At 44.5% G+C, this 57,671-nt stretch carries 51 protein-coding genes (2 of these 51 cut by a window edge); 38 read left to right on the top strand and 13 right to left on the bottom strand.

Features of this window, described 5'->3' with window-relative positions; translation table 11 throughout:
- Positions 1 to 468: the 3' portion of an RDD family protein gene (locus tag ACFI6L_RS13725; RefSeq protein ID WP_462574211.1), read on the top strand. Its footprint begins 435 nt before the window's first position; the window shows 468 of its 903 coding nt (coding positions 436–903); the start codon falls outside the window, past its left edge; the stop codon is at positions 466 to 468.
- Between the two features lie 143 nt (positions 469 to 611).
- Here ACFI6L_RS13725 and ACFI6L_RS13720 read toward each other — a convergent pair whose 3' ends face one another.
- Positions 612 to 3,008: a Lon protease family protein gene (locus tag ACFI6L_RS13720; protein ID WP_014976416.1), complete on the bottom strand. Its 2,397-nt coding sequence runs from the start codon at positions 3,006 to 3,008 to the stop codon at positions 612 to 614.
- A 512-nt stretch (positions 3,009 to 3,520) separates the two neighbouring features.
- Between ACFI6L_RS13720 and ACFI6L_RS13715 the strand changes: the two genes are divergently transcribed.
- The 16 genes from ACFI6L_RS13715 to ACFI6L_RS13640 all read left to right on the top strand — a co-directional run bounded on the left by ACFI6L_RS13715 (position 3,521) and on the right by ACFI6L_RS13640 (position 19,943).
- Complete coding sequence (locus ACFI6L_RS13715; RefSeq protein ID WP_371342667.1) at positions 3,521 to 4,138, top strand: SRPBCC family protein; 618 nt, start codon at positions 3,521 to 3,523, stop codon at positions 4,136 to 4,138.
- A gap of 311 nt (positions 4,139 to 4,449) precedes the next feature.
- Positions 4,450 to 7,053 carry a leucine--tRNA ligase gene (leuS, locus tag ACFI6L_RS13710; RefSeq protein ID WP_462574210.1) on the top strand — a complete coding sequence of 868 codons (2,604 nt, stop codon included), beginning with the start codon at positions 4,450 to 4,452 and terminating at the stop codon, positions 7,051 to 7,053.
- Between the two features lie 11 nt (positions 7,054 to 7,064).
- Complete coding sequence (locus tag ACFI6L_RS13705; RefSeq protein ID WP_462574209.1) at positions 7,065 to 7,601, top strand: LPS-assembly lipoprotein LptE; 537 nt, start codon at positions 7,065 to 7,067, stop codon at positions 7,599 to 7,601.
- 15 nt (positions 7,602 to 7,616) lie between these two features.
- Positions 7,617 to 8,645 (top strand): DNA polymerase III subunit delta, encoded by a 1,029-nt coding sequence (holA, locus tag ACFI6L_RS13700; RefSeq protein ID WP_462574208.1) that lies wholly within the window; start codon positions 7,617 to 7,619, stop codon positions 8,643 to 8,645.
- Positions 8,646 to 8,658: 13 nt separating this feature from the next.
- On the top strand, positions 8,659 to 9,360 hold the full coding sequence (nadD, locus tag ACFI6L_RS13695) for a nicotinate (nicotinamide) nucleotide adenylyltransferase (RefSeq protein ID WP_462574207.1): 702 nt from the start codon (positions 8,659 to 8,661) through the stop codon (positions 9,358 to 9,360).
- 17 nt (positions 9,361 to 9,377) lie between these two features.
- Positions 9,378 to 9,695 carry a ribosome silencing factor gene (rsfS, locus tag ACFI6L_RS13690; RefSeq protein ID WP_014949353.1) on the top strand — a complete coding sequence of 106 codons (318 nt, stop codon included), beginning with the start codon at positions 9,378 to 9,380 and terminating at the stop codon, positions 9,693 to 9,695.
- A 116-nt stretch (positions 9,696 to 9,811) separates the two neighbouring features.
- Positions 9,812 to 10,282 carry a 23S rRNA (pseudouridine(1915)-N(3))-methyltransferase RlmH gene (rlmH, locus tag ACFI6L_RS13685; RefSeq protein ID WP_014949352.1) on the top strand — a complete coding sequence of 157 codons (471 nt, stop codon included), beginning with the start codon at positions 9,812 to 9,814 and terminating at the stop codon, positions 10,280 to 10,282.
- A 30-nt stretch (positions 10,283 to 10,312) separates the two neighbouring features.
- Positions 10,313 to 12,226, top strand: coding sequence for a penicillin-binding protein 2 (mrdA, locus tag ACFI6L_RS13680; protein WP_462574205.1), 1,914 nt, complete (start codon positions 10,313 to 10,315; stop codon positions 12,224 to 12,226).
- Entirely contained in the window at positions 12,226 to 13,341 is a 1,116-nt protein-coding gene (gene rodA, locus ACFI6L_RS13675; protein WP_039229455.1) for a rod shape-determining protein RodA, read from the top strand. Before mrdA ends, rodA begins: the two co-directional genes overlap by 1 nt.
- A 5-nt stretch (positions 13,342 to 13,346) precedes the next feature.
- Positions 13,347 to 14,369 carry a septal ring lytic transglycosylase RlpA family protein gene (locus ACFI6L_RS13670; RefSeq protein WP_462574204.1) on the top strand — a complete coding sequence of 341 codons (1,023 nt, stop codon included), beginning with the start codon at positions 13,347 to 13,349 and terminating at the stop codon, positions 14,367 to 14,369.
- Between the two features lie 318 nt (positions 14,370 to 14,687).
- Positions 14,688 to 15,872 (top strand): D-alanyl-D-alanine carboxypeptidase family protein, encoded by a 1,185-nt coding sequence (locus ACFI6L_RS13665; protein ID WP_462574203.1) that lies wholly within the window; start codon positions 14,688 to 14,690, stop codon positions 15,870 to 15,872.
- 101 nt (positions 15,873 to 15,973) lie between these two features.
- The gene (gene ybeD, locus ACFI6L_RS13660) at positions 15,974 to 16,237 is read left to right on the top strand and encodes a DUF493 family protein YbeD (protein WP_014949347.1); all 264 of its coding nucleotides are present in this window, start codon (positions 15,974 to 15,976) and stop codon (positions 16,235 to 16,237) included.
- A complete protein-coding gene (gene lipB / locus ACFI6L_RS13655; RefSeq protein ID WP_278344094.1) occupies positions 16,238 to 16,909 on the top strand; it encodes a lipoyl(octanoyl) transferase LipB in 672 nt (223 codons plus the stop codon).
- A complete protein-coding gene (gene lipA / locus ACFI6L_RS13650; RefSeq protein ID WP_049588697.1) occupies positions 16,902 to 17,864 on the top strand; it encodes a lipoyl synthase in 963 nt (320 codons plus the stop codon). Before lipB ends, lipA begins: the two co-directional genes overlap by 8 nt.
- A gap of 190 nt (positions 17,865 to 18,054) precedes the next feature.
- A complete protein-coding gene (ansA, locus tag ACFI6L_RS13645; protein ID WP_039229460.1) occupies positions 18,055 to 19,062 on the top strand; it encodes an asparaginase in 1,008 nt (335 codons plus the stop codon).
- Positions 19,063 to 19,103: 41 nt separating this feature from the next.
- The gene (locus ACFI6L_RS13640) at positions 19,104 to 19,943 is read left to right on the top strand and encodes a DUF2797 domain-containing protein (protein WP_462574202.1); all 840 of its coding nucleotides are present in this window, start codon (positions 19,104 to 19,106) and stop codon (positions 19,941 to 19,943) included.
- Between the two features lie 100 nt (positions 19,944 to 20,043).
- Here ACFI6L_RS13640 and ACFI6L_RS13635 read toward each other — a convergent pair whose 3' ends face one another.
- Together ACFI6L_RS13635 and ACFI6L_RS13630 are read right to left on the bottom strand one after the other, a co-directional pair.
- Positions 20,044 to 20,595: an NAD(P)H nitroreductase gene (locus ACFI6L_RS13635; RefSeq protein WP_014949342.1), complete on the bottom strand. Its 552-nt coding sequence runs from the start codon at positions 20,593 to 20,595 to the stop codon at positions 20,044 to 20,046.
- Between the two features lie 169 nt (positions 20,596 to 20,764).
- Complete coding sequence (locus ACFI6L_RS13630) at positions 20,765 to 21,376, bottom strand: HvfX family Cu-binding RiPP maturation protein (protein WP_014949341.1); 612 nt, start codon at positions 21,374 to 21,376, stop codon at positions 20,765 to 20,767.
- Positions 21,377 to 21,420: 44 nt separating this feature from the next.
- Between ACFI6L_RS13630 and ACFI6L_RS13625 the strand changes: the two genes are divergently transcribed.
- The 3 genes from ACFI6L_RS13625 to ACFI6L_RS13615 all read left to right on the top strand — a co-directional run bounded on the left by ACFI6L_RS13625 (position 21,421) and on the right by ACFI6L_RS13615 (position 24,203).
- Entirely contained in the window at positions 21,421 to 21,612 is a 192-nt protein-coding gene (locus tag ACFI6L_RS13625) for a hypothetical protein (RefSeq protein ID WP_014949340.1), read from the top strand.
- 162 nt (positions 21,613 to 21,774) lie between these two features.
- Positions 21,775 to 23,640 carry a signal peptide peptidase SppA gene (gene sppA, locus ACFI6L_RS13620; protein ID WP_061485796.1) on the top strand — a complete coding sequence of 622 codons (1,866 nt, stop codon included), beginning with the start codon at positions 21,775 to 21,777 and terminating at the stop codon, positions 23,638 to 23,640.
- A gap of 47 nt (positions 23,641 to 23,687) precedes the next feature.
- Positions 23,688 to 24,203, top strand: coding sequence for a SprT family zinc-dependent metalloprotease (locus ACFI6L_RS13615; RefSeq protein WP_309146368.1), 516 nt, complete (start codon positions 23,688 to 23,690; stop codon positions 24,201 to 24,203).
- A gap of 44 nt (positions 24,204 to 24,247) precedes the next feature.
- On the opposite strand, the gene yfbV is transcribed toward ACFI6L_RS13615, so the two are convergent.
- Positions 24,248 to 24,697 (bottom strand): terminus macrodomain insulation protein YfbV, encoded by a 450-nt coding sequence (gene yfbV, locus ACFI6L_RS13610; protein ID WP_014979203.1) that lies wholly within the window; start codon positions 24,695 to 24,697, stop codon positions 24,248 to 24,250.
- Positions 24,698 to 25,235: 538 nt separating this feature from the next.
- On the opposite strand from yfbV, the gene trxB reads away from it, so the two are divergent.
- The 4 genes from trxB to infA all read left to right on the top strand — a co-directional run bounded on the left by trxB (position 25,236) and on the right by infA (position 28,011).
- Positions 25,236 to 26,201 carry a thioredoxin-disulfide reductase gene (gene trxB / locus ACFI6L_RS13605; RefSeq protein ID WP_014949336.1) on the top strand — a complete coding sequence of 322 codons (966 nt, stop codon included), beginning with the start codon at positions 25,236 to 25,238 and terminating at the stop codon, positions 26,199 to 26,201.
- 50 nt (positions 26,202 to 26,251) lie between these two features.
- Entirely contained in the window at positions 26,252 to 26,998 is a 747-nt protein-coding gene (gene aat / locus ACFI6L_RS13600; protein ID WP_061486964.1) for a leucyl/phenylalanyl-tRNA--protein transferase, read from the top strand.
- Complete coding sequence (locus ACFI6L_RS13595; RefSeq protein ID WP_014949334.1) at positions 26,995 to 27,717, top strand: arginyltransferase; 723 nt, start codon at positions 26,995 to 26,997, stop codon at positions 27,715 to 27,717. Before aat ends, ACFI6L_RS13595 begins: the two co-directional genes overlap by 4 nt.
- A 75-nt stretch (positions 27,718 to 27,792) precedes the next feature.
- The gene (gene infA, locus ACFI6L_RS13590) at positions 27,793 to 28,011 is read left to right on the top strand and encodes a translation initiation factor IF-1 (protein WP_014949333.1); all 219 of its coding nucleotides are present in this window, start codon (positions 27,793 to 27,795) and stop codon (positions 28,009 to 28,011) included.
- Between the two features lie 178 nt (positions 28,012 to 28,189).
- Here the strand turns inward: infA and clpA are convergent, their stop codons facing one another.
- Positions 28,190 to 30,466, bottom strand: coding sequence for an ATP-dependent Clp protease ATP-binding subunit ClpA (gene clpA / locus ACFI6L_RS13585; RefSeq protein WP_014949332.1), 2,277 nt, complete (start codon positions 30,464 to 30,466; stop codon positions 28,190 to 28,192).
- Between the two features lie 24 nt (positions 30,467 to 30,490).
- Entirely contained in the window at positions 30,491 to 30,811 is a 321-nt protein-coding gene (gene clpS, locus ACFI6L_RS13580) for an ATP-dependent Clp protease adapter ClpS (protein WP_014949331.1), read from the bottom strand.
- 243 nt (positions 30,812 to 31,054) lie between these two features.
- On the opposite strand from clpS, the gene cspD reads away from it, so the two are divergent.
- Entirely contained in the window at positions 31,055 to 31,273 is a 219-nt protein-coding gene (gene cspD, locus ACFI6L_RS13575; RefSeq protein WP_014949330.1) for a cold shock domain-containing protein CspD, read from the top strand.
- A gap of 478 nt (positions 31,274 to 31,751) precedes the next feature.
- Here the strand turns inward: cspD and ACFI6L_RS13570 are convergent, their stop codons facing one another.
- Complete coding sequence (locus ACFI6L_RS13570) at positions 31,752 to 33,971, bottom strand: NADP-dependent isocitrate dehydrogenase (RefSeq protein ID WP_075176505.1); 2,220 nt, start codon at positions 33,969 to 33,971, stop codon at positions 31,752 to 31,754.
- Between the two features lie 513 nt (positions 33,972 to 34,484).
- Between ACFI6L_RS13570 and ACFI6L_RS13565 the strand changes: the two genes are divergently transcribed.
- The 7 genes from ACFI6L_RS13565 (at position 34,485) to ACFI6L_RS13535 (ending at position 41,445) form a co-directional block, all read left to right on the top strand.
- On the top strand, positions 34,485 to 35,027 hold the full coding sequence (locus ACFI6L_RS13565) for an rRNA large subunit pseudouridine synthase E (protein WP_049586714.1): 543 nt from the start codon (positions 34,485 to 34,487) through the stop codon (positions 35,025 to 35,027).
- 353 nt (positions 35,028 to 35,380) lie between these two features.
- Complete coding sequence (gene mnmA / locus ACFI6L_RS13560; RefSeq protein ID WP_044556785.1) at positions 35,381 to 36,508, top strand: tRNA 2-thiouridine(34) synthase MnmA; 1,128 nt, start codon at positions 35,381 to 35,383, stop codon at positions 36,506 to 36,508.
- Entirely contained in the window at positions 36,508 to 37,134 is a 627-nt protein-coding gene (hflD, locus tag ACFI6L_RS13555) for a high frequency lysogenization protein HflD (protein WP_014949326.1), read from the top strand. The genes mnmA and hflD overlap by 1 nt, the downstream gene beginning before the upstream one ends.
- Positions 37,135 to 37,147: 13 nt before the next feature.
- Positions 37,148 to 38,515, top strand: a complete 1,368-nt coding sequence (gene purB, locus ACFI6L_RS13550; protein ID WP_462574201.1) for an adenylosuccinate lyase — start codon at positions 37,148 to 37,150, stop codon at positions 38,513 to 38,515.
- A gap of 106 nt (positions 38,516 to 38,621) precedes the next feature.
- A complete protein-coding gene (locus ACFI6L_RS13545; protein WP_462574200.1) occupies positions 38,622 to 39,455 on the top strand; it encodes an adenylate/guanylate cyclase domain-containing protein in 834 nt (277 codons plus the stop codon).
- A gap of 355 nt (positions 39,456 to 39,810) precedes the next feature.
- Positions 39,811 to 40,977, top strand: coding sequence for a JmjC domain-containing protein (locus tag ACFI6L_RS13540; protein WP_462574199.1), 1,167 nt, complete (start codon positions 39,811 to 39,813; stop codon positions 40,975 to 40,977).
- A gap of 9 nt (positions 40,978 to 40,986) precedes the next feature.
- Positions 40,987 to 41,445: a GNAT family N-acetyltransferase gene (locus tag ACFI6L_RS13535; protein WP_462574197.1), complete on the top strand. Its 459-nt coding sequence runs from the start codon at positions 40,987 to 40,989 to the stop codon at positions 41,443 to 41,445.
- Between the two features lie 47 nt (positions 41,446 to 41,492).
- Here ACFI6L_RS13535 and ACFI6L_RS13530 read toward each other — a convergent pair whose 3' ends face one another.
- Positions 41,493 to 41,909, bottom strand: a complete 417-nt coding sequence (locus ACFI6L_RS13530) for a DUF4826 family protein (RefSeq protein WP_014949321.1) — start codon at positions 41,907 to 41,909, stop codon at positions 41,493 to 41,495.
- Positions 41,910 to 42,236: 327 nt separating this feature from the next.
- Here ACFI6L_RS13530 and ACFI6L_RS13525 point away from each other — a divergent pair, with 327 nt between their 5' ends.
- The 3 genes from ACFI6L_RS13525 to ACFI6L_RS13515 all read left to right on the top strand — a co-directional run bounded on the left by ACFI6L_RS13525 (position 42,237) and on the right by ACFI6L_RS13515 (position 45,584).
- The gene (locus ACFI6L_RS13525) at positions 42,237 to 42,452 is read left to right on the top strand and encodes a PGPGW domain-containing protein (RefSeq protein ID WP_014976394.1); all 216 of its coding nucleotides are present in this window, start codon (positions 42,237 to 42,239) and stop codon (positions 42,450 to 42,452) included.
- A 367-nt stretch (positions 42,453 to 42,819) separates the two neighbouring features.
- Positions 42,820 to 43,326, top strand: a complete 507-nt coding sequence (locus tag ACFI6L_RS13520) for a (2Fe-2S)-binding protein (protein WP_014976393.1) — start codon at positions 42,820 to 42,822, stop codon at positions 43,324 to 43,326.
- Positions 43,323 to 45,584, top strand: a complete 2,262-nt coding sequence (locus tag ACFI6L_RS13515) for a molybdopterin cofactor-binding domain-containing protein (protein WP_101564447.1) — start codon at positions 43,323 to 43,325, stop codon at positions 45,582 to 45,584. Before ACFI6L_RS13520 ends, ACFI6L_RS13515 begins: the two co-directional genes overlap by 4 nt.
- A 721-nt stretch (positions 45,585 to 46,305) precedes the next feature.
- Here ACFI6L_RS13515 and ACFI6L_RS13510 read toward each other — a convergent pair.
- Both ACFI6L_RS13510 and ppsA read right to left on the bottom strand, forming a co-directional pair.
- A complete protein-coding gene (locus ACFI6L_RS13510) occupies positions 46,306 to 46,455 on the bottom strand; it encodes a hypothetical protein (RefSeq protein ID WP_155279892.1) in 150 nt (49 codons plus the stop codon).
- 327 nt (positions 46,456 to 46,782) lie between these two features.
- Positions 46,783 to 49,155: a phosphoenolpyruvate synthase gene (gene ppsA, locus ACFI6L_RS13505; RefSeq protein ID WP_462574196.1), complete on the bottom strand. Its 2,373-nt coding sequence runs from the start codon at positions 49,153 to 49,155 to the stop codon at positions 46,783 to 46,785.
- Between the two features lie 272 nt (positions 49,156 to 49,427).
- On the opposite strand from ppsA, the gene ppsR reads away from it, so the two are divergent.
- Positions 49,428 to 50,240 (top strand): posphoenolpyruvate synthetase regulatory kinase/phosphorylase PpsR, encoded by an 813-nt coding sequence (gene ppsR, locus ACFI6L_RS13500; protein WP_014949315.1) that lies wholly within the window; start codon positions 49,428 to 49,430, stop codon positions 50,238 to 50,240.
- A gap of 78 nt (positions 50,241 to 50,318) precedes the next feature.
- On the opposite strand, the gene ACFI6L_RS13495 is transcribed toward ppsR, so the two are convergent.
- On the bottom strand, positions 50,319 to 51,230 hold the full coding sequence (locus ACFI6L_RS13495) for a hypothetical protein (protein WP_039229490.1): 912 nt from the start codon (positions 51,228 to 51,230) through the stop codon (positions 50,319 to 50,321).
- A 237-nt stretch (positions 51,231 to 51,467) separates the two neighbouring features.
- On the opposite strand from ACFI6L_RS13495, the gene ACFI6L_RS13490 reads away from it, so the two are divergent.
- Both ACFI6L_RS13490 and ACFI6L_RS13485 read left to right on the top strand, forming a co-directional pair.
- The gene (locus ACFI6L_RS13490) at positions 51,468 to 53,501 is read left to right on the top strand and encodes a glycoside hydrolase family 97 protein (protein ID WP_462574195.1); all 2,034 of its coding nucleotides are present in this window, start codon (positions 51,468 to 51,470) and stop codon (positions 53,499 to 53,501) included.
- A gap of 286 nt (positions 53,502 to 53,787) precedes the next feature.
- Positions 53,788 to 54,252 (top strand): hypothetical protein, encoded by a 465-nt coding sequence (locus tag ACFI6L_RS13485; RefSeq protein ID WP_014949313.1) that lies wholly within the window; start codon positions 53,788 to 53,790, stop codon positions 54,250 to 54,252.
- A 204-nt stretch (positions 54,253 to 54,456) separates the two neighbouring features.
- Here the strand turns inward: ACFI6L_RS13485 and ACFI6L_RS13480 are convergent, their stop codons facing one another.
- Positions 54,457 to 56,418 carry a tetratricopeptide repeat-containing sulfotransferase family protein gene (locus ACFI6L_RS13480; RefSeq protein WP_342317576.1) on the bottom strand — a complete coding sequence of 654 codons (1,962 nt, stop codon included), beginning with the start codon at positions 56,416 to 56,418 and terminating at the stop codon, positions 54,457 to 54,459.
- 168 nt (positions 56,419 to 56,586) lie between these two features.
- On the bottom strand, positions 56,587 to 57,671 hold the 3' portion of the coding sequence (locus tag ACFI6L_RS13475; RefSeq protein WP_462574193.1) for a TonB-dependent receptor. Its footprint extends 1,627 nt past the window's final position; only the last 1,085 of its 2,712 coding nucleotides appear in the window; its start codon lies beyond the right edge, outside the window; it ends in the stop codon at positions 56,587 to 56,589.

Genomic DNA, 57,671 nt, shown 5'->3' with positions numbered 1-57,671 from the left:
CGCCCAGGTGAGAAAAATGGTGCGAATGATGATATTGGAGTAAATGAGCAAGCTCAAAATAAAGGTGTGCATGAAAATGGCCTACAGGAAGCTGAAGATATTGAAAGTGACCTAGCAGATTTCGATGACGCAACTTCAGAGCCCTCAGCAAACACATACAGCATTGTCGCGTGGATCAAAGGGTTAATTACTGAGCTTGGCTTAGGCTTTGGTTGGGCCGCGCTTTATTACAGCGTGTTTACCGCTTGGTTTAACGGAAAAACTCCAGGTAAACGACTGCTAAATATACAAGTACTCAAACTCGATGGTTCTGGACTGTCGCTATGGGAGAGCTTTGGTCGTTATGGCGGTTATGGTGCGGGTTTAGCAACTGGCTTGTTGGGATTTGTGCAAATTTACTGGGATCCTAACCGACAAGCTATCCAAGATAAAATTTCAGAGACTCTGGTCATCAGCACCCGCGATTAGCGCGCTCTGGTACTTGCGTTTAGCATTGAATGGCTGTGTGCACGTTCTACTGAAAAAGCGCATCTTTATTAGCGCATCAACCAAGATTAATGCAAAAATCAAGAAGCGCGTCTCGACACTGCAAGTACGCGCTTCGTTTTTATCTATTCGCCATCGCCCCCATTAACAATAAGCGCAATATTGTATAGACGGTTTACGGCATGGTAATTGATTGAATTTTTGGGGTAACGACCTTTACTGCTTATTTTACCCGCTTCCTGTTCCATCAAAATAGATAGCGCGTCATCAACGGTCTCTACAGTGTAAATATGGAACAGCCCTTTTTTCACAGCATCGATAACAGTGGCGTCTAATACCAAATTAATCGCATTTGATTTAGGAATAATCACGCCTTGCGTGCCGGTGAGGCCACGGTGTTGACACAAGTCGAAAAAGCCTTCTATCTTTTCGTTCACACCGCCAACCGCTTGCACTTCACCATACTGGTTTATGGAACCCGTGATAGCCAAGGTTTGTAAGCAAGGGATTTCAGTCAACGCAGAGATAAGCGCAACCAGTTCACCAAGGGATGCACTATCGCCATCAATATGTCCGTATGACTGCTCTAGCGCTATATTTGCCGATAGGGTTAACGGGAAATGTTGGGCATACTTGTTGCCCAAGTAGCCGTTTAACAACATGACGCCTTTTGAGTGAATAGGCTGTCCAAGCTCTACCTCACGCTCAATATCAACTACACCACTTGCGCCGGCAAATACAGTAGACGTAATGCGTGCAGGCGTACCAAATGCAGTGTCACCAATATCCAATACCGTTAACCCGTTTACTTTGCCTACCGCTTTTCCTTCAGTGGCAATTAGCACGTGCCCTTCTTTAATATCGTTTAATAGTGTTTGACTGACGCGGCCGGTGCGACGCTTCTTGGCACTTAATGCGGTTTTTAAATGATCGAGTTCTAGTGTGTCGGCATTAGATTTCTGACAGAAATAATAGGCTTCATTAACTAGCTCAATAACTTCAGCGAAGTGCGCAGATAGCTTTTCTTTATGTTCAGCCATTCTTAACGAGTACTCAACTAGCCTGCACATCGCGTTAGCGGTAATGCCTTTAAGTCCTAACTGAATAAGATGCGCACGTACTTTGCCCACGAAATCAAAAAGCGCCTGTCTGGTGACGGGAATTTCCAAATCAAAATCCACCAACACTCTAAACAGTTCATCAAACTCGTCATCGTAATCTTGCAGCGTGTAGTATAGATCACGCGAGCCTAACAGAACGATTTTCACATTTAAGTCGATGGGCTGTGGATTGAGCGTAATGTTGTTCACCATACCCACATCTTGCTGGGGTAAGTCCATGCGCAAGCGCTGCGACTTGATGGCAAGCTTAAGAGTATCCCACACGAAAGGTTGTTCAATAAGTTGGTCGACATCCAACAACAAATAACCGCCATTTGCACGATGGAGCGCACCGGGCTGAATCATGCGATAGTTTGTAAACACGCTGCCGTGAATGTTGGTGTACTCTATTTTGCCAAACAAATTTTGATAAGTAGGGTTCGGCTCATAAATAACAGGGGCTGCGTCATCGAGTTTATTCGACACCAAAACGTTAGGAAGAAATTGCTCTTCTAAAAATATCTTCTTGTCGAAGTCATCACTCTTCTCTTCTTTCTGCTCTTCACTGTGAATGACTAAGATAGCGTTGACCAATGCAGTTTTAAGCTGCTTGAGGTACTTCATTACCCCTAGCTCAGACGCGTATTTGTGCTCAAGCACTTTTAGCAGCGGCTTAATTCCCTGCTCTGCGGTCTTTTTGTCAAGCTCACGAAGACGCTCAGAGTTTTCGCGTTTCCACGTAGGCAGGCTTAACAGGCCTTCGCTTAACCTATTTTCTAGCTCGTCAATAAGAGTATAAAACCCTTCCCGTTGTGCGTCAGTTAATGACGCAAACTCTGTGTCACTTATTGGCTTGCCGTTAACGATAGGTGAAAACGTAATAGAGCCACCCTCTTCGTAAAGCGCAACATCATTCGCTTGTGCGTAACGCTCTACCGCATCGATAGCCGCATCGTACTTTTGCTCGAATTCTCTGGAAATTGACGCGCGACGGCGCTGATATCCCGGGTTATCAAAAGCAATGGGCAGTGAGTCTAAGACATCGTCTATAAGCGCAGCCATGTCCTTGTGGAATGCTTTTCCACCTCCGGGAGGAAATTTTAGCGCAACAGGTTCGCGCTCTTCGTCAAAATTGTTGATATAACAACAATCATCAGGCGCCGGTAGCTGGGCAACTTGGCGTTCAATGTAATCCTTCACTAGAGTGAAGCGCCCCGTAGCGGGCTCACCCATCACGTAAAGATTGTAGCCTTTGGTGTTAATACCTAACCCAAACGTAAGTGCTTCACGCGCACGCTCTTGCCCAATGAAGGTCGCATTTAGCGCTTCATCATCTTTTAAGGCACTGTTTATAGCTCGGCGATTTATGGTAGGTGAAAGCGCGTCTACATCTAACGCATATAATTTACTGTCTACAGACATGTCTGTTCTATCTTTGTTTCTTTACTTAAGTGAAACCCTAATTAACATTAGTGTCAAACGCTTATCCTGAATAAGGCAGCTTTGCATCGCTAATTGCACAACAAACAACCACCTTCATGATTTTAGAGAGGAATTGGCAAGCACTACGAGCTTTTTGTGGTCTTCATTAGAACTGATACCTTGCGACACAAGGTGTAGCATCTAATAAAAGCCGAAAAGGAGTTAAGTACGAAAGAACTTACTTCAATTTAACCGCTGCATTTATTTCTGCCGCATAATTTGGATCAGAGCATTAAAATCACAGCGTTAAGAAAAGCGCGCCAAGGTCTGAGCCGTAAGGACAATGTGGTCAAGACAAAGCTCTGAAGAATCCTGTAACAGTAAGGCTTTAAAGTAGGTAGCAACGCAAGCTGCTTTCAATTACCTTAGAAAACACAAGAACCGAAATTCGTTTTGGCGACGAGACCAGGTTTCGCGCGCAATAACCAATGAACAAAAACAGGGTAATAACAATGACAAAAAAATTGAAAACTCGCTCACCCCTTCTGCTCACCTCCGCTTTCCTTGCTACCTTTCTGGGTACGGCATTTTCTTCAATGAGTATCGCTAACGTAAACTATGCAGATAACTCAGGGTTTTCTATCACCAATGAGAGTGAAAGCTATGCGCCAGTTGAAGTCGTGTACTCTCATTTTATTCAACATGTGGATATGTGGTGGCCGAAAGACCACACATGGTGGAAAGGTGCTTTGCGCATAGATGAGCAGGCTGGGGGCTGTTTCTGTGAGACGACTGACACGGCGAGTGCAGCGCATATGCAGGTAAGCTATGTTGAACCGAACAAAAAAGTGGTGATGACAGGTGGCTTAGGGCCGCTTCAAGAGATGGGTATGTCAGGTGCACTGACATGGGAATTCAGCACAATAGCATCGAGCACATCACCGGATGCAAATACACAAGACGGTCGCATACCGAAAACTAAAGTCACCCTTACCTACCACGCCTCAGGTAATATTCACTTTAATGGCCAAAAAGCATCTAACGAAGACGCCGCCAATTTAGTTCGAGTAGTCGACAAAGTGCAGGCGCAACAACTAAATGCGCTAACCGCGTTTAGTGACAATAATTAGATGTGACACCGAGGCCTGTTTATCGACAAGATAAGATGGCGCCAAGACAAAGTAAGATGAGCAAATGGGGCGAGTTCTGGTGTTCAATCGGCGTAAACTGTGTCATTAATGCTCACTTTTCAAGCAAGCAACAATAAATATTGCCAAGTTCGGTGTTAAGCTATTGAGGCATGGCTTAGCGCTGGGTTATTCTATTGGGCTATATGTATGTTAAGTGGGTGAATCCCACGCGCGGTTAGTTGGCGTTGCTACAAACTCGCCTTATGCCGCCCCATAAACGTTTTAACTTTTAATGCGGAAGCCTAAGTTTCATGGCCGATAATCAGTACAATCCGAAAGACATTGAACAACGCGTTCAGCAATACTGGGAAGAAAACCAATCGTTTAAAGCAAATGACGACGTAGAAAAAGAAAAGTTCTACTGCCTGTCTATGTTCCCATACCCTAGTGGCCGACTTCACATGGGCCACGTGCGCAACTACACCATTGGTGACGTGATCAGCCGTTTCCAGCGCATGCAGGGTAAAAATGTATTGCAGCCTATGGGTTGGGATGCTTTTGGTCTTCCGGCTGAAAATGCAGCAATTAACAACAACACTGCACCTGCGAAATGGACATACTCAAATATTGATTACATGAAAAACCAACTTCGCTCGTTGGGTTTCGGTTACGACTGGGATCGCGAAGTAACCACATGTAAATCAGATTACTATCGCTGGGAACAGTGGTTCTTCACACGCCTTTACGAAAAAGGTCTTGTTTACAAGAAAAACTCTACTGTGAACTGGGACCCTGTAGACCAAACTGTTTTGGCTAATGAGCAGGTAATCGACGGTCGCGGATGGCGCTCTGGTGCGCTGGTTGAGCAAAAAGAGATCCCTCAGTGGTTTATTAAAATTACTGACTACGCCGAAGAACTTTTACAAGACTTAGAACAGCTTGAAGAATGGCCAGACCAAGTACGCGCAATGCAGGCAAACTGGATTGGCCGCTCTGAAGGTGTTGAAATTACCTTCGATTTAGCGTCAGCGGTTAACGACATTGTCGATTTGACGGTATATACCACGCGTCCAGATACCTTCTACGGCGTTACTTACGTTGCAGTGGCTGCGCAGCACCCTCTTGCCGAATTCGCAGCAAAATCGAACCCAGATTTAGCGGCCTTTATCGACGAATGTAAAAACACCAAAGTTGCTGAAGCTGAATTAGCAACCATGGAGAAGAAAGGTTTCGCCACGGGCTTTGAGGTTGTTCACCCACTAACCGGTGAAAAGCTTCCAATTTGGGTCGCTAACTTCGTGTTGATGGACTACGGTTCAGGCGCGGTAATGGCCGTTCCTGGCCACGACCAGCGCGATTGGGAATTTGCGACTACATACAACCTACCTATTCAACAAGTCATTGCGCCAAACGCAGGTGATGAAGACAAGTGCGACCTTACCGCCTCTGCATTTACTGAAAAAGGTAGCTTGATCAATTCAGCTAAGTTCGACGGTCTTGAGTTCGATGCCGCATTTAATGGTATTGCTGATGAACTTGAAAGCAAAGGCTGTGGAAAGCGCAAAGTAAATTACCGTCTTCGTGACTGGGGCGTAAGCCGTCAGCGCTACTGGGGCGCACCTATTCCAATGCTAAATTTGGAAAACGGTGAATCTGTTCCGGTTCCTGCTGACCAACTACCGGTTGTTTTGCCTGAAGACGTAGAAATGAATGGCGTTACCTCGCCAATTAAAGCTGACCCTGAGTGGGCAAAAACCACATACAATGGCGAAGCCGCGTTACGTGAAACGGATACTTTCGACACCTTTATGGAGTCATCGTGGTACTACGCGCGCTATGCCTGTGCTACTAACAACGACGCCATGCTTGACCCGACATCAGCAAACTACTGGTTGCCGGTAGATCAATACATTGGTGGTATCGAGCACGCTATCTTGCACTTACTTTACTCGCGTTTCTTCCACAAATTATTACGCGATGAAGGCTTGGTAAACTCTGATGAGCCGTTTAAGCGTTTGCTGTGTCAAGGTATGGTATTAGCCGACTCTTACTATCGTGAAGACGCGTCGGGTAAGAAAACCTGGTTCTCGCCTACCGAAGTAAGCACTGAAAAAGACGATAAAGGCCGTATTGTTAAAGCATGGCTAACCGCTGACGGTGAAGAAGTTATTCACGGCGGTATGACGAAAATGTCTAAGTCGAAGAATAACGGTATCGACCCGCAAGAAGTTATTGATCAGTACGGTGCCGATACAGTGCGTTTATTTACCATGTTTGCTGCGCCACCGGAGCAAACCCTTGAATGGGTAGATTCTGGTGTTGAAGGAGCAAACCGTTTCTTACGTCGTATCTGGAAATTAGTGACCGAACACGTTGAAAAAGGCACGCCAGAAGCGATTGATGTTAAGGCACTGTCGAAAGACCAACAGGCACTTCGCCGTGAGGTACATAAGACCATTGAAAAGGTGTCTGATGACTTAGGCCGTCGTCAAACCTTTAACACTGCGGTTGCAGCAGTGATGGAATTGTTAAACCACCTTCAAAAAGCACCACAAGAAAACGCGCAGGACATCGCAATTATGCGCGAAGCCTGTGAATCTATCTTGTTGCTTCTAAACCCTATTACGCCGCACATCGCTCACGAGCTATGGAAAGTGTTGGGTCACAGTGAAGATATCGATTTAGCACCATGGCCACAGGCTGATAAAGCCGCATTGGTTGAAGACGAAAAGCTAATCATCGTTCAGGTTAACGGTAAGGTTCGCGCTAAGATGACAATTGCTGCTGATGCTAGCAAAGAGAGCATTGAAGCATCTGCGAAAGAACAGCCTAACGTTCAGCAATTCATCGAAGGTAAAACCATTCGTAAAGTGATTGTTGTGCCTGGCAAGCTTGTAAACATTGTAGCTAACTAGGTCAGATACTGATGAAAAAGCACTTACAATTCGCAGTCGCTGTGTTAGGAACCGTATTGGTTACTGGCTGTGGCTTTCATTTGCGAAGTAGCCCTAGCCTACCTGACGACATAAACACCGTTGCTATTGAAAGTGCCCGAGCACACGCGCCCTTGGCGCGTGCGCTTGATAAACGCTTAAACGTTTACGGTTTATCCAGTGTTAGCGTAGATAAAACATCGCGCTCTAACCAAAACGTAAACATCTATTTGCTTCCAGAGAAACTAGAACGTCAGCTGTTGTCGGTTTACCCTTCGGGTCAAGTTGCTGAATATGAACTAATATATGTTGTGCGTTACCGCGTGCAGTTTCCTGGTAAGGAAGCGGTAGTGGTGCAATTTGAAGTAGTACGCGACTATCAAGACGACCCTGACCAAGTGTTGGCAAAGTCTCGTGAACTTGAATTGATGTTAAGTGAAATGCGCGATGAAGCCGCTGATATCATGATCAGACGCCTTTTCAGTCAGGCAGCCGCTGCACCAAATGCATCGACTTCAATTAGTCAGTAAACATCAGAATTTTTCATGCAGATTTATCCAAACCAATTTAGCCAAGATATCACCAAGGCACTTCGCCCGTGCTATCTGGTGTTTGGAGATGAACCCCAGCAGAAGTTTGATGTCATTGAGCAAATACGCGCTAAAGCAAAAGCCAATGGCTTTGAAGAGCGTACAGTACTTGTTGCTGAAACCGGCTTTAACTGGAATCAGTTGATTGAAGCCACGCAAAGCATGTCGCTTTTCTCAAGCCAACAGTTTATTGAATTAGAGCTACCTACGGGAAAACCGGGCACTGAAGGCAGTAAAATGCTGCAAGAAGTCGCGGCGTCATTAAACCCCGATATTTTGTTGCTGGTTCACGGCCCCAAAATTGGCAAAGACGTGCAGCGCGGCAAATGGTTTAAAGTGCTTGATGATTTGGGCGCGTCGGTATTGTGTTACCCGTTGGAAGGCAAGCAGCTCAATGCATGGCTCAACCAGCAGTTAATTGCCCACCAACTCTCCGTATCAGCGTCGGGTGCTAAAATGATTGCTGATTTCTGCGAAGGCAACATGCTTGCTGCTAAACAAGAAATTGACAAGCTCGCCCTACTCTATCCACACCAGTCTATTTCAGACGAACAAATTGAAAAGGCGATGGTCGATCAGTCGCGCTTCAACGTGTTTCAACTAGTTGACGTTATGCTTAGCGGCGACAGTACCCGCTGCATAAAAATGCTATACCGATTAGAGAGCGAGGGTCTGGAGCCTAACATCATTATTTGGGCGCTGATTCGAGAGTGGGAGCAGTTATGGAAACTAAAACTAGCGCAGCAAAGCGGTGCCCCCATTCAGTGGCAAAAATTCGGTATTTGGCGTAATAGACAAGGTTTTTATCAAAGTGCATTGAATCGTCTGAGCGTCGCGCAGCTAGAAGACATCCAAAAAGCGTTGACTCAGTCAGATCATGCATTCAAACAAAATGTCATTGCCCGCCCTTACGTCGAAATGTGTCACTTGTGCATGATGTTCATGGGTATGGACCTTCGCGAAATTCCTTTGTTACAGGCATAATGGGCAAGTCTAAGTGAGTCTTTCCGGCGCTTCTCGAGCATATCCAACGGTGAAAGCCATTCTTGGTGGTACGTTTAATCCGCCGCATAAAGGCCATATTGGTGCGGCACTAAAAGCGGCGGATGAAATTGGCGTAAACCACGTTCATCTCATGCCTTGTAAATTAGCTCCGCATAAGTCAGTAGGTGTGTCAGAAAGCCATCGGGTAAAAATGATTGAACTTTGCGCCCAAAACAATGACAGACTTATTCCAGAGTTAATTGAACTGACGCTTCCGTCACCCTCTTATACAGTTAAAACACTGCGTGCACTTAAAGAGAAAAGCGATGACACAATCTGTTTTTTCATTGGCGCTGATTCACTGTATAATCTAGACAAATGGTACGAGTGGGAACACCTGCTCGATTATTGTCACTTAGTGGTTATGCGCAGAGACGACGAAAAATTTTCGCCGCCTCCCGCAATACAAGCTTGGTTAGATTGTCATGTGGCTAACGATAAAAATGTTATTCACGCAAAGCCTGCAGGCCATGTAGTGTTAACCAACACACCGCTGTTTAGTGTTTCATCTACTGAAATTCGTGACGTACTAGCAGGTGCTGCTACGCCTGAAAAAGCGGGTACGCCAAACAGTTCAAATGCTGACCTATCTAACTTATGGTTAGAAGAAAGCGTTTTAGATTACATAAACGAACATCAGTTATATAAAAGTTAAGTAAGTGAGGAAAACTCTTGGAGAGTCAACAGCTCAAACAGTTTGTTAAAGACAAAATTGACGATATGAAAGGCCGTGATGTTATTGAACTAGACGTTCGCGGCAAATCAAGTATTACAGATACCATGATCATTTGTTCAGGTAACTCAAAGCGCCACGTTTCATCTATTGCAGAAAATGTCATGGTAGAAGCGAAGAAAGCGGGCCACGCACCTGGAAGCGTGGAAGGTAAGGAAACCGGCGAATGGGTTCTGGTTGATTTTGGTGATGTTATTTTGCACGTTATGCAAGATGAAACCCGTGATTTCTACCAGCTAGAGAAACTGTGGTCGTAGTGGCGTAAACGCCTGCTATAAACATGCAGTAACACGGTCAATAAAGGCCATACTTAAATGCGTATGGCCTTTATTGTATAAGTGAAATACTAATTCCTGCGGTAAGGGTAAAAGAAGTGCGTATACAAATCGTCGCGGTCGGAACAAAAATGCCAAGCTGGGTAAGTACAGGCGTGGATGAGTTTATTCGTCGTTTCCCTAGCGACATGCCAGTGTCCTTTACTGAAATACCCGCCGGAAAGCGAGGCAAAAACGCGGATATTAAGCGCATTTTGGAAAAAGAAGGCGAGCAAATGCTAGCCGCTATTCCCAAAGGAAATCGCATTGTTACGTTAGAAGTAACAGGTAAACCCTGGGACACTCCCACGCTTGCTAAACAACTCGACAATTGGAAAATGGACGGGCGCGACGTAAGCCTGCTTATTGGTGGTCCAGAAGGGTTAGCACCAGAATGTATTGCTGCGTCGGAACAAAAGTGGTCCTTATCAGCCTTAACTCTACCCCATCCACTTGTTAGGATCATTCTTACAGAAAGCTTATACCGCGCGTGGTCGGTGACGCAAAATCACCCTTATCACCGTGAGTAATTGGTCGCTTTATTAATGCAAAGGAAGTCAATGCAACGAAAACGTCAAGCAATACGGGACCACTCCGCTGAAGCGAACTTGTTCGCGCGCCGAGCGACCATTGCTTTTATTATTGTTGTGGCCATGTTGGGCATTGTACTTAACAACCTCTATTCTTTGCAGGTCACCCAATTTGAAGATTATCAAACCCGGTCTAACGGTAACCGAATTAAAGTGCTGCCCGTAGCGCCTAACCGCGGTCTCATTTATGACCGTAACGGCGTGCTTTTAGCCGAGAACCGTCCGGTTTTCAGTTTGGAAGTTATTCCAGAGCAAGTGGATGATATTGAACAAACCCTTGCAGATCTGACCGAATTAATGAGCATCACCAGCGATGAAATTGAACGCTTTCAATCTACGCTAAAAGGAACGCGGAGATTTAAACCCGTTGCGCTTCGCACTCAGCTAAGCGAAGAAGAAGTTGCTCTGTTCTCTGCCAGCAAACACAAGTTTCCGGGTGTTCAAATTGAAGCGCGTTTAGCTCGTCATTACCCTTATAAAGAAACGCTTACCCATGCACTGGGTTATGTTGCACGCATTAACAAGCGAGACTTACAAAAACTCGTTGAAGCAGGCCAAGAAGATAATTACGCCGCAACCCACGATATCGGTAAGCTAGGCATAGAGAAATATCACGAAGAGCTGCTTCATGGAAAAGTGGGTTATCAGCAGGTCGAAGTAAACAACCAAGGCCGAATTATTCGTGTACTCAGTGTTGAGCCACCAACACCGGGCAAAGATATCGTACTTAACCTGGATTTAGAGCTTCAGTTGGAAGCCCAGCGAATAATAGAAGGCATGCGCGGCGCTGTAGTGGTTACCGATGTTAAAACAGGTGGCGTACTGGCACTATATTCTAACCCTAGTTACGACCCCAATTTATTCGTGCACGGTATCAGCAGCAAGAATTACTCTGCGCTACTGAATTCGCCAGACCGCCCGCTAATTAACAGAGCGACACAAGGACAATACCCTCCCGCTTCTACCATTAAACCGCACCTTGGTTTTGTTGGACTAGAAGAAGGCATTATCACCAAAGACTACACCATTAACGATACAGGACGCTATCAATTGCCAAATGTGTCGCACGTGTGGCGCGATTGGCGTCGATGGGGACATGGCAAAGTTAACGTATCAAAAGCAATAGAAGTGTCGTGCGATACTTATTATTACGAGCTAGCGTATAAATTGGGTATCGATAAAATCAGTGAATCTATGTACGAATTCGGATTCGGAGATTTCACGGGTATCGATCTTTATGAAGAGTCAGATGCCAACATGCCTAGCCGAGGCTGGAAACGCGCTCGCTTTAATCAACCTTGGTATATTGGTGACACCATTCCCGTTGGTATAGGACAGAGCTACTGGACCACCACGCCGGTACAGTTAAATACATCGGTTAACACGCTGATCAATGCTGGGGAACGCTATATTCCACAAATCATTCGCGGTTATATGAACACCGATAGTTCTGTCGACCTTATCCCACTTAAGTCGCTGCGGCCTATAGAAATTAAGAACCGTAACAATTTAGATGTGGTGTTAAACGCCATGCGCGATGTTGTGAGTGGCGAAGAAGGCGGCGCGCGTCATGCATTTGCAGATACCCCTTACGACTCTGCGGGTAAGACAGGAACAGCACAGTTGTTTACCGTTGGCCAAAATGAAAAATATGACGCTACTAAAATTGATGAGCGTCTTCGAGACAATGCCATGTATGTTGGCTTCGCACCTTTCAATGATCCAGAGATATCGGTAACCGTGGTCCTTGAAAACGTAGGCGGTGGTAGTAAGAACGCAGCACCCGTCGCCCGTCAAATCATGGATTTCTATTTCAGAGACCGTGTTTTTGAAACTGCCGAAGCTGACTCGGCAAACAATGATAATGAATTAGGGACAAACTAGTGAAGAGAACCACCATAAACCCTAATAAAATGAGTTTTCTTCAGCGCATTCATATCGATGGATGGCTGTTAGTCGGGCTACTCGTGCTAAGTTGTGTTGGGCTATTTACTCTGTACTCGGCGTCAGGTCAGGATATGGAGCAAATGGAGCGCCAGTTTATCAGGCTGGGATTTAGCTTTATCGTTATGTTCGGATTAGCCCAAGCCCCTTTGGGCGTGTTTAGGTTTTTCTCAACCTATGCCTATGGTGCAGGCCTGCTCATGCTAATTGCCGTTTTATTATTTGGTGATATGGGCAAAGGCGCACAGCGCTGGCTAGACCTGGGCTTTATCCGTTTTCAGCCCTCTGAACTGATGAAGCTTGCCGTGCCTATGATGGTTGCATGGTATATCAGTAAATTCACTATGCCGCCACGCACCACCCACATTATCGTTGGGTTTGGTTTGGTGGTCGTGCCCACCATTCTCATTGCAAAGCAGCCTGATTTAGGGACCTCGTTACTCATCGCCAGTTCAGGTATCTTTGCCATATTCCTGGCAGGTATGAGCTGGCGTCTTATTTCAGTAGTGGGCGGCCTCATTGGCGCGTTTGCGCCTGTGATGTGGTTCTTTTTAATGAAGGATTACCAAAAGCAGCGGGTTCTTACTTTTTTGAACCCAGAAAGCGACCCGCTAGGTTCTGGCTACCACATAATCCAATCTAAAATTGCCATTGGTTCCGGTGGTGTAGACGGCAAAGGCTGGCTGCAAGGCACGCAATCACAACTCGAGTTTTTACCCGAACGTCACACCGACTTTATCTTTTCAGTATTCAGTGAAGAGTTTGGTCTTACCGGTGTAATGTGTTTAATGGCAATATACATTTTTATAATTATGCGCGGCCTTATAATTTCTAGCCGGGCACAAGACGCCTATGCAAAATTGCTTGGCGGCAGTATTACCCTTACCTTTTTTGTTTATGTATTTGTAAACATGGGCATGGTGTCCGGATTACTTCCCGTGGTGGGTGTTCCCCTTCCTCTAGTGAGCTTTGGAGGAACATCTATGGTGACTTTAATGGCAGGTTTTGGCATTCTTATGGCCATTGCCACTCAGAAACGTTTAATGTCTAGATAACTTGTATGTTGCAACGCCTTTTTTCGGTACTTGATTTTGTAAAAGCGGGTTTAGTTAATGCGGGTCTTGTTGCCCAAAATCTGGCAAACGGACAGTTCTTTCGCTATGGCTCAGCTGTTTTTATAGTTTTGGCATTAGTGGGATGCCAAAGTGCACCTACACAATCTGGTCGCTATACTCAAAAGCAAGACTCAGCGCCTAAGCACGTTGCCAAGAAACCAGAAACACTTGATGCTGTACCAAAATACGAAGCCTACCGCATGTTTAACAGCAGGCCTTACAAGGTACTGGGCAAGCACTACACGCCAATGGATAGTGGTAAAGGCTATGAAGAGGTTGGTTATGCCAGTTGGTATGGTCAGAAGTTTCACGGTCACTTAACCTCAAATGGCGAAACTTACAATATGTTTGCCATGAGCGCGGCTCACAAAACATTGCCACTGCCCTCTTACGTGCGTGTTACTAACTTGGAAAATAACAAACAAGCGATCGTCCGCGTTAACGACCGCGGCCCTTTTCACGATGATAGAATTATCGATTTGTCGTATGCAGCCGCAGTAAAACTAGGCTACCACAGCAAAGGCACAGCGCGAGTCAAACTTGAAGTTATCCACTTTGACGAACAAAACAATGTGACGGTGGGAAACAGTCCAACCGTTACATACGATGAATACTTGGGTATTGCGGTAGTACCCGCACCGGCCTTGGCAGCAACTTCACCCACCCCGCCATTAGCCCCCTCTTCGAACACCGCGGATACCAATACAAGCAGCAGTGGGAAAAGTAGCAACGCGGTAATTGATGCGATCTATATTCAAGTTGCTGCGCTTTCAAACGCCGAGAAGGCAAAATCTATCTCTAACGTGCTATCGGCGTTATATCAAATTCCCGCTCACCTGCCAGTAGCAGATAACATTTATAAACTACAGCTTGGCCCTATCCACGATGAAGCTGTCGTCGCGGAGGTTCTTGAACAATTAAAGCAAAATGGCTATCCCAACGCTTACGCGATTACACAGACCATGTAGTTGGTTGGGTTGTCGCACGCTCATAAAAACAACGACATTGTGGCAGCATTGTGTCATTCAGCAGGCAATATCACGGTTTCTTCGCCTAATACCTACAATCGCGTAAACTTTTTTGATAAAACCTAGTCTTATAAGCAGCCTTTCGTTAAGATCTCTCGTCACCTCAAATAATAAGTAGGTGAAACAACAGAATTCGGTTACGAACTGGACAAAAGCTAAAATTGGGTAGCCATGTTTTGCGGTCATCGTTTCGCGGTCATCGCAACAATAGGGTAAGCTTTAACTCACACGGATAAAACGGTCAAAGAAATTAGAACCATGCTCAGAATAATTCAACGCGCTAAACCGTCATTACTTTCATTTGCCTTTTTGGTGATAGGCACTTTACTACACACAGCAAATGCTGCCGTAGTCACTCCGCCTGCTCCTTCAGTTGCCGCAGAAGGTTTTCTTCTAACCGACTTTGAAACGCGTCATGTGATTGCATCTAAAAATGCGGACATGCAGCTTGCTCCTGCGAGCTTAACGAAAATAATGACTATTTATGTTATTGGCAAAGAATTACAGGCCGGTAACATCAGCTTAGACGACGAAGTGACTATCTCGGAAAACGCATGGGCGAAGAAATTCCCTGACTCGTCAAAAATGTTTATTGAAGTAGGTACACAAGTTTCAGTACGTGACTTACTGCGTGGCATTGTTGTGCAGTCAGGTAACGACGCCTGTGTTGCTATGGCAGAACACGTAGCAGGTTCAGAATCTGCTTTTGCCAGCATGATGAATGCACACACGGCATCACTTGGCATGAGTGGTTCTCACTGGGTTAATGCTCACGGTCTTCACGACCCTGACCACTACACTACCCCTCGTGACATGGCGATTCTGTCTCGCGCGCTTATCGCAGAAACGCCAGAAATGTACAAGATTTATAGCGAGAAGGAATTCACCTACAACGGCATTAAGCAATACAACCGCAATAGCCTGTTATGGGACAAAAGCTTAAACGTTGATGGCATTAAAACTGGCCACACGTCTGATGCGGGCTACAGCCTAATCACTTCTGCAGAGCAAGGCGGTATGCGTCTAATCTCTGTAGTTATGGGGACTGATAGCGAACGTGCACGTAAAGTTGAAAACAAAAAGCTACTTAAGTATGGCTTCCGTTTTTACGAGACACTTACGCCATACCAAGCTGGTCATAGTTTCGTTGCTCACCGCATCTATATGGGTGATAGAGAGACAGTAGACCTTGGAATTAATCAATCTACCCCCATTACTATTCCACGCGGTCAGGCGGCTAATTTAGAAGCTAACTTCGAACTTGATGACAAGCTTGAAGCACCACTTGCAAAAGGTCAGGTTGTTGGAAAACTTTATCTACAACTAGACGGTGAAGATGTGGCTAGCTATCCCCTAGTTACCCTTCAAGAAGTAAAAGAAGGCAGCTTCTTTAATCGCATGAAAGACTACATTATGCTTCAGCTAGGATTTGACGACGAGTAAACACCTTTACTGAATACGTTAAAAAGCTAGTTGTGAAGCGGCCAGATTTGTTACAATCTGGCCGTTTTTTTATATGATATTTTAAGTACCAAGGATATCGCATGGATACCCGTTTCGACGAATTACTAGATTTTCCAACAAACCAAACGTTTAAAGTCATGGGCGTTGCTCATGAAGACCTACCTCAACAGGTAGTGAGCTGCCTTCAGCAACATGCGCCAGGCGATTACTCGCCTAACGTAAAACCAAGTAGTAAAGGTACTTACCACTCGGTGTCTATCAGTGTGCGTGTAACCAGCAAAGAGCACATGGAAACCATTTACACTGAACTTGCCAAATTAGAGCTGGTTAGGGTTGTACTTTAAGTGAATGAGCAGTCGATAGCGTCTGACGCAAACGGCGTTATAGTACGTCAGTTAGGGCGTCAGCCGTATGAGCCTATCTTCGAGGCAATGAAACGCTTCACCGATGAGCGATACCAAAATACCCAAGATGAAATTTGGCTTGTTGAACACGATGCCGTCTTTACGCAAGGACAAGCAGGCAAAGCTGAACACATACTTATGCCTGGTGATATTCCTGTTGTTCAGGTTGACCGAGGTGGCCAAGTGACCTATCACGGTCCAGGCCAACAAGTGATTTATCTGATGCTAAACATTAAGCGCAGAAAGCTAGGTGTTCGCCATTTAGTCACTGCTATGGAAGAAGCGGTGGTCGGACTACTTGGAAAATACGGCGTAACCGCGTATCCAAAGCCCGATGCGCCTGGCGTATACGTCGATGAGAAGAAAGTTTGTTCATTAGGTTTAAGAATACGTAATGGCTGCTCGTTTCATGGCTTAGCTTTAAATGTTAATATGGACTTATCACCGTTTCAGCGTATTAATCCTTGCGGTTATGCCGGTATGGAAATGATCGATACCGCGCGCCTCAATGGTCCAACTACGCTTGAGACCGCTGGTAATGAATTAACGCATTTGTTGCTAGAAGCGCTTTCCATTGCACAGCCAACATACAAAGAAGGTTTTGATGAGTAATGCACGACCTCAAGCGGGGATAAAACTCCGTGATGATGAAAAAGTAAAACACATTCCCGTCACTATTATTCCTACTGAAAAGGAAGAAATGCTGCGCAAGCCGGAGTGGATTAAAATCAAGCTTCCTCGTACTACCGAGAAAATTGATCACATCAAACAGACACTTCGCAAAAACAATCTTCACTCTGTGTGTGAAGAAGCGAGTTGTCCTAACCTTGCCGAGTGTTTCAACCACGGTACAGCCACCTTTATGATTCTAGGTGATATTTGTACTCGTCGTTGTCCTTTCTGTGACGTAGCCCACGGTAAACCTCTGCCTCCTAGTGCAGAAGAGCCTGAGAAGCTGGCTAAAACCATTGCAGAAATGAATTTGCGCTATGTGGTTATTACTTCTGTTGACCGCGATGACCTTCGCGACGGTGGCGCTCAGCATTTCGTAGATTGTATTAACGCCATTCGCGAACACAGTCCAACAACGACAATCGAAGTATTAGTACCCGATTTTCGTGGACGTATGGATCGTGCACTTGAGATTTTCAAAGACGGCGTGCCTGATGTGTTCAACCACAACTTAGAGACGATCCCGCGTTTATACCGTGAATGTCGCCCTGGCGCGAATTACCAATGGTCGTTGGATTTGCTTAAGAAGTTTAAAGCGCAACACCCTGACGTGATGACCAAATCTGGTCTGATGATGGGTATGGGCGAAGAGAACGAAGAAATTCAAGGCGTACTTGATGATCTGCGCGCTCACAATGTGGACATGCTTACGCTGGGTCAATACCTTCAGCCAAGCCGTCACCACTACCCGGTTAAGCGCTACGTACACCCTAAGGAATTCGACGCCCTTGGTGACTACGCAAAAGAAATTGGCTTCACGCATGCAGCATGTGGCCCAATGGTCCGCTCGAGCTACCATGCAGACCAACAAGCAGCGGGTAAAGAAGTTAAGTAGTACCGAACTTCAGCATAGGGCTCAGCCTAACGTTGCTAAAAAGTTGATACAGAATAAAAGCGGTGATCTTCACCGCTTTTTTGTGCCTTCGTATTTCAGGGTGACAAACCCGTGGGTATTGTTAGAATGCCCGTCAAATTACGCTATCCCCTTTTGAAAAGTATTCCCAAATTAAGGGTAAGGTCATTTCATGCGCAAACATATATATATTGCCTATACAGGTGGAACTATTGGTATGAAGCCGTCTAAACAAGGCTACGTACCCGCTGCAGGCTTCTTGTCAGACACACTGAAAAAGATGCCGGAGTTTCACCGTTCTGAAATGCCCCTTTTTACCCTGCATGAATACGATAACCTTATCGATTCATCAGACATGGATCCGTCTGACTGGCAGCGTATTGCCGATGATATCGCCAACAACTACGACAAGTACGATGGCTTCATTATTTTGCACGGTACAGACACCATGGCATACACCGCCTCGGCGTTGAGTTTCATGCTTGAGGATTTGTCAAAACCTGTCATTGTTACCGGTTCTCAAATTCCATTGGCAGAGCTTCGCTCAGATGGTCAAGTCAACCTTCTAAACGCGTTATATGTTGCCGCGAACTTCCCCATTGCCGAAGTCGGACTGTTCTTCAACAACAGACTACTTCGTGGCAACCGCAGCCGCAAAGTAGATGCAGATGGATTCAGTGCCTTTGACTCCCCTAACTTTCCTCCACTGTTAGAAGCTGGCATTAACATTCGTCTGAAAGCCGGTGAATTAGCGAAGACACCAAATAACACCTTAACGGTATCGAACGTCAAAGCCCAACCGATCGGCATGGTAAGTTTGTATCCCGGTATTGCGCCAGAGGTGATTAAAAACACGCTACAGCAACCTGTGAACGCGTTGATTTTACTGAGTTATGGTGTGGGCAATGCACCTCAGAACCCTGAGCTTATTGCACAGTTAAAATACGCAAAAGCCAGAGAAATTCCTGTTTTGAATTGTACCCAGTGTATGCGCGGTCGCGTAAACATGGGTGGCTATGCCACTGGCCATGGCCTACAAGAAGTAGGAGTTTTATCGGGTAGCGATATGACGCCCGAGGCTGCCCTCGCGAAACTGCACTACTTATTAAGTAAAGGGCTTCCTTTTGAGGAAATAAGCCATCTATTAACGCAAAACTTGCGCGGCGAATTAAGCGACTAACAGCGTTACAAATAAAGTTTTTAAGAAAAAGGTTTCAACAAGTGACAACAACATATTCGGGTATGCTTAAAAAAATGCGTACCTCCGCCGATGAAAACAATACCGTGCACTACTCGCTTCCAATTGGTGATGAGTTGGTAGATATCAATTCTCTTATCGGCAAGGAAGTGACGGTAACCTACTCTGGTGACATCAACTGTGTTCACTGCAACCGCAAAACCAAAAAAAGCTTCAACCAAGGATACTGCTACCCGTGTTTGATATCGCTGGCACAATGCGATAGCTGCATTATTAAGCCAGAAAAGTGCCATTACCACGAAGGGACGTGCAGAGAACCTCAGTGGGGTGAAGAACATTGCTTTAGCGAGCATTTTGTTTATTTGGCTAACACAGGTACGGTAAAAGTGGGCATCACTCGTCAAGTCACCGAAGGCGTGTCTACCCGTTGGATGGATCAAGGAGCTACGCAAGCTACCGTAATGCTGCGAGTTCCTGACAGGCTTACCAGTGGTTTGGTTGAAACGTTATGCAAAGATCACATTGCAGATAAAACCAATTGGCGAACAATGTTAAAGGGCAAACCTGACGAGGTTGATTTAGAACAGGTCAAAACCGAATTAATGGGTAAAATTGAAAGTGAGCTAGAAGCGCTGAAGCAAGAAAAAGGGCTTCAAGCAGTATCAGAAGTGACTACGCCTATCCATGATATTCATTACCCTGTTGAAGATTATCCGGTAAAGATAAAATCTTTAAACTTAGATAAGACACCGTCATTTACTGGTGTGTTGCAAGGTATCAAAGGGCAATACTGGTTGCTAGATGGCGATCGCGTTATTAATATCAGGAAGTTCGCTGGTTATAATGTAGACCTATCTTTCTAGGTTAAATGTTAGGGTCTTATTTTAGCTTACTTATAAAAATAAGACCCTTCTTACTCGCCGCTAGCTATCTAATGCGGCAGTTTATTCAAATAGGTATCAACTACTGCCAGAATTCAAAGTAGTCGTTACTATTTCTTTGCGGTTTAGGTGCAGGCTCAAACGCTGGTGTTCCTAAATATAAGAAACCTACCAGCTCGTCTTCTTCACTTAAACCTAATCCGTTTCTTACCGTCTCACAGTGTGCGTAGCCACCGGTGCGCCACATGCCGTTAAACCCTTGTGCTACTGCTGCCATTTGCATCGCCATGACGCCACAGCTTGCCGACGCTATCTGCTCAACACGCGGTACCTTTTCATGTTCCACATGCTTTGCGATGGCTACGATAACCATAGGTGCGCGGTGAGGAAGCTGCACGGCACGTTCAATTTCTTTCTGCGACTTTTCATTTTCAATAGCGGATTGCTCATAGAGTGCACCTAGCTTATCCAGCCCTTTTCCTGTGCACACAATAAAACGCCACGGAGTAAGACAAGCATGGTCTGGGGCACGTAGTGCAGCCTGCATAATATTCTCTAAGGCATCACCACTAGGTGCTGGCGCTTCCAATCGAGGCTGAGAACTTCTGTTGAGTAACAATGTTAATGCGTCCATTTACGTCCCTACTTTATTTTTTCGCGTTGCTGTTATCACGCTTCGATTTTCATAATCGAGACAAGCGTGCCAACAACAATAATTTACCTAACCTGAATGCTAGATCCTACGGTTCATAAACGAAAAAGACCAGAAAATTCCGGCCTTTTGTACAGCAAATGGAGCGTCCCTAATTACTTTTAGAACGCATGGCTTTATTCACATAGTAATCGACACTAAAGAAGCGTCCACCACCATAGATAAACAAAACTAAAAGCATAATAAAATAGGTCGCAGCGAATTCGATGCCGTTGTTAAGTACCACAAAGTTACCGCTGGATGTAAGCCAGTCATAATGGCCATGCTCTTGTAACAATGATTTAGCTGCCGCAAGCTTTTCTGGCGCAGCCATAATGTTTTCATTCAGTAAGATTGTACCGTCGGCTAACCATGAAGACGCATCAGCAATAGCGAGCCATCCATTCTTAGCGTGAACACTCACCATAGCGACTATCATGGTTACCATTAATGGAATACTCACCAAGCGCGTCAATGCACCCAATAACAATAGAACACCGCCCACGAGTTCTGCGGCTGTAGCTAAGAACGCCATTACCAAAGGCATTGGTAAACCAAGCCCATAATCATCGTTACCAAACCAATCTACAATACTGTCGAAACTGGATGCTTTATTCCAGCCAGCCTGTATCATCACTGGTGCTAAATACAAGCGTAATAAAAGTAAAGGAATGCCATCTGCCACTTGCAGTCGGGCTACGATTTGTTGGTAAATGTGTGTCATTGTTTTGCCTACTTTGTGTGATTAAGAAATAAGAACGGCACTTTATGAAAAAAATTTCATCGCGCGAAAATAAGCCCTCACCGTTTTTACGACTAATGAAAAAGGGCCATGGAAAAACCGGCTATAAAGCAAAGAATGGAAAATTTCTTATGACGATGAGCGAGGATAGTCACAAACGTATTGCCTCTCTCATTCGAAAGTGGCTGGAACAAGACGAAAAAAAGAACGCAGAATAAAAGTCATCGTAAGTCGCCGAAAACAAAGACACTCACAAAAAATTACAATTAAGTTCGCGATCTTACTCGATTTAGGTAACATAATAGAATGCAGTACGTGAGTAAGGTATGCCTGATCTATCTTGCTCTGGTTAGTTAATTCAAAAAAAGGTAGTGATTAAAATGGCAGCCAAAGGAAATTGGACTAAATCCTTGTTTATTGGCTTGTGGACGGTGCTTAACTTCACCCGCAAACTTTTCTTTAATTTGATATTCATTGTTATTTTTGTTGGATTGATAATCGCAATAACTGGTCAGGACGATGAACAGTTTACCGTAAACAAAGACAGTGCTTTGTTTCTTACGCTTAACGGCAAGCTAGTTATAGAAAAAGAAAGCATTGATCCTTTCGAACAGTTCTTACAAGAATCGCTAGGCAGTGAACCTGAAAACCCAGAAGTACTGGTACGCGATGTAGTGAAAGTGCTTGAAAATGCGCAAAAAGATCGCCGTATTAAAGCTTTGGTTCTTGACCTTCAAGGTCTTACCGGAGGTGGTTTAGACAAGTTGCGCACCGTAGCTAATGCTATTGACGCATTTAAAGAATCTGAAAAGCCCGTTTATGCCATTGGTGATTACTTTTCCCAAGACCAATATTACTTGGCAGCACACGCTGATAGCATCTATCTGAACCCAATGGGCGGGTTAATGTTTGAAGGCTACGGCCGTTATGGCATGTACTTCAAAGACATGCTAGAAAAGTTAAAAGTAACCACGCATATCTTCCGGGTTGGTACTTATAAATCTGCTGTTGAGCCTATCATGCGAAATGATATGTCTGAAGAAGCAAAAGAAGCGGAGAAACAGTGGTTAGATGGTTACTGGGCGCAATACAAAGCGGATGTAGCAGCAGCTCGCGGTATCGATGAAGCAAACTTTGACGAGACCCTTGAAGGTTTATTAGCAAAGTTTGAAGCGGCAGGCGGCGATTTCGCACAGTATGCGCTTGAGAATAATTGGGTAGACGCATTGAAGACCCGCGAAGAAGTAAGATTGGAGCTTACTGAGTTAGTCGGTGAAGATGAAAACAATCACGGCGTTAACCTCACTTCGTTCAATACCTATCTTAAAGTTGTTAACCCGCCTATGCCGGTTATCGAGTCAGATATGGATAAAGTGGCGATTGTAGTTGCCAAGGGCACCATCTTAGACGGTAATCAAAAAGCCGGTACTATAGGTGGAGACAGCACCGCTCGTCTTTTAAGAAAGGCACGTCTAGACGACAACGTAAAAGCAGTGGTTCTTCAGATTGATTCTCCTGGAGGCAGCGCATTCGCCTCTGAAATTATCCGTCAGGAAGTGTTGCAGCTACAACAAGCAGGTAAGCCCGTTATTGCTTCTATGAGTACCTATGCAGCTTCAGGCGGTTATTGGATTGCGGCAAGTACCGATAGAATAATTGCAAGCCCTAGCACAATTACAGGCTCGATTGGCGTGTTTGGTATGTTTATGACCTACGAGAATTCACTGGATTATTTAGGTATTCACAGTGACGGTGTGGGCTCTACAGAGCTTGCAGGCTTCTCTACTGTGCGCCCACTAGCACCAGAATTCGGTCAGATTCTTCAGCGCAACGTTGAAAACACTTACGGAAACTTCTTGTCGTTGGTTTCAAATGCTCGTGGTATGTCGGTAGAAGAAGTGGATAGGGTTGCCCAAGGACGCGTGTGGATTGGCGAAGATGCAATTGAACTTGGCTTGGTAGACCAGCTTGGTACGGTTGACGATGCTGTAGTTGCTGCGGCCGAGCTCGCCGAGCTAGAAAATTATGATACATTCTACGTACAACGTACGTTGAGTGCCCAGGAAATTTTCTGGAAGGAATTCTTTGGCCAGGCAATGACGTTTGTGGGCAAATGGCAGTTTGCCCATGCCGACTCTGCACTGGTAAATGAATTTAAGCGCGTACTTAAAGAGTTCAGTTTAGTAAACCAACTAAACGACCCTAAGGGTACCTACGTGCTATGTTTACCTTGTGACGTTAAATAATACGCGCAGCAAATAAGTAGAAACAGTAAAAAGACAGAGGCAGCAACATCGCTTCAAATGACTTAACTCAAGAACAGCGTCGCGTTATTACCGACGCTGTTTTTTATTGCTATGAGCAAGCAGAGCAATACTTCAAGCAAACGTTCAAGCGCCCTACCATCACTTTTAGACGGTCGGGGAAAAATGCGGGCACTGCGTTTTTACAGCAAAACCGCGTGAATTTTCACCCACTTCTGTTTAAAGATAATATCGATGCCTTTTTAAGTGACGTGGTACCACACGAAGTCAGCCATTTGTTGGTATGGGTTCTGTTTGGCAGAGTTCAGCCCCACGGCAAAGAATGGCAGTCGATAATGCGCAGCGTATTTAACTGCACGCCTAATGCTACCCATCAATTTGACGTGAAACGGGTAGCCCGCACTTTTCATTATGTGTGTGACTGTGACACTTATGCGCTAAGTACACGCAGACACAATAACATTTCAAAAGGGGCACAATACAAATGTAGGAAGTGTCAGGCCTTGCTTCGCGCACCAGACGTTGGCAGCCTAAAAGCCAATTGACCCAAGACGCTGTCTGGCGAGCGGTATTTACAGGATACGTGCTGTTAATTAAACCAGTGTTTAGTAAATGCGTTGTCTAAATCGTTAAACGCTGTCTTAAGAAGTTGCGCTAGCTCTTTATATTTTGGTTTTGATTTAGCATTGGTCATAGCCACACCTTGCGAGCGCATTTTTGAGTGGATTTCTTGGTACCAGCTTTTCAGTTGTGGTGGAAGGTATTGGTCAGAGCGATGTCCTAGCCAAAGCAAACCTTGCATAGGCAGACTTAAGAAGAAAGCACCTATGGTAATGGTTTGAGGTAGATAATCGGCGCCTAAACTCTGATAGAGCAGCGCGCATGAAACCATTGCCACTGGCGGCATGGTTTTAATTGCAAACTTAGTCGCTGCTACAACTCTACACTCTGGGAAAAAGGCATAGAGTTCTTTTCTTACAGGCCATGTCTTCATGTACTGCTGACCGTTTTTCAACATTGTCATTATTGATTGAGACATGCCTCACCTCTTTGATAAACCTTACTATCAGCATTAATACTGATATCACTCACGTCATTATTCGATAGTTATAACTAAATTGTAATCCGCTTTTTGGCTAATACAAACTGGTTCTTCTAAATCAGTACGTAATTACAGCGATAAACTATCAACATCGATCTTATCAAATACGATTGCACTGTAGTTAATTAAGTTTCGTTGATGTGGCGGCTGCCTTTTGGTCTGCTGTGAAGATCGGCGTTGTGTAGCTAATACACCCCGCGTTAATAATTAAAAGGTATAAGTTCAATCTATCTTTAAGTGACATTTTTCTCGCTTAAAGGCATCATATAGCGCTTAAGCCTAAACATTGTGCTGCATGGCTTTGTTGTTACTTTTGTTAAAGCAAGTGAATAACGACCTGCAGATATTGCGCTGGCAAATTACTATAATAAAAGTAACTAGGTGTTGAGCTTGATTTACAGATTTTCGCCCCTACCTAGCTTTCTAAGAGAAATTTTATAAGTAACCCTATTGGGTGAATTATTTGGAGAGGAAAATGGCAGAAAGCAGACACGTCCGTCTACTTATCTTGGGTTCAGGCCCTGCAGGTTATTCAGCAGCGGTTTATGCTGCACGTGCAAACCTTAAACCTGTACTGTTAACTGGTATTCAACAAGGCGGACAGCTTACTACCACGACAGAAGTAGAAAACTGGCCGGGCGATCCTGAAGGCCTTACTGGTCCTGATCTAATGGTTCGTATGCAAAAGCATGCTGAAAAGTTCGATACTGAAATTATTTTCGATCACATCAATAAGACCGACTTTTCGAAGCGCCCTTTCACGCTTTACGGAGATAGCGGTACTTATACGTGTGACGCACTAATCATTGCTACAGGTGCTTCAGCTAAATATCTTGGTCTTGAATCAGAGCAAGCGTTTATGGGTAAAGGTGTATCTGCTTGTGCAACCTGTGACGGTTTCTTCTACCGCAATCAAAAAGTAGCGGTAATTGGTGGTGGTAACACCGCTGTTGAAGAAGCGCTTTACCTTTCAAACATTGCATCAGAAGTACATGTTATTCACAGAAGAGATAGCTTTAGAAGTGAAAAAATTCTTGAGCAACGCCTTCGTGATAAAGCAGAAAACGGTAACGTGGTATTACACTTAAACCGTACACTAGATGAAGTGCTCGGTGACGAAATGGGTGTAACCAAAGTCCGTATTAAAGATACGAACAGTGATGCCACTGAAGAGCTTGATGTTATGGGGCTATTCGTTGCTATCGGTCACAAACCGAATACCGATATCTTTGATGGCCAGCTTGAAATGAAAGATGGCTATATCGTTGTAAACAGCGGTACAAACGGCAATGCGACGCAAACAAGCGTTGAAGGTGTGTTTGCTGCAGGTGACGTGAGCGATCACATTTATCGTCAAGCCATTACATCAGCAGGTACAGGATGTATGGCGGCGCTAGATGCTGAAAAATACTTAGACGGTACGATGCCTGAACAAGGTTAATACTGTTTCCCAAGCCCTGCTGTTCAGTGGGGCTTTTTTCTGGCCCGATTATGATAGCGTTACATTACATCGAAGAAGGCGCGCCCTTCCCTCCAGTCGACACTGCATTAGACGAACCTAACGGCCTGCTAGCATTTGGTGGCGACCTCAGTCCTGCACGTTTATTTTCTGCCTACTCACAGGGCATTTTCCCTTGGTTCAGTGATGACGAACCGCTGTTGTGGTGGTCACCCGACCCCAGAGCCATTATTGAACTCGACAATTTTGTCGCATCGAAAAGCCTTAAGAAGCTTGCTCGAAAACAAAAATACACGGTAACGTTAAATTATGCGTTCGACCGAGTAATTGAAGCCTGTTCATCAACCCCTCGTAAAAACCCAAACACAGGTGAACTCAATAGCGAAACATGGATTACCGATGACATGATTGGGGCTTACCGGCAGCTCAATGGTCTGGGTTTAGCACACTCTGTGGAAGTTTGGGACGGCGAAACACTTGTGGGTGGACTATATGGCGTTGGAATTGGCAAGGTATATTGCGGTGAATCGATGTTTCACCGGGAAAGTAATACGTCAAAGCTTGCTATGATGGCGTTGGTTGAGCACATGAAGTCTCACGATATGGCCTTTATTGATTGCCAGCTTCCTACCGATCATTTGGCATCCCTTGGTGCGAATGTGTTATCCCGTGAAAACTTTATTGAAAAACTGGAAAACAACAACCACACTTTAACTGAAGACGGTAGGCTGTCAGAAGACTACCTTAATCGTTGGAAGCCAAGAGTGATTACTCCGTGAAGTTTGGTATAACCCAATCATTTTCATGCAGCTATTTGCCCGATGAGCAAGAGCAATTATTAGTATACGCCGAAAACAATGATTTTCAGGCGTGGCGATACTCGCAACTTATTCAAGTGGGATTTCGACGAAGCGGTGAACAAATTTACCGTCCACACTGCCCAGCCTGCAAGGCGTGTAAGTCGGTGCGAATTCCGGTGAATGCTTATACCCCCTCTCGCAGTCAAAAAAGGCTGTTAAAGGCCAACCAAGGGTTTCGCGTTCAGCTAGTTAGTGAAACTAAAAGCACATACTACCCGTTGTATGAACGCTACATTACAGAGCGACATGCCGACGGTAGTATGTATCCGCCGTCACGAACCCAGTTCGACAATTTCGTTTTGTGTGATTGGATGACAACCCATTACCTAGAGGCCTATGATGGCGACAAGCTCATTGCAGTGGCTGTCACTGACGTTGTCGATGCTAACGAACATATGGGTGCCCTCTCTGCGCTCTACACGTTTTTCGACCCTGACTATAGCTCTGCGTCTTTAGGTACATGGATGATACTCATGCAAATTGAGGAAGCGAGGCGTTTAGGCCACCACTATGTTTATTTGGGCTATTACGTAGAGGGCTGTCAAAAAATGTCTTATAAACACAAATTTTTGCCATTTGAGCAGTTTAGTGACAATGAATGGCATCTATTTAGCAAAAATAGTAAAATACCCACTTAATTGCTTTACACCGAACCCAAGATTGGGTATGGTCTGCGCGGCAAAAATTTTGAATTACTGAGGTAACTGCTTTACATGGCAAAAGAAGATTGTATTGAAATGGAAGGTACTGTGTTAGACACGCTACCTAACACTATGTTCCGCGTTGAACTAGAAAACGGTCACGTAGTGACTGCACACATCTCTGGTAAAATGCGTAAGAACTATATCCGTATTCTTACTGGCGATAAGGTCACCGTTGAGATGACTCCTTACGATTTGACCAAAGGTCGTATCGTTTATCGCGCAAGATAATGAGCCATTTAAGCGGTAACGCATAAAAAAAGCCCGATTAAGATCGGGCTTTTTCGTATCTGGGTTTTACCTATTTCATCCTCGAGGCGCTATCGCTTAGAATCAAAATTACTAACGAAGATTTAGCGCTTGATAGACGACATTAGTCTTTCTACCTAGCGCTACCTGCTTTATTACATTAGGTTGGCTCTGCTTCTTCAGACGTTGCACCTACACCTGTGTACTCAAAGGTGAGTTTGTCATCAACGCAGTCTACTTTAACGTTTCCGCCTTTAGATAACTCGCCAAACAATAGCTCGTTCGCCAACTCTTTCTTAAGGTCATCTTTAATGACGCGCGCCATAGGGCGTGCTCCCATTGCCTTGTCATAGCCTTTCTCAGCCATGTAAGCGCGGGCAGCACTGGTGACCTCTAGCGACACGCCTTTAACGTCAAGCTGTGCCTGAAGCTCAATAATGAACTTGTCTACCACCTGCAAGATGATTTCTGGATCAAGATGATTAAACCAAATAATACCGTCCAGGCGGTTTCTGAATTCAGGTGTAAACACCTTATTGATTTCAGACATCGCATCGTGACTATGATCTTGCTGCTTAAAGCCAATAGATTTACGTACCGTTTCTTGAACACCTGCGTTGGTGGTCATCACTAACACTACGTTTCTAAAGTCAACCTTACGTCCATTGTTATCAGTCAGCGTACCGTGGTCCATAACCTGAAGAAGAATATTGTAGATATCGCTATGCGCTTTCTCAATTTCATCTAACAGCACTACTGAGTACGGGTTTTTGATTACCGCATCTGTTAACAGACCGCCTTGGTCAAAACCAACGTAACCAGGAGGCGCACCAATTAGGCGGCTAACTGCATGACGTTCCATGTACTCAGACATATCAAAACGTACAAGCTCAACACCCATGATTTTAGCCAGCTGTTGGGTTACTTCTGTTTTACCAACACCAGTTGGACCGGCGAATAAGAAGCTACCAATTGGTTTTGCTTCAGCTCCAAGTCCAGAACGTGATAGCAATATAGCGTCATTAAGCGTCTCTATAGCCTTATCCTGACCAAACACGACCATTTTAAGGTTTCGGCCAAGGTTCTTAAGCACCTCTTTGTCAGAAGCCGATACAGACTTCTCAGGGATACGCGCCATTTTTGCAATAATTTGCTCTATGTCGCCCACACCAATCGTTTTTTTGCGCTTAGAAGGCGGCAACAAGCGCTGGCTTGCGCCTGCCTCATCCATTACATCAATGGCTTTATCTGGAAGATGACGCTCGTTGATGTATTTAGCCGACAATTCCGCCGCAGCTTGAATCGCCTTTTGAGTGAAACGCACATTGTGGTGCTCTTCGTAGCGACTCTTAAGGCCAAGCAGTATCTTTGTGGTATCGCTGACGCTAGGTTCAGTAACGTCAACTTTCTGGAAACGACGTGCAAGGGCGCGGTCTTTCTCAAAAATACCTTGATACTCTTGATATGTGGTTGAGCCAATACAGCGTAGTTCACCGCTTGATAGCTTAGGCTTAAGTAAATTTGACGCATCCATTACACCGCCCGACGCAGCGCCTGCACCAATAATGGTATGGATTTCATCAATAAACAAAATGGCGTTCTTGTCTTTACCAAGCTCTTTCAGAATTGCTTTCAAACGCTTCTCAAAGTCACCACGGTATTTGGTACCAGCAAGAAGGCCACCTAAATCCAGTGAATAAACAGTACTTTCAGCAATAACATCAGGCACGTCTTCGTTAACGATTCTGTATGCAAGACCTTCTGCGATCGCCGTTTTACCTACGCCCGCTTCACCCACAAGCAGCGGGTTGTTTTTGCGACGACGACATAGAATTTGAATAGTGCGCTCTACTTCCGAATCGCGGCCAATCAACGGGTCTATTTTGCCGTCTTTCGCGTGACGATTCAGGTCAGTTGCGTATTTGCTTAATGCTGAGCCACCTTCTTCGCCTGCTTCAGCCTCTTCCGACGCTTCAGGGTTTACGGGCTCATCATCATCCGCTTTGCTTACGCCATGGCTAATGAAGTTCACCACATCCAAGCGCGTTACATCCGCCTTCTTAAGAATATAAACGGCCTGAGACTCTTGCTCGCTGAATATAGCAACAAGTACATTGGCGCCAGTAACTTCGTCCTTACCAGACGACTGAACGTGAAATACCGCACGCTGCAGCACGCGCTGGAAACCGAGCGTGGGCTGAGTTTCGCGTTCATTTAACTGGTCATCTAAAATGAGAGGCGTAGTATCTTTAACAAAAGCTAACAGTTCGCTTTTAATTGCCTCAATATCGGCACCACATGCTTTGAGCGCATCGCGAGCAGCTGAGTTATCAAGCAATGCCAACAACAAGTGCTCAACCGTCATAAACTCATGACGATGCTCTCTGGCAAATACAAACGCGTTATTTAACGTTTGTTCTAATTCTTTATTTAACATATTGCTCGCCCTCTACAAAAAACCTTATGCCTGCTCCATCGTGCACATCAACGGGTGCTGATGTTTGCGTGCGTACTGATTAACCTGCATCACTTTTGTCTCTGCTATCTCAGCAGTAAAAATGCCACACACGGCTTTTCCTTGATAATGAACGGTCAGCATAAGTTGGTTGGCTTTCTCAGCGTCCATATTGAAAAACTGCATGAGTACCTCAATGACAAAATCCATCGGTGTATAGTCGTCATTGTTCAACAACACTTTATACATGGGAGGCGGCTGCGGCTTCTGTCGCTGCGCGTCTTTCTGTTTTTCCTTTTCGATACTAATAGCGTTGTCTTTACTCATAACTTAATAATAGTGGTTTAATGGCACATATGTGTACAAACTTTTGGATAAATTTATTCACATTTGCCCTTGACATAATATGGTTAAAAAATCTACATTTTGTATAGTGGTTTTGAGTATTGCACGTTAGCTACGACATAACTTAATGCGTAGCAGCTACAATCAATACTCTTTCCACCGTGTCTCCGGATCTATAATGGGGGCATATACTCGTGAGTTCAAGGATTAAGAGGAAGTCGAAGTATGGCGGTTGGCAAAGTTAAATGGTTTAACAACGCAAAGGGTTTTGGATTTATCGTTCCTGAGGACGGCGGCGAAGATATTTTCGCGCATTACTCTACGATTCAAATGGAAGGCTACCGTTCGCTAAAAGCGGGTCAAGAAGTAACGTTCGAAGTTCAGCAAGGGCCTAAAGGTCTTCACGCTGAGAACATTGGCTTCAAAGAAGAACCAGAGCGTTAAGAAAAGAATTTTTAAAGCCTGACCTTTTACGTCGGGCTTTTGCTTTTCTTACCATTCAAAATGTGTAGGTGCAGTAAAGCGCCCGTGCGGATAAGTGCGTTTAAATTTTCCCCACAAAAATAAGCATTACGTTATCTTAATGTTGTGTATTAAAGTTGCGTACTAGTTCAAATTAGACAATCAACGAGCTTTTTTCCTGTTCCTTTTATCTCCCGCTTATACATTCGTTTCCAAAACATAAGGTATATCGCCCTACCCCTTATTACCCCTTATACCAGTCCGCGTAGACCATTGCCTACTCAGCTAGGTTTAAAATGTTCGTAATCGCCGCGTGTTAGCGCAGGTATAGTGGTTCTACATAAAAAAGCCCTCTCGTTTGAAGAGAGGGCTTTTAAACCTTGTTTTGAAATAGCTTCTCAGGTTTGAGAGTACTATTCTATGCGCTAGACCTATAAGCCTAACGCATATACACAAAATACTATGCGCCTAAGATAGCTTTTAATGTCTTACTTGGAGACATGGTTGCGAAAAGCTTGTCTTCGTCAGGGTAGTAGTAACCACCAATTTCTTGCGCGCTACCTTGCGTTGCATCAATCTCAGCCAAGATGTCGTCAATTTTCGCAGACAACTCTTCATACACTGGCTTAAATTGCGCAGCTAGATCTGCGTCTTCCGTTTGGTTCGCTACTTCTTCAGCCCAGTATAGACCTAGGTAAACATGGCTACCACGGTTGTCCAACTGACCTGCTTTACGAAGCGGAGACTTACCGTTGTTTAGTAGTTTTTCCGTTGCTTTATCAAGTGCAGTAGCAATAACTTTTGCTTTGGTGTTGCTGTGCTTAATAGCAACATCTTCTAGCGATACAGCAAGTGCCAGGAATTCACCGAGTGAGTCCCAACGCAAGTGACCTTCTTCAACGAACTGTTGCACGTGCTTAGGTGCACTACCGCCCGCGCCCGTTTCATAAAGGCCACCACCAGCCATCAACGGAACAATTGATAGCATTTTAGCACTGGTACCAAGCTCTAGGATTGGGAACAAATCAGTAAGGTAATCACGAAGTACGTTACCCGTTACTGAAATGGTATCCAGACCGCGAATTGCACGTTCCATGCTGTAGCGAATAGCGCGTACAGGAGACATAATTTGAATGTCTAGACCGTTGGTATCATGGTCTTGTAGGTACTTTTCAACTTTCTTGATAAGTTGCGCATCGTGAGCACGTTCGTCATCTAGCCAGAATACCGCAGGCATACCAGATTGACGTGAACGCGTTACCGCTAGCTTCACCCAATCTTGAATAGGTGCGTCTTTCACCTGACACATACGCCAGATATCACCTTCTTCAACATCGTGAGAGATAAGAACATTGCCGTCTTGGTCAACAATTGAAACAGTACCGTCTGCTTCTAGTTCAAACGTTTTGTCGTGTGAACCGTACTCTTCTGCTTTTTGCGCCATTAGACCAACGTTAGGTACTGTACCCATCGTTGTCGGGTCGAATGCACCATGCGTTTTACAGAAGTTGATAACTTCTTGGTAAATGGTTGCATAAGTACTTTCTGGAATAACTGCTTTAGTGTCGTGCGCCTTTCCATCTGGTCCCCACATTTGACCAGAGTTACGGATCATTGCAGGCATAGAAGCATCAACAATTACGTCACTTGGTACGTGAAGGTTCGAGATACCTTTGTCAGAGTTAACCATCGCAATTGGCGGACGGTCGGCATAACATGCGTTGATATCTTTTTGAATTTCAGAGCGTTGGCTCTCAGGTAGGCTTGCAATTTTGTCGTAAACGCTACCAAGACCATTGTTAGGGTTAACACCTAGCTCTTCAAACAGGTCACCCCATTTGTTGAATAGATCTTTGTAAAATACTTTTACACAGTGACCGAATACGATTGGGTGAGACACCTTCATCATGGTCGCTTTTACGTGTAGTGAGAAAAGAATGCCTGTGTTTTTCGCATCTTCAATTTGCTCTTCGAAGAATTCACACAGCGCTTTTTTGCTCATAAACATGCCGTCGATAACTTCGCCAGCTAGCAAATCTACACGCGGTTTAAGGGTTTTCTTGCTGCCATCTTTACCCGTAAATTCGATGCTAACGTGACCGTCTTTCTCAACTGTCACTGATTTCTCACCAGAGTAGAAATCACCACCGCGCATGTGCGCTACGTGCGAACGAGAAGCTTGAGACCACTCACCCATTGAATGCGGGTGCTTACGGGCATAGTTCTTCACCGCTGTCGGTGCACGACGGTCCGAGTTACCTTCACGTAGCACAGGGTTTACCGCACTACCTAATACTTTACCGTAACGCTCGCGAATTTCTTCGTCTTCAGCTGTTTTCGGTGAATCAGGGAACGCAGGTACGTTGAAGCCTTTAGCGTTTAATTCTTTAATAGTTGCACGAAGCTGTGGAATTGAGGCACTGATGTTTGGAAGCTTGATGATGTTAGCATTCGGGTCTTGGGTCATCTCACCCAGTTCTGCTAATGCGTCTGGCACTCTTTGCTCTTCAGAAAGATACTCTGGGAAATTTGCCAAAACACGTGCAGCAAGTGAAATATCGCTTAGCTCAACGTCGATATCTGCAGCCGCAGCAAACTTCTGGATGATTGGAAGAAGTGAGTAAGTCGCCAGCATTGGCGCTTCATCAGTCTTCGTGTAGATGATCTTAGACTTGGTCATTATATACCTCAATTTTCTCGACAGGGTACTGTCGTCTTTAGTCCATTAGGTCGCAACAACCCGCAACATGTTCATGTCACGCCCACAGTCATTGCGAAACGTATTTGATGTTTTCCACCTTTTGCTTTTATTAAGCACTAGGTCACTTGCTGTTTTCTTCCCTACATATTATTCAATTCCCTATGTTAGCAATATGCATCTCATGGCTTTGCACTCGACTACCTAGTCGTACGCAATTTCGAGATACGATGTATAAGCAAGCCCGCTTATCACTGCTAAAACTGTCTAATAATTATGCAGATGCGCTCTCTTATAAAAATGGGAGCGACCATTAGTATAGGGTCGAAAGTTTGAGTTACAAGTCATACCATTGTCTTAACTCATAAGATCACCGAATTTATCGACAAACTTCATTGAGCAAACCACTATTTGCGGTTGATTTTCCCATGCGAAGCATCGTCATTTGTCGTAAAATCCCCCCCGAAATTTTGAATTTAAACAAGCGGAAGTAATATGTCTTCAAACGCTAAAGTGGTGCTTTTTAATAAGCCCTTTCAAGTTCTTTCTCAATTTACTGATGCAGACGGTAGAGAAACCCTAAAGGACTATATTGATGTTCCCGGTGTGTATGCCGCAGGACGACTCGACAGAGATTCGGAAGGTCTTCTCGTACTCACCAATGACGGAAAGCTTCAGCATAAACTTGCTAACCCAAAAGCTAAAACCAGCAAAACCTATTGGGTGCAAGTTGAAGGTATTATGGACGAAAAAGCAATGCAGGCGCTGCGTGACGGTGTAGAATTAAAAGATGGAATGACTCGCCCCGCGAAAGTAAAAGCCATGGAAGCACCTGGCGTGTGGCCGCGGAATCCGCCCGTACGTTTTAGACAGTCGATCCCTACTAGCTGGGTAGAAATTACCATTACAGAAGGCAGAAACAGACAAGTGCGACGTATGACAGCGCACGTCGGCTACCCCACCCTTCGGCTCATCAGATATCGCGTGGGTAATTGGACCATTGATGGTATTGATAATGGCAGCTACGTTCACTTTTAAAGGCAATTCAATTTCTAATACTTGAAATCACCTTCCTTGACCACACTAAAAGAGGCACCGAAACATCACGGATTTTTAGCGCTGTTAAAGGTTGCTGTTCATCTTTGCATATAGACAATTTTTTACAGCAAAGGCCAACGGCCGCTTGGCACATATTTAATTACTTAATCAGATAAGGATTAAATGTGAATTAGCTATCGGAATCTGATAAAATCCGCGACCTCGAAAACGGACCGATTTGTAAGTGGCTGATTAGTGGTATAGCCCACTGAGTGGGTAAGCGCCTTAGCATATTTATCAACATGTTAATTGGTGACTGATTTAACAAATACGGTTTCTTTTTTATTAATCAAATGAGTGTGCAATCCATAGTGAGTGATATTGAATCTAACGCCAGCAAAAAAGTGATCGTCGGAATGTCCGGCGGTGTCGATTCGTCTGTTTCAGCCTACCTACTCCAACAACAGGGTTATCAGGTTGAAGGTCTTTTCATGAAAAACTGGGAAGAAGACGACAACGATGAATACTGTGCCGCAGCGGAAGATTTAAAAGATGCACAAGCGGTTGCTGACAAACTTGGCATTGAACTGCACACCATTAACTTTGCAGCAGAATACTGGGATAACGTGTTTGAGTATTTCTTAGAGGAATACAAAGCGGGCCGTACGCCAAACCCAGATATTATGTGCAACAAAGAAATTAAGTTTAAAGCGTTTCTTGAATTTGCAGCAGAAGACCTTGGCGCTGACTACATTGCTACTGGTCACTATGTTCGTCGCCGAGAAGTTGACGGTAAATGGCAAATGCTACGCGGTCTTGATAACAACAAAGACCAGAGCTACTTTCTTTACACATTAGGCGAAGAGCACGTTGCTAAAACGCTCTTCCCTGTGGGTGACATCGAAAAGCCATTAGTTCGCAAAATTGCCGAGGAGCAAGGTCTTATCACTCATGATAAGAAAGACTCTACCGGGATTTGCTTTATTGGTGAACGCAAATTCAAAGACTTCCTAGCACGTTATCTTCCAGCTCAGCCTGGCGTTATTGAAACAGCAGAAGGCGAAGAAATTGGCCAACACGAAGGCTTGATGTACCACACGCTAGGTCAACGTAAAGGCTTACACATTGGTGGATTAGCCAAATACGGTGACGACCCTTGGTATGTGGTAGATAAAGATGTTGCACGCAACGTACTTATTGTGGGCCAAGGTGCCGACCACCCTCGCCTATACTCGAAAGGCTTGGTAGCAAAGCAGCTACACTGGGTGGATAGAAAAACGATTACAGAGCCTGTGCGCGCGGTAGTTAAAACCCGTTATCGTCAGGCCGATATCCCATGTACAATAACGCCAACTCAAGACGACACCATTGAAGTGATGTTTGATGAGCCGCAGAAGGCGGTAACGCCGGGGCAGTCAGCGGTGTTCTATAGTGACGAAGTTTGCCTTGGCGGCGGTATTATTGAGAGTTATATTCGCTGATGTTAGATACCGACATAGAAAATAACCTAGCTCTTGCTGGTGTATGTCAAGCTGCTGCACTGGTTCAGCAGCTTGCCAGACGAGGTTCCGCCGATAACGAGGCTATAGAGGCCAGCTTATCGAGCATACTGGTTACTGACCCAGAAACACCTCAACAGGTCTTCGGCCAGCTCGCCAACTTAAAAACCGGTTACACCACACTCGCAGCACAGCTATCTGACAAACAAGCAACAAAAGATACGGAATTAACCCGCTATATAGCTAGTATTCTAGGCCTTGAAAGAAAGCTAGCGAGAAAGCCTAAAGCAATGCAGGAACTGGGCGAACGTATTTCCCATGTTCAGCGCCAGCTTGCTCACATCGATTTCCAAAACCCACAAATAGTCTCCTCTTTAGCGAGCATTTACAGCGATATCATCAGTCCGCTAGCACCGCGTATTCAGGTAGCTGGTAACCCAGATTATTTAAGCCAACCTGCTACTCAGCATAAAGTGCGTGCGCTTTTGCTTGCAGGTGTTAGGGCTGCAGTAATGTGGCGTCAGATGGGTGGAAAACGAAGAAACATTTTATTTAAACGCAAACACATTCTTAACAGTGCTGTTAAAGCACTACGATTAATAAACTAGTGAGGAGCTTAAGGTGGAACTGAGTCAGTTAACTGCAATTTCCCCTGTCGATGGTCGATATGCTGGCAAAAGCGTAGAATTACGCAGTATTTTCAGTGAGTACGGCTTATTAAAATACCGTGTAGAAGTAGAAGTACGTTGGTTACAAATGCTGTCTACTAACCCACAAATTGAAGAAGTTCCTGCTTTTACAGACACGTCAAATGCACTACTAGACAAAATAGTAGCTGAATTTAGTGTTGAAGATGCCATGCGCATCAAAGAAATCGAGCGCACAACAAACCACGATGTGAAAGCGGTTGAATACTTTCTTAAAGAGAAGGTTGCCGACAATAGTGAGCTTTCAGCGGTAAATGAGTTTATCCACTTTGCGTGTACGTCTGAAGACATCAACAACCTTTCACACGGCTTAATGCTTCGCGAAGCCCGCGAGACCGTTATTCTCCCTTATTGTGACAAATTAATTGAAGCGCTAGTAGAGCTTGCTAAGCGCTACCAGAACGTACCTATGATGGCACGTACTCACGGTCAGCCTGCTTCACCTACCACCATGGGTAAAGAAATGGCAAACGTGGCTATTCGCCTAAAGCGTCAGCGTAGCCAAATCGCAGGTGTTGAGTTACTTGGCAAGATTAACGGTGCTGTGGGCAACTACAACGCACACTTGTCAGCGTATAAAGGTGTAGATTGGCACGAAGTTTCAGAGAAGTTTGTAACCTCACTAGGTCTAACCTGGAACCCGTTCACTACGCAAATAGAGCCGCATGACTATATTGCAGAAATGTTTGATGCCATTGCGCGCTTTAACACCATTCTTATCGATTTCGATCGTGACGTTTGGGGTTACATTGCACTGGGTCACTTCAAGCAAAAAACGGTAGCTGGCGAAATCGGCTCTTCTACCATGCCACACAAAGTTAACCCTATCGATTTCGAAAATTCAGAAGGTAACTTAGGTCTGGCGAACGCTATTTTTGACCATTTAGCAGCTAAGCTTCCTATCTCTCGCTGGCAACGTGACCTTACCGACTCAACCGTATTACGTAACCTCGGCGTAGGTGTAGGTTATGCGGTTATTGCGTATCAGGCTACTTTGAAAGGTATTAGCAAGTTAGAAGTTAATGAGCAAAGCTTACTTAACGAGCTAAACAATAATTGGGAACTGCTTGCAGAGCCTATTCAAACTGTTATGCGTCGTTACGGTATTGAAAAGCCATACGAGAAGCTAAAAGAGCTGACCCGTGGTAAGAAAGTAAACGCTGAGGTCATTGCTGAGTTTATTGATAACCTAGATATGCCAGAAGCGGCCAAAGCAGAGCTTAAGGCATTAACGCCTGCTACATACATTGGTGATGCAATCAGGCTTGTAGATCAGTTATAAGCCCTTACGCTTTCTACTACACTGAAAAACGCGGTCATTAGTGCCGCGTTTTTTTATTCCTAAATTTCTCTACATTGAATTTTCACCTACGCGTGGGAGCAAGCAAATGGATTTACGCAACACGAACCACACTCCTTTCTCATTGCAGGAAAAACACTGTGTTGTACTTTCCCCCACGGTTTCGAAGGTGTTAAGTACAACGCTGGAAACCAAAAGTAGTGCCGCGAATTTAAAAAGCTGTATAAAAAATGCCGTCGTCATTTTTTGTGACCTATCAGGCTTCCAACAACTCTCAGTTGAATATGGCGACATTACATGCGCCAGACTTGTAGATAGCCTGTTTTCTGAATTCGATGTGCTTGCCGCTGATTTACACCTTTCGCCATTAAAAACAAACGGTGATCAATATATTGCGGTTGGTTTTAGCGGCGAACACAGTAGTACAACACACTCGCTTTTGAACGCTCTGGTGAACGCCATCGAATTCGCATTTCGCGCTCGCGAGCTTGTAAATAGCAACGACCTTTTAGCTTCATCTTCAAGCCAACTGCGAGTTGGCATTGCGACAGGCTCTTTACTTGCCGGCCAATCTTCTCGCCCGCTTGCAGGCTTTGATATTTGGGGGACTACGGTAAATAGGGCTGCAATGTTAGAGCAATACACAGCACCTAATACAATTGCTATTTGTGAGAAGTCTTACAGCCTGGTTAAACGACAGATTATTCATCGCTCTAGCGCGAGTGCGAATAACCCTTGTTCCTTTAATACGTACTTCACTTGTGGTTCAAATATAAACGCTAACACTGAGCTTTCAACGCGTGAACACGACAAGCGGAAACTCAGTGAGTCAAAAATGTGTGGCGAAAATCGCAAAGAAACCACATTCCTACCAAAACAGCTGCACACGAAAACAATGCTAATGAGCGCATACGTTTGCTAACTCCTGTCTAGCGCATCTGATAACCACCCATGTCATGTAAACATTGAGCTAAAAAGCACGTGATTTCTAAGTTAGATGAATTACACCTGCAGTAACTCGCCGCGAGTACGAACATGTTAAGTTTCGCTGAGTGGGTAATTATCTATGCGAACCGTTATGAATTCGGCTCTCCCTACTGAATCAGGTGAAGCAAATGCAAGGTAGCAATAAACGTTTCAATAATCGATAATGCCGCCCATAAGCTTCAACCTCGCTTTTGACAAAGTGCTAACGCTTACCGAATATTTGTAACGCCACGCACAATACTTAAATCAACAGATTAAACCCATTTAATTGGCTTACTATAAGAGACACTATGCCCACTAACGACAATTCGTACATTATTGATGCACAATCTGGAAACGGCTTTAATGCAGAAACCTTTCTAAAAAACTACTGGCAGCAAAAGCCGGTAGTCATCAAACACTTCTTTGACAACTTTGTAGATCCTATCGATGAGAACGATCTTGCCGGTCTAGCACAAGAGTCGGAAGTGGATGCACGTATTATCAGCAACGTGAAAGGCACCTGGCATGTTGAACAAGGGCCAATTACCAATTTTGACAAAGCATGTCAGGGCAAATGGACATTACTAGTTCAAGGCGTAGATAAATATGTGCCCGACGTAACCCCTCTACTAGATCCCTTTTCTTTTATCCCTAATTGGCGATTGGACGACCTGATGGTGAGCTTCGCCACCAATGGTGCAGGCGTTGGTGCTCACATCGACCAATATGATGTATTTTTAGTTCAAGGTAAGGGCCGAAGACGCTGGCGTGTGGGCAAGCCGGCGGACTATAAAGAAGTTTTTCCACATCCAAAGTTAAGACAAATTGAAGGCTTCGACCCTGTTATAGATGTTGTGGTTGAGCCTGGCGATGTGGTGTACGTACCACCGGGCTGGCCTCATGATGGAGCGACAATTGAAGATAGCCTCACCTACTCTGTGGGTTATCGTGCTCCGGACAATCTGCAACTAGCGGAAAGCCTGGCGATGATGTTGGATAAAGGCGCACATAATTATCGCTTTACCGATGCAAGCCGCTCTATGCAAAGTAATCGTGCTTGGGTAAATCCAAGCGATGTTGCCATTCTTAAGCAGCAGCTCATAGATGCGATAAACGGTGAAGACTTTACTTTGGCACTTCTAGAAGCCATGAGTGAACAAGGCATTCCTGAATATCCGCTAGAAGACGAAGTATCGCTAGAGCAAATTTCAAATGAGTTTGCCGCAGGCATTAGCTTTGTTCCTGCACCGGGTGTGCGTGCATTACTATGTGACGGTAAGCGTGGTCTTCCTCGCGCGCTCTTTGTAAATGGCAGTCAGTTCGAATTTGGTAAAAGTGACCAAGAATGGTTTGAAGTGCTGGCATCAGGAGGCGTTTTGAACGCAACGTGTTGCCAAGACGCGCCTTCTTTTACATTTTTAGAAACCTTAACTACACTTATCAATAATGGTTACTGGGAATGGTTCGAAGGTTAACAGGTAAGTATGGCGTTTACGATACAAAACGTCGATTGGGAAAAGGATAAACATCGACTGAAAGCACTAAGGGAACATGTATTTGTTTTAGAGTGGCGCGTCCCCGAGGCAAGCGAGTTCGACGAACACGACAGCTCAGCGTGCCATGTGCTTATCGTCAATGATGAAAACGAACCCATTGCCACTGGGCGCTTAACCAAACGAGGCGAACTAGGCCGAATTGCTGTTAAGCGCTGCCACAGAACATTGCCTGTTTATCGCGCTTTGTTTGAAGCGCTGATTAACACGGCAAAGCAAAACAACGTCCCCATTATCAAAGTAGTCTGCAATTTAGAAAGCGTGTCCTATCACCAATCCATTGGTTTTATTCCCGACGGGCAAGTATTTATGGACGCAGGCGTTCCAAGACAGCGCCTAAAATGTCCGGCAGAGCGATTTCCTCTTCCGGACGTGACTCAAATTCATTAAGCTATGTATCTACAAAACGTCTCACTAATACAGACTATTGCCTGGAATTAGTTCCAAAGATCTGGCGCGTTCTGCATGGCAAACAAGCTTTCAGCACGATTAATTAGTAAAGCACCAAACGCCTTTTGAGTATCGTCTGCGCCCTCTGCATTAATGAGGTTTTCTGCTTTCAACTGCCAATGCATAGCAAAGTGACGCAGTACGTCCTTGGCGTCTTTGGCGTTATCGACAGATGTGTAATCAGAAGGTAAATCACCACTAATAACCCAATAGCGTTTACTGTCCATTGCTCTAATTTTCCAAACTGCAAGGTACGGCATTAAATAACGACTTTCTTCGGTAATAACAGAATCAAACAACACGCCATTTTCCGCTAAAAATTTGTTTGCCTTTTGAAACTGTTCTCGTACCCACGTTGCGCGTTCTTCATCACTGATTGGTTGGTTTTCTGGTTGTTCTGCCATTTTTACTCTCGTTATTATCGTTATCTGTTCTTACTAGTACTGCTACTTGATACCCATGTCTCAGTTACCTTCTAGGCAGTTTTGCCACTATTTCGTAGCTTACGCCTTTTTTATCTTTGTACTTTATTTCATCCCTGCTTTCCACCGCAATTAGGGCATTGTGCCCACCGAAGGTGTTAACCGCTTACTTATTCGACAATCTTTAAGAATACCCAACACCCAGTTATTCAAAGATCGAGCACAAACATTTACATTTTTCATATTGGCAAATGTGCTTCTTTGAGCGAAACTGTGAGATGAAAACTTCACCAAGCCGAGTGTTTATACATGCGAATAGTAAGACTTACCCTTGGAGCAATCTTGTTTATCGGCGGTATTGTTCTAACATTACTTCCGGGCTCTATCTTGTTAGTGGTAGGCGGTTTAGTGCTCTTAAGTTACGACTGGCCAAAAGCGCGAAGCTGGCTCAAATACAGCCAAAAAACAATGACGAGTGGTGCACGTAGAATTGATCGTTTTCTTCTTATGCGAAAGCTGCGTTAATTGTTTTTGTTCTAACAGGTGTGCTTTTAGAAAGTTGAGCACGCCATAGCGCATAGTGCGTTTCGCCCCCCTCTTCATCTCTCACCACTTTGTCGCAAAGTGTTAGCATTTAAACTTATGTAAATGCGTAATGATGCAATGCGTGTTAACGTAATCTAAAGTATAAATTGCGAAGCCTTTAACAATAATAATAGTGGCAATTATCTGAGCATGCTCAGCATCTTAGATAGTTCGTATCATCAGGCAATGTAACCGTATCGATATGATTTTGTGTAATGCGTTGACCCCGCATTGCGCTGCTTGGGTAGGCCAGGTTTAAACAATCTGGTCCAAGTCATATCTTTCGCTTACCTATGGAGACAAGACCATGATCACGTTTACCGTTAATGGTAACAAACACGAATTTTCTGGTGACCCATCAACACCAGTGTTGTGGTACCTTCGTGACGAATTAAATCTTACAGGACCTAAGTTTGGCTGTGGTATGGCGCAATGTGGCGCTTGTACTGTTCACATTGATGGCATGGCACAACGCTCTTGCGTATTGCCTGTGTCAGCCGTTCAAGGCAGAAAAATTACCACTATTGAAGGGCTAAGCGAAAATGGCGATCACCCTGTCCAAAAAGCGTGGGTAGAACACAAAGTACCACAATGTGGTTTCTGCCAATGTGGGCAAATCATGCAAGCTGCCAGTCTATTATCAACCAACCCAACGCCAAGTGACGAAGAAATTGTTCAGAATATGTCGGGCAACATCTGTCGTTGCGGCACGTACCCTCGCATTCACAAGGCCATTAAGTCTGCGTCGAAATCAATAAGCAGCAACGCTGGCGTGAGCTACTTTGACCCAACCCAAGCGGGAGAAGAAGCATGAGTGAGAATACCTATTTTGATATGAATCGCCGCAGTTTCTTAAAATCGACAGCAGCGGCAGGCGCACTGGTACTTGGTACCTATTTTATGGGCGGTGCACCTCGCGCCATGGCTGGCGTATTAGCAAAGCCGGCGGAAAACGCAAAACGCGCAAACTTGTTCATTGCACTTCGCCCTGACGGCATGGTTGAAGTAACGTGTCACCGCAGCGAAATGGGTCAACAGATCCGAACCGCCATTGCGCAAATTGTAGCTGACGAGATGGAAGCTGCGTGGGACAAAGTCATTGTTATTCAAGGCAAAGGCGACCCCAAATACGGTGACCAAAACACCGATGGCTCGCGTAGTATCCGCTTCAATATGCAGCGTCTTCGAGAAATGGGCGCAAGCGTGCGTTATATGATGCAACATGCAGCAGCTAAGCGTTGGGGTGTTGAGCCAAGTACCTGTGTTGCCGAGCAGCATGTGGTAACACACACTTCAGGTAAAACGCTTGCTTATAAAGACTTAATAGACGATGCATTAACCATTACGCCGCCAGAAGCAGATAAGCTTAAGCTTAAAGAAAGGAAAGAATGGCGTTACATCAATACCGGTATGGCGCATATCGACCTTCAAGATATCGTTACCGGTAAAGCAACCTTCGCCGCCGACGTGCGCGAGCCAAAAGCACTTGTTGCTATAATCGAACGCCCACCTGTAGTGGGCGGTAAGGTGAAAAGCTTCAATGCAGATAAAGCAAAAGCGGTTAATGGCGTTGTTGATGTAATTGAAATTCCAGCACCCAAAGGTGCGCCTCAGTTCCAGCCAAAAGGTGGGCTAGCCATTATAGCTAACAACACATGGGCAGCATGGCAAGGCCGCAAAGCGTTAGACGTCACTTGGGACGATGGCGCAAATGGCGACTATAACTCAGCGAACTTTAAAGAGCAGTTGCTTAACACAGTAAATGCACCTCAAGCGCTTGTTAGAGAAAAAGGCGATGCGTTGAGCGTTTTAGAAAAAGCCAGCGACAAACTGGTTGCTGACTATTACGTGCCGCATTTAGCACAAGCCCCAATGGAGCCACCATGTGCTACTGCCATGTACTATAAAGATCGCGTTGACGTATGGGCAGCAACACAAAATCCGCAGGCTGATATGGAAACCGTGGGCGCTATGGTTGGCATGGACAAAGAAAAAATCAATGTTCACGTTACCATGCTAGGTGGTGCTTTCGGGCGTAAGTCTAAGCCTGACTTTTCAGCGGAAGCAGCATTCCTATCAATGAAAACGGGCAAGCCAATTCGCGTTCAATGGACACGTGAAGATGATATTCAGCACGGTTTCTATCACGCGGTTTCTGCTCAACATGTTGAAGCTGCACTTGATGAAAACGGTAAAATTGACGCTTATCTTCACAGAACCGCGTTTTCACCTATTGCCTCTACGTTCCAAGAGGGCGCGAACGCACCCTTTAGCTTTGAGTTAGATTTGGGCTTTACGGATAACCCTATTCTTACGCCCAACATGAAGTTAGAGCGCGGTGAAGCACCAGCCAAAGCCCGTATTGGATGGATGCGTTCAGTATCGAACATCTTCCACGCGTTTGCTGTACAGTCGTTTATTAATGAAGCAGCCCACAAAGCAGGCAAAGACGCTAAAGATTACCTATTGGAAGTAATTGGTCCTGATAGAATTATTGATGTGACGGATCAAAAAGCTGAATATCAAAACTATTGGGGTGATAAGTCGGTTTATCCTTTGGATACAGGTCGTCTTCGCAATGTAATTGAGAAAGTATCTGACATGGCAGGCTGGGGCCGCAAAATGCCTAAAGGCCGCGGACTGGGTATTGCTGCGCACCGTAGCTTCTTAACTTACGTTGCTACAGTGGTTGAAGTTGAAGTGTCTGACGCTGGCGATCTTAGCGTGATTAAATCATGGGTAGCTATTGATGCAGGTACTGTAGTTAACACCGACACGGTTAAAAACCAAACCCAAGGCGGCTCGGTTTACGGTATCACAACAGCTATCAGTGACGGTATAACGTTTGATAAAGGGCGTGTACAGCAGAGTAACTTCCACAACTACCGTGTACCGCGCATGAGCGATTCACCACTAGAGGTAGAAGTTGAAGTAATTGAAAGCGATGCGCCGCCAGCAGGTGTAGGTGAACCTGCAACCCCCGTGTATGCGCCAGCGCTGTGCAATGCCATTTTTGCTGCATGCGGTAAGCGTATTCGCCAGCTACCTATTGGTAACCAGCTTAAAGCGTAAGCATTCTATAGATTCGGCTTAATCGCTGGTTTGATGAATAAATACTAACGCTATTTAAGACAGGCAATCATATCAAAAAGGGTTAACACACAGTGTTAACCCTTTTTTTATGGATGTATGCTGTATTCGGGTGTGTCTCAATAGTAGCGAAAAAGCGAATTGCTTTATGAATAATAGAAAAGACTATATAAGTTATAGATACTTAGGCAAAAACACGCTATCGAGATAACAACGCAAGCAACAAAAAGGTGAATAAATACACCATAACTTGCATAGGCGAAAACTGCACATATCAGACCAATAGTGAATTCAACCAGCGCAGCTTCACAGAACGTTCTGATGTTACTGATCACAGGTTGTGCAAAAAACTTAAATTTATAAGCCATCGTAGTTTCCCTCCCTGCCTCATGCATACTGCTAGCCAAACGTTATTTACAATAGCACACTAATCCAACCGGACATAATTTAACCAAGTAATATAAGAGGGTCTTGAGTTTTGTTGCACATCAAAAAGGCGAAAAAACCTAGTCATTAGCATATTCGCCATTTCCAACTAACTAAGCCATTGCTTAAGAGCAGCAAACAACCATTAGAGTCAAAAAAGGAGGCCAACATGACCTCCTTTTATTCAAACTGTAAATCAACCTGTAACCTTACAATTAAAAAGAAAACACTTTCAGTGTTTGACGGTTAATTCCCGCCTTATTCCAATAGGTTATTCTTACTCGTAGTTGCGTTCCATCCACATTAACTGCATTTTAAGCTCGTTAATTTCTTTTTGCGCTTCCGCCAACTGCTCTACCACAGAGCGTGATTGCATAACGTTTTCTTCGGAAGTATTTACTGAAACTGCGCTGTCATTATGTGCCATGAGAATTCAACCAAGTTAATTATTAATCAAAGATTCAAAGTGAAAGTCACTTTGTAATATTACATCTTTAATTACACAAAGTCATGTTTTCAACACGCAAAAATGCATAGTTTTGCTAAATAACCACAGTTTTTTTAAGGAATGAAACACGAGCAAAGATTTGCTTCTAGATGAGTGGCCATCACTTTAAGTTGCCTAACAAAAAAAAGAGACCTTATGGTCTCTTTTTCAATAATATCAAAGCGATAACGTCGTGAAATAACACGACGTTAGATGGAAAACTAGATAATTCTGACCCTATCTCGCCTTCACATCCGAGCTACGTAATTAGCCGTGCTTTTCAGCCAGGTAAAGCCAGGTTTCAACCACGGTATCAGGGTTAAGTGATACCGAATCAATCCCTTCTTGTACCAGCCACGCGGCGAAGTCTTCGTGATCTGATGGACCTTGGCCACAAATGCCTACGTATTTTCCACGCTTCTTCGCTGCCTGAATTGCCATTGACAACAATGCCTTCACCGCTTCATCACGTTCATCAAACAAGTGCGCGATAAGACCGCTGTCGCGATCTAGACCTAGGGTTAACTGCGTTAAGTCGTTAGACCCAATAGAGAAACCGTCGAAAATGTCTAGGAACTTATCAGCAAGCAAAGCGTTTGATGGCAGTTCACACATCATGATAACGCGAAGGCCATTTTCACCTTTCTTAAGTCCCTGCTCTTCAAGAAGCTCGATAACTTGACGACCTTCTTCTAATGTACGAACAAACGGGATCATGATCTCAACATTGGTCAAGCCCATTTTATTGCGAACGCGCTTAATGGCTTCACATTCAAGGGCAAAACAATCGCGGAAATCTTCAGAGATGTAGCGGCTTGCACCACGGAAACCCAACATTGGGTTTTCTTCGTCTGGCTCGTATTGATAACCGCCCACTAAGTTGAAGTATTCGTTCGATTTGAAATCTGACATACGAACAATAACTTTCTCTGGCGAGAATGCTGCGCCAATGGTTGAAATACCTTCCACCAATTTCTCGATGTAGTATTCCGTAGGCGACTCGTAGCCTGCAATCATATCGCTAATTTCTTCTTTCAACTCTTCAGGCTGGCAGTCGAAATTAAGTAGTGCTTTAGGGTGCACACCAATCATGCGGTTGATAATAAACTCAAGACGCGCAAGACCAACACCTGCGTTTGGCAAGCGAGCAAAATCAAATGCGCGGTCAGGGTTACCCACGTTCATCATCACTTTTAGCGGTAGGTCAGGCATTGCGTCAATGCGTGAGGTCACTACGTCGAACTCTAGTTCGTCACCGTAGATAAAACCAGTGTCACCTTCAGCACAAGATACAGTAATTTTGTCGCCGTTCTTGATACTGTCAGTCGCGTTACCACAACCCACAACCGCTGGAATACCTAACTCACGCGCGATGATTGCCGCGTGACAAGTACGGCCACCACGGTTGGTAACAATAGCAGAAGCCTTCTTCATGATAGGTTCCCAGTCAGGGTCTGTCATGTCAGTTACCAGAACATCACCCGCCTGGATTTTGTCCATCTCTTCAATTGAATCAAGCACTTTCGCTACACCAGCACCGATTTTGTGACCAATTGCACGGCCTTCACAAACAATGTTGCTTTGACCTTTCAACTGGAATCGTTCGATGCTCTGTGAGTCTTCACGGCTACGTACTGTTTCAGGGCGAGCCTGAACAATGTAAAGTTTGCCGTCTGCGCCATCTTTTGCCCATTCGATGTCCATAGGACGCTTGTAGTGGTTTTCAATGATCTGCGCCTGTTTAGCAAGCTCCATTACTTCGTCATCAGTCAACGAGAAGGTTTTGCTGTCAGCTGCATCAATATCGACAATAGACACTTGCTTACCGTGTGCTTCATCATCTGAGTACACCATTTTAGTAAGCTTACTACCAAGGTTACGACGAACGATAGCAGGCAGGCCTTTATCAAGTGTTGGTTTGTGAACATAGAATTCATCAGGGTTAACCGCACCCTGCACCACCATTTCACCTAAACCAAATGAGCTGGTAATAAATACAACGTCTTCAAAGCCAGACTCTGTATCGATAGTAAACATAACGCCTGATGATGCGATATCACTACGCACCATGCGTTGTATGCCTGCAGATAGCGCCACGCCTTTGTGGTCGTATCCTTGGTGAACGCGATATGAAATAGCGCGGTCGTTAAATAGCGATGCGAACACGTGCTTAATTGCCACAAGCACGGCTTCATAGCCTTTAACGTTTAGGAAAGTCTCTTGTTGACCTGCGAAAGACGCATCAGGCATATCTTCAGCCGTGGCTGATGAACGCACTGCAAATGACGCTTCTTCACCTGCATCACCCTGTAATGTGACAAACGCAGTTTTGATTTCTTCTTCTAGCTTTCCTTGGAAAGGTGTGTCGATGATCCACTGGCGGATATTCTTACCCGCTTCGGTCAGTGCGTTTACGTCATCTACGTCTAACGAGTCTAAGACTTCGTGAATGCGCGCTTCTAGGCCACTTTGCTCTAGAAACTCATTAAATGCCTCGGCGGTGGTAGCAAAACCTCCCGGCACCTGCACACCGGCGTTCGCCAGGTTTGAAATCATCTCGCCTAATGATGCATTTTTGCCGCCTACGCGACCCACATCATGCATGCCCAGTTCTTGATACCAAAGTACGTATTCTTGCACAGCCCAAGCCTCCAGCTTTTTTATGTGTAGGGTATGAGGTTAATTTCAGGTTTGTGCTTTTTGTCACCTGAAACTCATCAAATTGTAGTCGATATGTGGTGAAAACCACTGTTAACGCTGTCCATTACGTTTGACAGCAAACCTATTGATATTTGCCATCATTCACAAGAACCGTGTAGCTTTTCGACGAAATCATCTTAGAATGGGGAAATTCAGAATGTAAACCCTTTATTACTTTTGTAATAAAATTACACCAATGTTAAGGATATGTTGTGCGCACAGCTTTTTATATTTCAGATGGTACAGCCATCACTGCAGAGGTCTTCGGCCACGCCCTGCTTTCCCTGTTTCCCGTTTCTTTCAATCACAACACCATTCCATTCGTTGAAACTGAGGAACAAGCTCACAAAGTTTTACAGCAAATTTCTGAAAGTTTTCAAGACACCGGAGAAAGGCCGCTCGTTTTTTATACAATTGTGAATGTAGATATTCGCAAAATAATCTCGAAATCTGTGGGCATTAACTATAATTTTCTCGATCAATTCGTAGCGCCACTGGAAAAAGTATTGGGTGTTCCTTCAAAACCAGAAAAACATCGTACACACAGTATCCACGAAACCACCTACGATATTAGAATTGAGGCCGTAAACTACGCACTGGCTAATGACGATGGCTCTAATCTAAAAGATTACGATGAAGCAGACATCATTCTTACTGGTGTTTCACGCTCGGGTAAAACGCCAACAAGTCTTTACTTAGCCCTTCAATACGGAATAAAAGCAGCGAACTACCCTTTTACAGAAGAAGACATGGGAGACATGCTGAAACTGCCTCCTGCCCTAAGACGATTTAAAAACAAACTCTTCGGACTAACAATTGAAGCCGATAGACTACATCAGATACGTTCAGAGCGACGCGCAAACAGTAAATACGCATCGCTACCACAATGTAGGATGGAGCTTCGTGAAGTTGAGAACCTGTATAGAAAGGAAAAAATTCCGTTTTTGAACAGCACTAAATATTCTATTGAAGAAATTTCGGCAAAGATTTTAGCCGAGACTGGACTGAAGCGCCGTAAGTATTAGTGAATCTAACAATTGGAAAACAAAAAAGCGTGCCGCAATGTGCTTTTTGCCTGTAGCTAATCGAAATGAACCTAACGATTAATGCGGTGCGTTATCTTTTACCAATTTTCGGTAGCGCGATAGCTGTAAAGATGGAAGCCCCTCAACAGATATTTGCTTGAGCCAACGTCTCGCTTTTTCAGGGTCGTTGCCAAGCGTAGCGTTTTCCGCTATCCGTAACTTAATACTGTTAATTTGAGCGATATCCTTCGCTTGCTCCGCACATGCTAAACCATTCAGGAAAGCCTGCTCTGCCTCCTGATAATTCCTATTGTTGCGAAGCGCTACAGCATAATTGCTGTAGGCGATAGCTTGCTGTTGATAATCGGGTAGCTTCAACGCCCAATTCAACGATTTAATTCGATATTCAATATGTTTTGCGTTATCGCCTTCTTTTAGCGCGGCGTGCCCAAGCTCAGCAAAGATCTCATGGTAAAAGACAGGCGCATTATAGTTTTCACCTTCCAGTTGCTCAGCAAAGTCCTGCGCTTCTTTCGTTTTACCAAGCACAGTCAAAAGATTTAAAATTCTTATACCTAATTGAGGGGACGGCATCTTTTCATATTGTGCTCTCAAGCCCGTCAAAGATTTAGTTAACGCTATTCTTGCTTCCTGCTCTCGGCCGCTGGCACGTAACCACTTGCCGAAAAACAGAGAAACTAGTGGCTTGTACTCTGGCATTCCTTTCAAATTTGTAGCCTCAAGCCATGGTCTTAGAAGGGCATAAAGCTCATCATAACGTTGAAAGTTAAATAAGATATCAAACCTTCTTACTTGAAGGTCCCACCATGGTGGTGTGTTCTTATCTAATAGAGATTGCTGCGCTCTGATTTTCGATAAACATTCGTCGACACTATCCTGGCAAAGAGGCTGAATATCTTTAATCGCGGCATTTGCATGAAATACAAAAAGCGCTAGGAATAATAAAATGGTGGCTAATAGAGATCTCATTATTATTATGGCAATGCGTCTATTTTGTATGAAGTATAGGTTAAAACCAGTTCTTATAATAGTTAGCGGAAGCTCCTAATTTCTCAGCGATTCAGCACAAATTGTTCACACCTTCTATAATCAAACCAATCAAAACTTAATCGATTAAGAATATTTTCGCATATATGTAAACGTTTTACCCGCAAGTGTTAACATGGCGTTAATAAATAGTGATTTATTCAATATAGAGGAAGTTTTATGGAAGGTTATTTTGATGCAAACAAGAGAATCAGGACAGGACTAGTAACTCTGGCGCTGTTCATTGCGTCCCCTTGTTTTGGAGAAGAGCATACATTTACACTCGCTTCGCCCGATAAGAATATTGCTGTTGAAATAGAAGTTAACCAAGGGGTTAGCTATCAGATTGCATTAGATGGAAAGAGTATACTGCTTCCTTCTAACATTGATTTGCAATTAGAAAGCTTACCGTCGTTGAGTGATGGCATAAGGCTAACTGACAAAAAATCACACCAAGTAAATGAAGTTTTAGAGCCTGAAGTTCGCGTAAAGTCTCAAAAAATACTCGACAGCTATAACCAACTCTCCCTTTCTTTTTCAAATAATTACACGGTAACATTTCGTGCATACAACAACGGCATCGCTTATCGATTCGAGACAGACATCAACCAAGACATTGTTGTTATTGACGAACTCGCAGAGTTTAATTTTCCAGCCCCTTCCACCACGTACTTTCCTAAAGAAGAAGGCTTTTACTCACACAATGAACGAAGCTACCTAAAGGAAAAAGTAAGCGACATCAAAGCAACTGACTTAGCAAGTACGCCAACGCTAATTGATACTGAAGCAGGTAAGCTGTTAATCACCGAAACTGCATTGGAAAATTATGCGGGCTTATGGTTAATAGGTAGTGAAAAAGGACTTAAAGGAACCTTCGCACACTATCCTACACAAAAAGCAGTCGGAGAAGCCCCTTGGCAAGATCGAAATGAACCTATAACCCATCGTGCCAAATATATAGCAAAGAGTAGCGGTAAGCGCACATATCCTTGGCGGGTGTTAGCCATCGCAAAACAAGACAAAGATTTGCTTACCAATCAATTAACGTATCAATTGGCAATACCTTCAAAACTCGCGGATACCAGCTGGATAAAACCTGGCAAAGTGGCGTGGGACTGGTTTAACGCGAATAACTTGCACGGCGTTGACTTTGAAGCAGGTCTGAACACTGCTACTTATAAACATTATATCGACTTTGCAGCTGAATATGGCCTTGAATACGTAATCCTTGATGAAGGATGGTATCCATTAGGTGATTTAATGGGAACTGTAGCAGACTTTGACGTACCAGAGCTCATTCGTTATGGGAAAGAAAAAGGTGTAGGCATTATCTTATGGGCGTCTTGGTTGACGCTTCGAGATCAATTTGATGAAGCAATGGACCGGTTTCAACAGCTAGGCGCAGTAGGTATCAAGCCCGACTTTTTTCAGAGAGACGACCAAGAGATGGTTCAGTTTTATTGGAAGATTGCTAAGGAAGCGGCCGAAAGAGAACTTTTGGTAGATTTTCATGGCTCATACAAGCCCGCAGGACTAAGACGTACCTACCCTAATGTCATTTCCAGAGAAGGCGTAAAAGGCCTTGAATGGAACAAATGGAGCTACGACAGTACACCTGAGCACAACACGACCCTACCTTTCATACGTCAAGTAGCAGGCCCTATGGATTACACACCAGGCGTGATGTCAAATGCGATAGGCCCAGCCGCTTTTGAAAATATAAATTACAGTGGTAAAGACAGTAATCATCAGGATTTTACAATTCGCTTTATGCGACCTATGAGTCAGACAACCCGCGTTCATCAAATGGCCATGTTCACTGTGTTTGAGAGCCCACTACAAATGATGGCTGATACGCCCAGTCAGTATAGAAAAAATAGCGAGTGCGCTGCATTCATAGCGAAAGTACCAACAGTGTGGGACGAAACAATTCCACTTGAAGGCAGCATAGGTGACTTCGTTATGGTTGCAAGAAAACATCAGTCTACTTGGCATGTCGGTGCTATGACTGATGAAAACGCGCGAACTCTTCCACTTGATCTATCATTTCTTGAGGAAGGAAAATGGAAGATGGTTATCTTTGAAGATGGCCCTAATGCAAAGCGTTGGGCTGAAGACTATCGGTCAAAAACGCTGGAAGTGACAAACGAGACAAAGTTGAACATTTCTCTAGCGCCTGGCGGTGGCTATACCGCTAGATTAAGTAAAATGTAGTTTATTGTGGCTGCACATCATTATGTGCGGCCTTTTTTATACCTTTCATTAACGACACTTTCCATTCTGACTTTTACCCCGTCAAAGGGGACTCTAGCCGATTTTTTCACGTCAAACTTTTACAATAGATGTACCTTTAGTGGCTAGCATCATCGCATGCTCCGTGACCTTTCGCTGATAGCAATTATCTATCACGGATAATCAGTTACATTTCATTGATTTAGCGATATTGTTAAAACACAATTGATACAGTATAACATATCCATTAATTAAAGGAGTTAGCGTCATGTTTACAGAAGAGATGGTACATACAGCCCTTCAGACTTGGTGCGACAATGTTGTTGCGGTGGGAAAAGTACACGCTGAAGGTGGCGATGTGAAAGCTTTCGCATCAAAGGTTTTATCTGAAAACTACGATTACGATAATGGCAAGGTGCTATTTAAGCCTACCTTAACGTTTGGTGCTCAAACATTTCGCCCAACAAAAGAAGGGGCGCTTTCCTACTTCGTAGGTGGCAATAGCGACTACCCCAACGACAATGGGTTCAAGCTTAAGCCTTGGGTAAAGGTTTGGTATAGCAAGGAAGATTTCATATTGAACGGCGAGTTAGCCATTGTTCAATGCAACGTACATTTTATTGGTGCAGACGACAGCCATATTTTTGTGAACAAGAGCTTTGTCTTCAAGCAATGCGACGACGGTAAAATTAGAATTATCCTTCACCAATCTTCGTTACCTTATCAGCCATAAGCGTTAGGAATGGCTCTAATGGCACAGACTTGACGCCTTTAAGTGTCAAAAAACACGAGGCACGGTAAAAGTCGTGCCTCGTTTTATTTTAAAGATGCTGTAACGCTGTAAATAAGTAACCGCCTAGTTTCAAAAGCTTGGCTTAGGATAAAGCCCAAGTTCAGTCGAGTCACGCTAGGTACGGCTATTTAACGCAAGGCGCTTCTACTGCGTCTTAAGCGCGTCCTTCAGCGATTCCAAGTTAGATTCAAATGGCTTCCACTGCCCCATCCCCGTTTTGTAAATAGGCTGACGAACCTGCTCTGAACTTGGAGTTTTGATTATCCGCTTGGTTTTATGAAACGCTAAGCATGCCTCTTCAAACTCTAAACCGCAGAACGCCAGAATACGCTTGACCTGCCCTTCTAAATCGTCGAGCACATCTTCGTGCTGCACCGTTAATATGTCGCCGGGCATCAGCGTATGCCAATGTGACATCAACTTTTCATACGCATTGTAGTATCGGCCAATATCACTTAGCGAGTAGCTAAACTCCTGCCCTTCCCCAAATAGTTGTTTGTACCCACTAAAACAGCAATCCATTGGATCCCTTCGCGCGTCAATAATTTTAGCGTTAGGCAGTATCTTTTTAATAAGCCCAATATGAATGAAATTGTTGGGCATTTTGTCAATAAATAACGGTGCGCCTTGGCGATATGCACGGGTCTGCTGAATATATTGCTCACCAAGTTTCGCCAGTGTTTCTTCACTCAATGCTGAAACATTAAACGGATATGGCGTAGATTGGTGGCTGAGCGAAGACGCTATACCCAGAATGTCATGCAGCTCCATAGTTCCGTCGACATTAGAGTGCGACGCTAGGATTTGCTCAAGCAGTGTAGAGCCAGCACGTGGAAGGCCGACAATAAAAATAGGATCTGGCGCTTGGCAACCCTGTGTTTTTTTGAAATCGTCTTGACTAAAAGCCTGTTGCTGAGCATCTAATGCTTGCTCGGTTTTCCCAATATCGAATTGAAGCGTACTGCGTTTAAGCGCATTACCTTGCTGGTAATACGCAAAGGCCTTGTCATACTGAGCGTTATCTTCAAACCCTTTTCCGAGCGCAAAACAAATATGAATTTTATCGTCTAAGTTAATTGCATCATTGCTGGCTTGCTCAGTCATTTGCTTAAGCATCTTGTCACTAAACTTATACGTCTTCGTATTCGCCAAGCTCCAATAGGCATCGCCATAGTCGCGGGCAAAACCTACCGCTTTTTCGTAAGCGTTAACCGCATCGGCAGTATCGCCTTTGGCTTTTAGTGCATGACCCAACGACACCCAAACTTTAGGTCTATCTGGCATTTGTTCTAGTACGCCATGGTAAATATCTATCGCTTCATCTAATTGCCCTACACCAACAAGCGCATGGGCAAGACTGGTTTTAATAACAAAACTGTCTGGGCTTTTTGAGAGTCTTTGTCGCGCAACGTTTACGGCCTCTGGAAACTTACCCAACTTTGAAAGCACGTTTTGATAAGCTAGCGCCGCTCGCTCGTTGTCCGGGTATAATTCCACACAACTTTCCAACAAAAATTCTGCATCACTGTACACCTTCAACTGCATACCAATCTCAGCCAACAACATCATAGCTTCAGGGTGATGCTTCTGTTTAGCCAAAAATTGGCGGCACACTTGCTCTGCCGCAGCGAACTGCTTTTCGTACATAAGGTCGTAGGCACCCAGAATTGGCGGAGGAAGAGACTGCAAATGCGCAATCTGATTTGATGCCATTTGTTCAGCGGTAGCGTCGCGATGATTTTGATAGATTAAGAGCAGCTTTTTCCAACTGCTTATAAGAGCGGGGTTAAAATGCGTTGCTTTAAAGAACGCACTTGCTGCGTTTTGCTGGTCTCCCACAGCTTCATGACAGTAAGCAAGCTCTTGGTATCCCCTGCCGTAATCTGGGCGAAGAGATAGAAGAGTGTCGATAGCCTTAAAAGCATCGCTATGTTGGTTCGAGAGCCTGTAAGTGACAGCGGCCAAATAAAGTACTTCTGCTTTTTGCTGCTCATTTAGCGACAAGGGCAATAAATCTTGAATATACGATTTCGCAGTTGATAACTGACCGCGTTGAAGCGCTTGCTTAATAGCGCGAACTTGATGTTGAAAATCTTCTGTTGTCATAGCCTTCGTTATAATTCTTGGTAGCGCAGGTGTTAATTGGCGAAAGCCAAAAGGGTATGTATTTAATACTACCGAATTTTTCTAAGATAAGTAATGAAAACGGCAGGCCTAGGCCTGCCGTTTAATACACTGCGTACAATCTACTTCTTCGTTTACGACAAACGACTATTAATAGTAATCGTAAGAGAAGCGAAGACCTATAGTACGAGGGCGATTAGTCACAACCTTAGGCGTATACTGCTGTGTATCAATGTTCAAAATTGCTGATTTGTCGAAAACGTTGTCAACGAATGCTTCAACTTTCCAGTTTTGATACGTCATCCCCACAGATACATTACCAATCACGTAACTTTCCTGAATGTAGCGGCCACCGCGAATTGTTTCACCATCTGCACCTGGGTACGTTGCACCTTTAAACTCGTCACCCTCATCTTTAATTTTCAGACCCGAGCCCGTGCCATAAATCAATCGAGTTGCATCTTCCATGGCATAGGCGTTCATCACCATGCCAGCAAGACGGTCGCCGGTGTAGGTAAGTGATGCATTAACATACCCTTCTTTACCGCCGTCTAACTCAAAGAAATAACGTGCGCTAATGTTGCCTGAGAAATCAGCAGAGTACGGAAGCTCACTGCCTACGCCAGCCGCAATACCTTCTAGTTCAGGGTTAATACTAACCAGTTCAGTATCCAGTACGCTAAATGCTGCGTTAATGACTAGGTTATCTGTTGCTAACCACGTAATGTCTGCATCAATCCCTTTAACTTCTGCATCACCAACATTATCGGTAAAGACTAAGAAACTAATATTCGCAGGATCGAAACGCGACGTTTGCAAGTCGCTGATTTCTGAATAGTAACCAGTAGCATTAACACGCAAAATTCCGTCTAAGAAGTCACCTTTCAGGCCAATTTCGTAGTTATCCAGCGTATCTGTTGTTGAGTAAACCGGAACACGGAAATCCGCAAACGCCCCAGTGTCATTTGCCGCTGCGTCACCGCCTAGTCTGTTTGTTACTGGTGGACGGAAGCCTTCTGAATAGTTCGCAAAAAGCAATACGTTTTCATTTACTTTCCAGTCGAGGCCAAATTTGAAAATGGTATCGTCAACCGTGAGTACTCCGTCACTGTCTAGTAAGCCAATTTCCAATGAACCATCTTGGATAGCATCTACAACACCTTGGCCGTCAAGACCCAAACCATCATAAACGGCGGGATCTAGCACGCCTTGACCATAGGCTTCTAATCGGCTTG

The sequence above is a fragment of the Alteromonas sp. G4i35 genome, from assembly GCF_054960375.1.
Note: the sequence above shows the minus strand (reverse complement) of the source record. Positions and strands in the feature narration are given on the sequence as shown.

What these genes read in the sequence shown, in the direction of transcription:
- ACFI6L_RS13720 (WP_014976416.1), bottom strand. Translation starts at nt 3,008, where the DNA reads ATGTCTGTAGACAGTAAATTATATGCGTTAGATGTAGACGCGCTTTCA.
- ACFI6L_RS13715 (WP_371342667.1), top strand. Translation starts at nt 3,521, where the DNA reads ATGACAAAAAAATTGAAAACTCGCTCACCCCTTCTGCTCACCTCCGCT.
- leuS (WP_462574210.1), top strand. Translation starts at nt 4,450, where the DNA reads ATGGCCGATAATCAGTACAATCCGAAAGACATTGAACAACGCGTTCAG.
- ACFI6L_RS13705 (WP_462574209.1), top strand. Translation starts at nt 7,065, where the DNA reads ATGAAAAAGCACTTACAATTCGCAGTCGCTGTGTTAGGAACCGTATTG.
- holA (WP_462574208.1), top strand. Translation starts at nt 7,617, where the DNA reads ATGCAGATTTATCCAAACCAATTTAGCCAAGATATCACCAAGGCACTT.
- mrdA (WP_462574205.1), top strand. Translation starts at nt 10,313, where the DNA reads ATGCAACGAAAACGTCAAGCAATACGGGACCACTCCGCTGAAGCGAAC.
- ACFI6L_RS13670 (WP_462574204.1), top strand. Translation starts at nt 13,347, where the DNA reads ATGTTGCAACGCCTTTTTTCGGTACTTGATTTTGTAAAAGCGGGTTTA.
- ACFI6L_RS13665 (WP_462574203.1), top strand. Translation starts at nt 14,688, where the DNA reads ATGCTCAGAATAATTCAACGCGCTAAACCGTCATTACTTTCATTTGCC.
- ybeD (WP_014949347.1), top strand. Translation starts at nt 15,974, where the DNA reads ATGGATACCCGTTTCGACGAATTACTAGATTTTCCAACAAACCAAACG.
- lipA (WP_049588697.1), top strand. Translation starts at nt 16,902, where the DNA reads ATGAGTAATGCACGACCTCAAGCGGGGATAAAACTCCGTGATGATGAA.
- ansA (WP_039229460.1), top strand. Translation starts at nt 18,055, where the DNA reads ATGCGCAAACATATATATATTGCCTATACAGGTGGAACTATTGGTATG.
- ACFI6L_RS13635 (WP_014949342.1), bottom strand. Translation starts at nt 20,595, where the DNA reads ATGGACGCATTAACATTGTTACTCAACAGAAGTTCTCAGCCTCGATTG.
- ACFI6L_RS13630 (WP_014949341.1), bottom strand. Translation starts at nt 21,376, where the DNA reads ATGACACACATTTACCAACAAATCGTAGCCCGACTGCAAGTGGCAGAT.
- ACFI6L_RS13625 (WP_014949340.1), top strand. Translation starts at nt 21,421, where the DNA reads ATGAAAAAAATTTCATCGCGCGAAAATAAGCCCTCACCGTTTTTACGA.
- sppA (WP_061485796.1), top strand. Translation starts at nt 21,775, where the DNA reads ATGGCAGCCAAAGGAAATTGGACTAAATCCTTGTTTATTGGCTTGTGG.
- yfbV (WP_014979203.1), bottom strand. Translation starts at nt 24,697, where the DNA reads ATGTCTCAATCAATAATGACAATGTTGAAAAACGGTCAGCAGTACATG.
- trxB (WP_014949336.1), top strand. Translation starts at nt 25,236, where the DNA reads ATGGCAGAAAGCAGACACGTCCGTCTACTTATCTTGGGTTCAGGCCCT.
- aat (WP_061486964.1), top strand. Translation starts at nt 26,252, where the DNA reads ATGATAGCGTTACATTACATCGAAGAAGGCGCGCCCTTCCCTCCAGTC.
- infA (WP_014949333.1), top strand. Translation starts at nt 27,793, where the DNA reads ATGGCAAAAGAAGATTGTATTGAAATGGAAGGTACTGTGTTAGACACG.
- clpA (WP_014949332.1), bottom strand. Translation starts at nt 30,466, where the DNA reads ATGTTAAATAAAGAATTAGAACAAACGTTAAATAACGCGTTTGTATTT.
- clpS (WP_014949331.1), bottom strand. Translation starts at nt 30,811, where the DNA reads ATGAGTAAAGACAACGCTATTAGTATCGAAAAGGAAAAACAGAAAGAC.
- cspD (WP_014949330.1), top strand. Translation starts at nt 31,055, where the DNA reads ATGGCGGTTGGCAAAGTTAAATGGTTTAACAACGCAAAGGGTTTTGGA.
- ACFI6L_RS13570 (WP_075176505.1), bottom strand. Translation starts at nt 33,971, where the DNA reads ATGACCAAGTCTAAGATCATCTACACGAAGACTGATGAAGCGCCAATG.
- ACFI6L_RS13565 (WP_049586714.1), top strand. Translation starts at nt 34,485, where the DNA reads ATGTCTTCAAACGCTAAAGTGGTGCTTTTTAATAAGCCCTTTCAAGTT.
- mnmA (WP_044556785.1), top strand. Translation starts at nt 35,381, where the DNA reads ATGAGTGTGCAATCCATAGTGAGTGATATTGAATCTAACGCCAGCAAA.
- hflD (WP_014949326.1), top strand. Translation starts at nt 36,508, where the DNA reads ATGTTAGATACCGACATAGAAAATAACCTAGCTCTTGCTGGTGTATGT.
- ACFI6L_RS13545 (WP_462574200.1), top strand. Translation starts at nt 38,622, where the DNA reads ATGGATTTACGCAACACGAACCACACTCCTTTCTCATTGCAGGAAAAA.
- ACFI6L_RS13540 (WP_462574199.1), top strand. Translation starts at nt 39,811, where the DNA reads ATGCCCACTAACGACAATTCGTACATTATTGATGCACAATCTGGAAAC.
- ACFI6L_RS13535 (WP_462574197.1), top strand. Translation starts at nt 40,987, where the DNA reads ATGGCGTTTACGATACAAAACGTCGATTGGGAAAAGGATAAACATCGA.
- ACFI6L_RS13530 (WP_014949321.1), bottom strand. Translation starts at nt 41,909, where the DNA reads ATGGCAGAACAACCAGAAAACCAACCAATCAGTGATGAAGAACGCGCA.
- ACFI6L_RS13525 (WP_014976394.1), top strand. Translation starts at nt 42,237, where the DNA reads ATGCGAATAGTAAGACTTACCCTTGGAGCAATCTTGTTTATCGGCGGT.
- ACFI6L_RS13520 (WP_014976393.1), top strand. Translation starts at nt 42,820, where the DNA reads ATGATCACGTTTACCGTTAATGGTAACAAACACGAATTTTCTGGTGAC.
- ACFI6L_RS13515 (WP_101564447.1), top strand. Translation starts at nt 43,323, where the DNA reads ATGAGTGAGAATACCTATTTTGATATGAATCGCCGCAGTTTCTTAAAA.
- ACFI6L_RS13510 (WP_155279892.1), bottom strand. Translation starts at nt 46,455, where the DNA reads ATGGCACATAATGACAGCGCAGTTTCAGTAAATACTTCCGAAGAAAAC.
- ACFI6L_RS13495 (WP_039229490.1), bottom strand. Translation starts at nt 51,230, where the DNA reads ATGAGATCTCTATTAGCCACCATTTTATTATTCCTAGCGCTTTTTGTA.
- ACFI6L_RS13490 (WP_462574195.1), top strand. Translation starts at nt 51,468, where the DNA reads ATGGAAGGTTATTTTGATGCAAACAAGAGAATCAGGACAGGACTAGTA.
- ACFI6L_RS13485 (WP_014949313.1), top strand. Translation starts at nt 53,788, where the DNA reads ATGTTTACAGAAGAGATGGTACATACAGCCCTTCAGACTTGGTGCGAC.
- ACFI6L_RS13480 (WP_342317576.1), bottom strand. Translation starts at nt 56,418, where the DNA reads ATGACAACAGAAGATTTTCAACATCAAGTTCGCGCTATTAAGCAAGCG.